53 protein-coding genes (2 of these 53 only partly in view) are annotated in these 56,074 nt (G+C 68.1%); 35 read left to right on the forward strand and 18 right to left on the reverse strand.

The genetic code is table 11. The annotated features are described in order from the left end of the window. Positions 1 to 506: the 3' portion of a transglycosylase SLT domain-containing protein gene (locus ACFPJ1_RS42665; protein ID WP_380112149.1), read on the forward strand. The gene continues 163 nt to the left of window position 1, outside the view; 506 of the gene's 669 nt are visible here — the last part of the coding sequence; its start codon lies off the left edge, out of view; the stop codon is at positions 504 to 506. A gap of 23 nt (positions 507 to 529) precedes the next feature. On the opposite strand, the gene ACFPJ1_RS42670 is transcribed toward ACFPJ1_RS42665, so the two are convergent. Continuing rightward, positions 530 to 1,312 (reverse strand): AfsR/SARP family transcriptional regulator, encoded by a 783-nt coding sequence (locus ACFPJ1_RS42670; RefSeq protein WP_380112151.1) that lies wholly within the window; start codon positions 1,310 to 1,312, stop codon positions 530 to 532. 344 nt (positions 1,313 to 1,656) lie between these two features. Between ACFPJ1_RS42670 and ACFPJ1_RS42675 the strand changes: the two genes are divergently transcribed. The 6 genes from ACFPJ1_RS42675 (at position 1,657) to ACFPJ1_RS42700 (ending at position 7,002) form a co-directional block, all read left to right on the forward strand. Continuing rightward, the gene (locus ACFPJ1_RS42675; RefSeq protein ID WP_380112152.1) at positions 1,657 to 1,848 is read left to right on the forward strand and encodes a hypothetical protein; all 192 of its coding nucleotides are present in this window, start codon (positions 1,657 to 1,659) and stop codon (positions 1,846 to 1,848) included. 78 nt (positions 1,849 to 1,926) lie between these two features. Beyond that, a complete protein-coding gene (locus tag ACFPJ1_RS42680; RefSeq protein WP_380112154.1) occupies positions 1,927 to 2,124 on the forward strand; it encodes a hypothetical protein in 198 nt (65 codons plus the stop codon). Between the two features lie 63 nt (positions 2,125 to 2,187). Next, the gene (locus tag ACFPJ1_RS42685; protein ID WP_380112155.1) at positions 2,188 to 4,572 is read left to right on the forward strand and encodes a MinD/ParA family ATP-binding protein; all 2,385 of its coding nucleotides are present in this window, start codon (positions 2,188 to 2,190) and stop codon (positions 4,570 to 4,572) included. A 49-nt stretch (positions 4,573 to 4,621) separates the two neighbouring features. After that, entirely contained in the window at positions 4,622 to 5,314 is a 693-nt protein-coding gene (locus ACFPJ1_RS42690; RefSeq protein ID WP_380112156.1) for a hypothetical protein, read from the forward strand. Between the two features lie 15 nt (positions 5,315 to 5,329). Then, positions 5,330 to 5,752, forward strand: coding sequence for a hypothetical protein (locus tag ACFPJ1_RS42695; RefSeq protein WP_380112157.1), 423 nt, complete (start codon positions 5,330 to 5,332; stop codon positions 5,750 to 5,752). Between the two features lie 317 nt (positions 5,753 to 6,069). After that, on the forward strand, positions 6,070 to 7,002 hold the full coding sequence (locus tag ACFPJ1_RS42700; RefSeq protein WP_380112159.1) for a GTP-binding protein LepA: 933 nt from the start codon (positions 6,070 to 6,072) through the stop codon (positions 7,000 to 7,002). Positions 7,003 to 7,055: 53 nt separating this feature from the next. Here the strand turns inward: ACFPJ1_RS42700 and ACFPJ1_RS42705 are convergent, their stop codons facing one another. The 4 genes from ACFPJ1_RS42705 to ACFPJ1_RS42720 form a co-directional block, all read right to left on the reverse strand. Next, entirely contained in the window at positions 7,056 to 9,056 is a 2,001-nt protein-coding gene (locus ACFPJ1_RS42705) for a M36 family metallopeptidase (protein ID WP_380112160.1), read from the reverse strand. Then, positions 9,053 to 9,886 (reverse strand): hypothetical protein, encoded by an 834-nt coding sequence (locus ACFPJ1_RS42710; RefSeq protein WP_380112161.1) that lies wholly within the window; start codon positions 9,884 to 9,886, stop codon positions 9,053 to 9,055. The genes ACFPJ1_RS42705 and ACFPJ1_RS42710 overlap by 4 nt, the downstream gene beginning before the upstream one ends. Positions 9,887 to 10,088: 202 nt before the next feature. Then, on the reverse strand, positions 10,089 to 11,021 hold the full coding sequence (locus ACFPJ1_RS42715; RefSeq protein WP_380112162.1) for a pseudouridine-5'-phosphate glycosidase: 933 nt from the start codon (positions 11,019 to 11,021) through the stop codon (positions 10,089 to 10,091). Next, positions 11,014 to 11,916 (reverse strand): carbohydrate kinase family protein, encoded by a 903-nt coding sequence (locus ACFPJ1_RS42720; protein WP_380112164.1) that lies wholly within the window; start codon positions 11,914 to 11,916, stop codon positions 11,014 to 11,016. Before ACFPJ1_RS42720 ends, ACFPJ1_RS42715 begins: the two co-directional genes overlap by 8 nt. A 177-nt stretch (positions 11,917 to 12,093) precedes the next feature. Here ACFPJ1_RS42720 and ACFPJ1_RS42725 point away from each other — a divergent pair, with 177 nt between their 5' ends. Next, entirely contained in the window at positions 12,094 to 12,762 is a 669-nt protein-coding gene (locus tag ACFPJ1_RS42725) for a hypothetical protein (protein ID WP_380112166.1), read from the forward strand. Here ACFPJ1_RS42725 and ACFPJ1_RS42730 read toward each other — a convergent pair. Further along, the gene (locus ACFPJ1_RS42730) at positions 12,759 to 13,595 is read right to left on the reverse strand and encodes an alpha/beta fold hydrolase (protein WP_380112167.1); all 837 of its coding nucleotides are present in this window, start codon (positions 13,593 to 13,595) and stop codon (positions 12,759 to 12,761) included. The two genes, ACFPJ1_RS42725 and ACFPJ1_RS42730, sit on opposite strands and share 4 nt — an antisense overlap. 205 nt (positions 13,596 to 13,800) lie before the next feature. On the opposite strand from ACFPJ1_RS42730, the gene ACFPJ1_RS42735 reads away from it, so the two are divergent. Further along, positions 13,801 to 15,897, forward strand: a complete 2,097-nt coding sequence (locus tag ACFPJ1_RS42735; protein ID WP_380112169.1) for a heavy metal translocating P-type ATPase — start codon at positions 13,801 to 13,803, stop codon at positions 15,895 to 15,897. 71 nt (positions 15,898 to 15,968) lie between these two features. Here the strand turns inward: ACFPJ1_RS42735 and glgX are convergent, their stop codons facing one another. Together glgX and ACFPJ1_RS42745 are read right to left on the reverse strand one after the other, a co-directional pair. Next, a complete protein-coding gene (gene glgX, locus ACFPJ1_RS42740) occupies positions 15,969 to 18,083 on the reverse strand; it encodes a glycogen debranching protein GlgX (protein WP_380112171.1) in 2,115 nt (704 codons plus the stop codon). Beyond that, positions 18,080 to 20,791 (reverse strand): MGH1-like glycoside hydrolase domain-containing protein, encoded by a 2,712-nt coding sequence (locus tag ACFPJ1_RS42745; RefSeq protein ID WP_380112172.1) that lies wholly within the window; start codon positions 20,789 to 20,791, stop codon positions 18,080 to 18,082. Before ACFPJ1_RS42745 ends, glgX begins: the two co-directional genes overlap by 4 nt. A gap of 160 nt (positions 20,792 to 20,951) precedes the next feature. On the opposite strand from ACFPJ1_RS42745, the gene ACFPJ1_RS42750 reads away from it, so the two are divergent. The 3 genes from ACFPJ1_RS42750 (at position 20,952) to ACFPJ1_RS42760 (ending at position 23,056) form a co-directional block, all read left to right on the forward strand. Further along, positions 20,952 to 21,689: an arsenate reductase/protein-tyrosine-phosphatase family protein gene (locus ACFPJ1_RS42750; RefSeq protein WP_380112173.1), complete on the forward strand. Its 738-nt coding sequence runs from the start codon at positions 20,952 to 20,954 to the stop codon at positions 21,687 to 21,689. Between the two features lie 11 nt (positions 21,690 to 21,700). Beyond that, a complete protein-coding gene (locus ACFPJ1_RS42755) occupies positions 21,701 to 22,078 on the forward strand; it encodes a VOC family protein (protein ID WP_380112174.1) in 378 nt (125 codons plus the stop codon). 93 nt (positions 22,079 to 22,171) lie between these two features. Beyond that, complete coding sequence (locus ACFPJ1_RS42760; RefSeq protein ID WP_380112175.1) at positions 22,172 to 23,056, forward strand: aldo/keto reductase; 885 nt, start codon at positions 22,172 to 22,174, stop codon at positions 23,054 to 23,056. 23 nt (positions 23,057 to 23,079) lie between these two features. Here ACFPJ1_RS42760 and ACFPJ1_RS42765 read toward each other — a convergent pair whose 3' ends face one another. Further along, entirely contained in the window at positions 23,080 to 23,949 is an 870-nt protein-coding gene (locus ACFPJ1_RS42765; RefSeq protein WP_380112176.1) for an LLM class flavin-dependent oxidoreductase, read from the reverse strand. A 65-nt stretch (positions 23,950 to 24,014) separates the two neighbouring features. Next, a complete protein-coding gene (locus ACFPJ1_RS42770; protein ID WP_380112177.1) occupies positions 24,015 to 24,434 on the reverse strand; it encodes a DUF302 domain-containing protein in 420 nt (139 codons plus the stop codon). A gap of 124 nt (positions 24,435 to 24,558) precedes the next feature. On the opposite strand from ACFPJ1_RS42770, the gene lhgO reads away from it, so the two are divergent. From lhgO to ACFPJ1_RS42805, 7 genes are all read left to right on the forward strand, one after another. Continuing rightward, positions 24,559 to 25,764 carry an L-2-hydroxyglutarate oxidase gene (lhgO, locus tag ACFPJ1_RS42775; RefSeq protein ID WP_380112178.1) on the forward strand — a complete coding sequence of 402 codons (1,206 nt, stop codon included), beginning with the start codon at positions 24,559 to 24,561 and terminating at the stop codon, positions 25,762 to 25,764. An 84-nt stretch (positions 25,765 to 25,848) separates the two neighbouring features. Next, positions 25,849 to 26,373 carry a ChbG/HpnK family deacetylase gene (locus tag ACFPJ1_RS42780; RefSeq protein WP_380112179.1) on the forward strand — a complete coding sequence of 175 codons (525 nt, stop codon included), beginning with the start codon at positions 25,849 to 25,851 and terminating at the stop codon, positions 26,371 to 26,373. Positions 26,374 to 26,379: 6 nt separating this feature from the next. Further along, the gene (locus tag ACFPJ1_RS42785) at positions 26,380 to 26,610 is read left to right on the forward strand and encodes a hypothetical protein (RefSeq protein WP_380112180.1); all 231 of its coding nucleotides are present in this window, start codon (positions 26,380 to 26,382) and stop codon (positions 26,608 to 26,610) included. Between the two features lie 17 nt (positions 26,611 to 26,627). Further along, on the forward strand, positions 26,628 to 27,455 hold the full coding sequence (locus ACFPJ1_RS42790; protein WP_380112181.1) for an aldo/keto reductase: 828 nt from the start codon (positions 26,628 to 26,630) through the stop codon (positions 27,453 to 27,455). Between the two features lie 43 nt (positions 27,456 to 27,498). Continuing rightward, positions 27,499 to 28,323: a M55 family metallopeptidase gene (locus ACFPJ1_RS42795; RefSeq protein ID WP_380112182.1), complete on the forward strand. Its 825-nt coding sequence runs from the start codon at positions 27,499 to 27,501 to the stop codon at positions 28,321 to 28,323. Positions 28,324 to 28,436: 113 nt separating this feature from the next. Then, positions 28,437 to 29,207, forward strand: a complete 771-nt coding sequence (locus ACFPJ1_RS42800) for an SDR family NAD(P)-dependent oxidoreductase (protein ID WP_380112183.1) — start codon at positions 28,437 to 28,439, stop codon at positions 29,205 to 29,207. 26 nt (positions 29,208 to 29,233) lie between these two features. Further along, complete coding sequence (locus ACFPJ1_RS42805) at positions 29,234 to 30,628, forward strand: wax ester/triacylglycerol synthase domain-containing protein (RefSeq protein ID WP_380112184.1); 1,395 nt, start codon at positions 29,234 to 29,236, stop codon at positions 30,626 to 30,628. On the opposite strand, the gene ACFPJ1_RS42810 is transcribed toward ACFPJ1_RS42805, so the two are convergent. Then, a complete protein-coding gene (locus tag ACFPJ1_RS42810; protein ID WP_380112185.1) occupies positions 30,584 to 31,768 on the reverse strand; it encodes a PucR family transcriptional regulator in 1,185 nt (394 codons plus the stop codon). The genes ACFPJ1_RS42805 and ACFPJ1_RS42810 overlap by 45 nt on opposite strands. A gap of 184 nt (positions 31,769 to 31,952) precedes the next feature. Here ACFPJ1_RS42810 and hpnC point away from each other — a divergent pair, with 184 nt between their 5' ends. The 9 genes from hpnC to ACFPJ1_RS42855 all read left to right on the forward strand — a co-directional run bounded on the left by hpnC (position 31,953) and on the right by ACFPJ1_RS42855 (position 42,716). Then, entirely contained in the window at positions 31,953 to 32,831 is an 879-nt protein-coding gene (gene hpnC / locus ACFPJ1_RS42815) for a squalene synthase HpnC (protein WP_380112186.1), read from the forward strand. Beyond that, positions 32,828 to 33,691: a presqualene diphosphate synthase HpnD gene (hpnD, locus tag ACFPJ1_RS42820; protein WP_380112187.1), complete on the forward strand. Its 864-nt coding sequence runs from the start codon at positions 32,828 to 32,830 to the stop codon at positions 33,689 to 33,691. The genes hpnC and hpnD overlap by 4 nt, the downstream gene beginning before the upstream one ends. Next, the gene (gene hpnE / locus ACFPJ1_RS42825; RefSeq protein ID WP_380112188.1) at positions 33,688 to 35,028 is read left to right on the forward strand and encodes a hydroxysqualene dehydroxylase HpnE; all 1,341 of its coding nucleotides are present in this window, start codon (positions 33,688 to 33,690) and stop codon (positions 35,026 to 35,028) included. The genes hpnD and hpnE overlap by 4 nt, the downstream gene beginning before the upstream one ends. Next, positions 35,025 to 36,038, forward strand: a complete 1,014-nt coding sequence (locus ACFPJ1_RS42830; protein ID WP_380112189.1) for a polyprenyl synthetase family protein — start codon at positions 35,025 to 35,027, stop codon at positions 36,036 to 36,038. The genes hpnE and ACFPJ1_RS42830 overlap by 4 nt, the downstream gene beginning before the upstream one ends. Beyond that, entirely contained in the window at positions 36,035 to 37,942 is a 1,908-nt protein-coding gene (gene shc / locus ACFPJ1_RS42835; protein WP_380112190.1) for a squalene--hopene cyclase, read from the forward strand. Before ACFPJ1_RS42830 ends, shc begins: the two co-directional genes overlap by 4 nt. Continuing rightward, entirely contained in the window at positions 37,939 to 39,411 is a 1,473-nt protein-coding gene (gene ispH / locus ACFPJ1_RS42840) for a 4-hydroxy-3-methylbut-2-enyl diphosphate reductase (protein WP_380112191.1), read from the forward strand. The genes shc and ispH overlap by 4 nt, the downstream gene beginning before the upstream one ends. 8 nt (positions 39,412 to 39,419) lie before the next feature. Next, positions 39,420 to 40,418 (forward strand): adenosyl-hopene transferase HpnH, encoded by a 999-nt coding sequence (gene hpnH, locus ACFPJ1_RS42845; RefSeq protein WP_380112236.1) that lies wholly within the window; start codon positions 39,420 to 39,422, stop codon positions 40,416 to 40,418. Further along, positions 40,415 to 42,220 (forward strand): 1-deoxy-D-xylulose-5-phosphate synthase, encoded by a 1,806-nt coding sequence (locus ACFPJ1_RS42850; RefSeq protein ID WP_380112192.1) that lies wholly within the window; start codon positions 40,415 to 40,417, stop codon positions 42,218 to 42,220. Before hpnH ends, ACFPJ1_RS42850 begins: the two co-directional genes overlap by 4 nt. Positions 42,221 to 42,290: 70 nt before the next feature. After that, positions 42,291 to 42,716, forward strand: coding sequence for an alpha/beta fold hydrolase (locus tag ACFPJ1_RS42855; protein ID WP_380112193.1), 426 nt, complete (start codon positions 42,291 to 42,293; stop codon positions 42,714 to 42,716). 15 nt (positions 42,717 to 42,731) lie between these two features. Here the strand turns inward: ACFPJ1_RS42855 and ACFPJ1_RS42860 are convergent, their stop codons facing one another. Beyond that, the gene (locus tag ACFPJ1_RS42860; protein WP_380112194.1) at positions 42,732 to 43,757 is read right to left on the reverse strand and encodes a threonine ammonia-lyase; all 1,026 of its coding nucleotides are present in this window, start codon (positions 43,755 to 43,757) and stop codon (positions 42,732 to 42,734) included. Between the two features lie 7 nt (positions 43,758 to 43,764). Further along, positions 43,765 to 45,054, reverse strand: a complete 1,290-nt coding sequence (locus tag ACFPJ1_RS42865) for an ISL3 family transposase (RefSeq protein ID WP_380112195.1) — start codon at positions 45,052 to 45,054, stop codon at positions 43,765 to 43,767. 249 nt (positions 45,055 to 45,303) lie between these two features. On the opposite strand from ACFPJ1_RS42865, the gene ACFPJ1_RS42870 reads away from it, so the two are divergent. The 3 genes from ACFPJ1_RS42870 (at position 45,304) to ACFPJ1_RS42880 (ending at position 49,036) form a co-directional block, all read left to right on the forward strand. Next, positions 45,304 to 46,251, forward strand: coding sequence for a hypothetical protein (locus tag ACFPJ1_RS42870; protein WP_380112196.1), 948 nt, complete (start codon positions 45,304 to 45,306; stop codon positions 46,249 to 46,251). Then, positions 46,248 to 48,014, forward strand: a complete 1,767-nt coding sequence (locus ACFPJ1_RS42875; protein WP_380112197.1) for a Dyp-type peroxidase — start codon at positions 46,248 to 46,250, stop codon at positions 48,012 to 48,014. The genes ACFPJ1_RS42870 and ACFPJ1_RS42875 overlap by 4 nt, the downstream gene beginning before the upstream one ends. Before the next feature lie 230 nt (positions 48,015 to 48,244). Continuing rightward, positions 48,245 to 49,036: a nucleotidyltransferase domain-containing protein gene (locus ACFPJ1_RS42880; protein WP_380112198.1), complete on the forward strand. Its 792-nt coding sequence runs from the start codon at positions 48,245 to 48,247 to the stop codon at positions 49,034 to 49,036. Between the two features lie 96 nt (positions 49,037 to 49,132). Here ACFPJ1_RS42880 and ACFPJ1_RS42885 read toward each other — a convergent pair whose 3' ends face one another. Both ACFPJ1_RS42885 and ACFPJ1_RS42890 read right to left on the reverse strand, forming a co-directional pair. Next, positions 49,133 to 49,360, reverse strand: coding sequence for a hypothetical protein (locus ACFPJ1_RS42885; RefSeq protein ID WP_380112199.1), 228 nt, complete (start codon positions 49,358 to 49,360; stop codon positions 49,133 to 49,135). A gap of 335 nt (positions 49,361 to 49,695) precedes the next feature. Next, complete coding sequence (locus ACFPJ1_RS42890) at positions 49,696 to 50,370, reverse strand: HAD family hydrolase (RefSeq protein ID WP_380112200.1); 675 nt, start codon at positions 50,368 to 50,370, stop codon at positions 49,696 to 49,698. 147 nt (positions 50,371 to 50,517) lie between these two features. Here ACFPJ1_RS42890 and ACFPJ1_RS42895 point away from each other — a divergent pair, with 147 nt between their 5' ends. Beyond that, positions 50,518 to 50,832: an antibiotic biosynthesis monooxygenase family protein gene (locus ACFPJ1_RS42895; protein ID WP_380112201.1), complete on the forward strand. Its 315-nt coding sequence runs from the start codon at positions 50,518 to 50,520 to the stop codon at positions 50,830 to 50,832. Positions 50,833 to 50,940: 108 nt separating this feature from the next. Here ACFPJ1_RS42895 and ACFPJ1_RS42900 read toward each other — a convergent pair whose 3' ends face one another. Beyond that, positions 50,941 to 51,927 (reverse strand): NAD-dependent epimerase/dehydratase family protein, encoded by a 987-nt coding sequence (locus ACFPJ1_RS42900; protein WP_380112202.1) that lies wholly within the window; start codon positions 51,925 to 51,927, stop codon positions 50,941 to 50,943. 124 nt (positions 51,928 to 52,051) lie between these two features. Between ACFPJ1_RS42900 and ACFPJ1_RS42905 the strand changes: the two genes are divergently transcribed. From ACFPJ1_RS42905 to ACFPJ1_RS42915, 3 genes are read left to right on the forward strand one after another with little or no spacing between them, the layout of a single operon-like run. Continuing rightward, on the forward strand, positions 52,052 to 52,807 hold the full coding sequence (locus ACFPJ1_RS42905) for an SDR family NAD(P)-dependent oxidoreductase (protein ID WP_380112203.1): 756 nt from the start codon (positions 52,052 to 52,054) through the stop codon (positions 52,805 to 52,807). Beyond that, a complete protein-coding gene (locus ACFPJ1_RS42910; RefSeq protein ID WP_380112204.1) occupies positions 52,797 to 54,305 on the forward strand; it encodes an aldehyde dehydrogenase family protein in 1,509 nt (502 codons plus the stop codon). Before ACFPJ1_RS42905 ends, ACFPJ1_RS42910 begins: the two co-directional genes overlap by 11 nt. Next, entirely contained in the window at positions 54,292 to 54,834 is a 543-nt protein-coding gene (locus ACFPJ1_RS42915; protein WP_380112205.1) for an Lrp/AsnC family transcriptional regulator, read from the forward strand. The genes ACFPJ1_RS42910 and ACFPJ1_RS42915 overlap by 14 nt, the downstream gene beginning before the upstream one ends. Positions 54,835 to 54,844: 10 nt before the next feature. Here ACFPJ1_RS42915 and ACFPJ1_RS42920 read toward each other — a convergent pair whose 3' ends face one another. Together ACFPJ1_RS42920 and ligA are read right to left on the reverse strand one after the other, a co-directional pair. Continuing rightward, the gene (locus ACFPJ1_RS42920) at positions 54,845 to 55,690 is read right to left on the reverse strand and encodes a DUF1028 domain-containing protein (protein ID WP_380112206.1); all 846 of its coding nucleotides are present in this window, start codon (positions 55,688 to 55,690) and stop codon (positions 54,845 to 54,847) included. A gap of 225 nt (positions 55,691 to 55,915) precedes the next feature. Continuing rightward, positions 55,916 to 56,074: the end of an NAD-dependent DNA ligase LigA gene (gene ligA, locus ACFPJ1_RS42925; protein WP_380112207.1), read on the reverse strand. Its footprint extends 1,839 nt past the window's final position; only the last 159 of its 1,998 coding nucleotides appear in the window; its start codon lies beyond the right edge, outside the window; the stop codon is at positions 55,916 to 55,918.

The following is a 56,074-nucleotide window of genomic DNA, read 5'->3' on the forward strand; positions in this document are numbered from 1 at the left end:
CCGCGGACTGGTCCACGAACTACGATCCGGCGTTCTTCGCCGCGCAGGTGCGCAGGTCTGCCGGTCGGGCAGAGATCAAACCTCAGTTGCTGATGGCGATCCTCTACAACGAGTCCTACAAGCCGCACGACCCCGAGCTGGAACGCTCCTGGCAGCGGATCAAGCCCGACGCGGCGTTCGGCATCGCCAACATGCATCGCGCCGCCTTCAACGAGGCCAAACGCGGCCGCAGTTTCGCCGGCCGGAGCTGGGAAGAGCTGCCCGACAACCCCGAGCTCGCCGTGGAAGCGGCCGCCTGGCATCTGCATGACCTGGCCGCGCGACTGCCCAGTCGTACGCGCGGGACGCTCAGCAAGGACGAGTTGCTTGCTCTGGGCTACAACACAGGTTCGGGCAACATGCGAGCCTTCGCCGCGGGCGCGAAGCCTGGCGCTCAGGCGCAGTCCTACCTCGACCGCCTGCACCAGAACTGGGACAAGGCCGCGAACGCCGTCCGGGTGCCATAGAGCCTGCGCCCGGGACGCACACGTCAGCGGGTTGGCGCGATTCGGGTTCCGCCGCCGACACTCGCCAGGTAAGGCTGTACTAGTTCGGTGAACAGCTCGCTGGGTGGCAGCCCGAGCTCGCGGTCCAGCATCGCGCGGAACTTCTCGTAGTGGTTGACGGCTTCGACGATGTCGCCGTTGTCCAGGTGGGTTCGGACGATGGTGCGATGCGCACTCTCGTGAAGTGGCTCGATGCTGGTCGCCGCGCGCGCGGCCTGGAGTGCTTCGTGATCGCGCCGTTGGAGCCGCCGGCAACTGGCGAGAGCGTCCAGAGCACTGAGCCGCAGGTACTGCAACCGCTCGCGCGCAGCGAGGACCCAGTCGTCGTACCAGCCGGGCAGCAGCTCCGAGGACTGCAGGACGGCGGCTGCGGCGTCCTCGCCGCCCTCGTCCCTGCCGTACGGGTCGTGGATCAGCAGTTCGGCGCTCGCCCGGAATCGGTGGACGTCCACGGCGACCTCGCTCGCCAGTGCGAGGGAGGTGTCGCCGATCTCCAGCAACGGTGGTACGCCGGCATGACGGTGACGCAGTCTCCAGAGAATCGCGCGGAGGCGAGCGGCCGCCACCTCGTCGCGGCAGTCCGGCCAGAGCGTCGCGGCCGCTTGAGTCCGTGCGCAGCGCCCCTGCAGGGCCAGGAGGGCGACGAGGTGCTGCGGCCCGGACGGCAGTTCGATCGGTTCGGGAGTGTCGCTGTGGCCGACGCCGACCGTCAGGAACCAGTCGCCGAGAAGGTGAAGCCGCAGGTCGCAACCGCTTGGTGTGCGCACTGCCCGGCCTCCCCCCAGTCGAGGTGACGGCGTGCGTCGGAACGAGCCTGCCCCCCGGCTATGCTGCCCCCGCAGATCTGCTCTCCACTATGTGTGACGGCGGATACCGAACGCCACCGTCTATTGCACGATTAGTCAGGAAGCGCCGGATGTCAACCTGTCAGAGCGATCCCTCGTGGCTCGATCGGTCGATGAAACGTTCGAGCCAGGCTCTGACCTCGCTGTAGACCACTGCCTCGACCAACGGCTTCCTGACAACGCTGAGACAACAGCATGACAACGCGGTGAGGACGTGCTCCGGACTCCACTTGCTGTGAGCACTTGACAGAGCGAGGGGGTGACTCATGAACAAGAAGCTGACGAAGGTCGCGCTCGAGCTGGAAGAAGTCCAGGTCCTCCCGGAGCGAGAGGCGCTGGGTTCGTTCAACATTGCGAACATCGTCGCATCCAACACGGCTGTGGCGGTGAACGCGGCGTCCCACTTCTCCGTGGCGAACGCGGTGGCGCTACAGGGCATCAACGTCCACCAGCACTGACAGATCCGACACAGGTCGATGCGTGGGCGGTGGCGCAGGGCGCGCCGTCCACGCACTCGAGGAGAGGATGTGATCTCGATGACGAATCTCGGCAGGATCTCTCGGACGGAGGTCGCGAATCAGTCGGTCGACCTCTTGCCCGCAAGAGAGGCGTTGGCGTTGGTGAACATCACCAACATCACCGCGATCAACCTGGCCATCGCGGTGAACGCGGCCACTATCGGCTCGACCGCGAGCGCAGCGGCACTGCAGCATGTGGCTGCGTTCCAGCTCTAGCAGCATCCGCGCACGGGGAAGGCGGGGGGCTCGCGCCTCCCGCTCTGGTCGAAGGCCACCACGATGACGGCGAACGAGTTGGTCGATCGCACGACTGCGGGCCCGGTTCAAGGCGGACCCAGGCCGAGCCGTGCGGTCGGCCTGCGGCTGCTCGGACCGTACGAGGGCTCCGGATTTCGTGAGGAGCGCTACCTGGTCGAGCGGGCCGACCGGCAGATGGTGCTGCTCACCAAGCTGCTCTACCTGATCGTCGACCACGCCGACGGGCGTACCTCCACCGACCTGCTGGCCGACCGGGTGAGCCGGGCGTACGGCCAGCGTCTCGATCCCAACGACCTGGTTCAGCTCATCCACGACAAGCTCGGGCCGTCCGGTCTGGTCGCGCTCTGGAACGGCGCACCTGTAGGGCAGCGACGCGCCGACCCCCTGCTGGCGTTGAGTGTTCGGGGCGTGCTGTTACCCACGGCCGCGGTACGAGTCGTCGCCCGGGTCTTCGCCCCGTTCTTCCACCGACCGGTCGTCCTCGGCGTGCTGACGGCAGTAGTCGCCTTCGACGTGTGGATGGTCAGCAATCTGGCGTCTTCGGAGGTGTTCGCCGCTCTCATCGAGCCGGCCGGCGTCCTTGCCGTCCTGGCTCTGTTGCTCGCCGCAACGATTTTCCACGAGTTCGGCCACGCCGCCGGATGCAGCTACGGAGGTGCCAAGCCGGGGCGGATCGGCGTGGGGATCTATCTGTGGATCCCCGCCTTCTACACGAACGTGACCAACGCGTACCGCCTGGATCGTGCGGGCCGGCTGCGGACCGACCTGGGCGGCGTGTACTTCAACGCGGTCTTCATCGTCGCGGCCGCCGCGACGTACCTGTGGACCGGGTGGGCTCCGCTGCTCGCGGTCGTTGCCCTCTCGCACTTGGAGATTGTCCAGCAACTGCTGCCGGTGGTCCGGTTCGACGGGTACTACATCCTCGGGGACCTCGCCGGTGTGCCGAATCTCTTCGGGCACGTCCGGCCGATCATGCGGAGTCTGCTTCCGGGCCATCGTGGCGACCGGAGCGTCGTGCAGCTCAAGCTCCGGAGCCGGGTGATCGTCACGGCCTGGGTGTTGGTCACCGTGCCCGCGTTGATCATCGGCTTCGGACTTGCCGCGTGGAACGCCCCCCGCTACCTGGCCGACTTCTGGGACCGGTCGAGCGAGCTGGCAGCCGGTGCGCGAGCGCTCTTCTCCGCAGGGCAGCCGGGCGCGGCGACGCTCGCCGTCCTGTCTCTGCTGGCGATCACCGTGCCCGTCATCGGCCTCAGCCTGGTACTCGGCAGATCGGTGCTGCACGTTAACCGGTTGCTGCGGGCCCGACACGCCGCAGGCGAGGCTGCACGGACCACTCCCGTCCCGCCATCGGCAGAGGACGAGCATCGGACGGCGCCGGGAGAGGAACCCGTGAGCTCTGTGGACAGCTCGAGTGATCATCAGACCAGGATCAATGGCGCCGAGTCGCAGCTCGTTGCGGCAGCCCCGCCCGGCGCGGCCGCTTTCACCGAGGAGACCATGCTCCGCCGGCGCGTGCCGCCGCCCCAGCACGGGTGGCGTCACGGTCTGTACTTCGCGACGAACGGTCGCGTCAACGTAGGCCCCAGCGTCGCCGAACAACGCGAGCAGGAGCGGATCTCCCGGGTCCGAACGCCGCTGCGGGGACCGCGCCGAGTGGTCACGCTGAGCCGGAAGGGTGGTGCCGGAAAGACCACCACAACACTGATGCTCGGCCACACCCTCGCCGTCCACCGCGGCGACCGGGTGGTTGCGCTGGACGCCAACCCCGACGCGGGCTCCCTCATCTACCGCGTCCGGCGAGAGTCACCGGCCACGGTGACCAGCCTGCTGGGCGAGCGCGAGCTCATCACCAAGTACGCCGACCTGCGGGCCTATACCTCGCAGGCGCCGAGTCGGCTCGAGGTGATCGCGTCCGACGACGATCCTCGCATCAGCCAGGCTCTGGGCGACCTCGACTATCGCGCCGCCATCGGTCTCCTCACGCACCACTACAACCTGATCCTCGTCGACACCGGAACCGGCATCCTGGACAGCGCCGTCCAGGGCATCCTCCGGGAGGCTGACCAGGTCGTCGTCGTCATGCCGCCCGCGCTGGATGGCGCTCGGGTCGCCGCGGGAACTTTGGACTGGCTCGATCAGCACGGCCACGAGGACCTGGTCACCTCCGCCGTCGCGGTCATCAACACGACCAGAGGAAGGCCGCGCTGGCTCCAGCTCGACGAGATCGAGAAGCACTTCTCCGCGCGCTGCGCCGGGACGGTCCGCATCCCGTGGGACCCCGCGTTGGAGACAGGCGCGGCCACCGATCTCGACGACCTGCGCCCCGCTACCCGCGACGCCTACCTTGAATTGGCCGAATTGGTTGCCGACGGCTTCTCCGTGGACCGCTGGAGCACCCAATGAACTGTCATTCGTTCGTGTCATGTCCCACCCGAAGAGGAGCCAGAACACGATGACAATCCGCCAGCGACTCCAAGCGACAGTGCTGATCGCATCCCTGGTCGTGGGTGCGGCTGGCGGCTCCAGCATGCTCAGGTACCGCAACGGGCAGGACTTCGACCTGGTCGCGTCCGCCAATCCCGCGACTCCACACAGTTCCGACGCGGATCGCACGGCCATGTACGAACGTGCACGTGGGAAGCGGACCCAGGCCGATGCTGTGGCGAGCGCCTCTGCAACCTGCGACTCGTGCAGGGGGACTGCGACCGCGGTGCAGGTCGTCTACTTCGGCAATGCGCGAAAGGGCACAGCCGACAACATGGCGACTGCGTCGTCGAGCTGTCGCAACTGCGGTGCCATCAGCGTGTCCGTGCAGGTGGTGGTCGTACGGCCAGGGACCAATCTGACGGCCCGGAACCGCGCACTGGCGGTCAATGCCTCCTGTGCGGGCTGCTCCACCGGGGCTGTCGCGGTCCAGTTCGTTGTCGTCACGAAGAAGCACCAGGCGTTCTCACGCAACGGCCGCGCGCAGCTCGAGGCGCTGGCGAACCAGCTGGAAGCGGAGCTGCGAGGGGCGGCCCGCACCAAGGCGGCCCGCACGACCGCGGCCAACGAGAAGATCGGGCTGCCGGGCATCGAAGCCCTTGTCAGGAACGAGCTCAAGCCGACGACCATGCAACCCCACTTCGCCATCGAGACCGGATGACGGGAGGCCACGCAGATGCCTGTCCACCGACTGACCACCATCGCGATAGCCGCTGTTGTTTCGCTCGCGCTTGTTGGCTGTGAACCCGTCGAGACCACCTCACGAGGTAGCAAGAGCAGCAGCAGTAAGAGCAGCAGCACCAAGAGCAAGACCAGTGACAACAGCGGAAAGAGCAGCACGAAATCGCGCGCCAGTGTCAAGATCACCGCGTCCGACAAGGTCTGCTGGGCGGGGAAGGTGGGCGGGCAGACCAAGAAGGGCTGCGGCCGCGCCACCATCCAGGTCCGGAACTCCGAAGGCACCTATCGGATCCAGCTTCGAAAGACCAAGGGGAGTGGCAACCTCAGCGTCGTACTGATCGTCAACGGCGACAGAGTCGACAGCGGCAGCATCACCTCCAGCTCAGGCGCAGTCTCCATCAGCTACGCCAGCGGATAGACCGGGCGACCAGGACCGACAGCGGCCGGCACTCGATGTGCCGTCTGCATGAACTGCAACAGATGTTTCATATTCCGAGGAGGGATGCGCAGCTTGACCACCGGCCTTGAGCTCAACTCGTGAGCGGTGGCAGCTTTGTCACCTGCTGGATGGTCGAGTGCGGTGCGATGGGCGGCATCGGGTGACGTATGGTCGGACTTACTCATGGTCAGACCGACCGAAGCTGATCTGATGCCTGTGGGGGTGGGGGAAATCGTCATGACCGGTTGGGGCAGATGTAGGCAGGTCCGGATTCGGGCGTTCGAGGAACGCCGGTCATGACCGGCGCCAGTACTCCGCGTGTGCGTCGTGCCGGCCGTGGGCGTCGAAGGCCGTTCTCGGTCGAGGCGCGCTTGGCCGAGCATGTCGACAGGCTGGCCGACGAACATCCGCCGATCCCGGTGGACAGCGCGGACTATTCGATGGCGCGACCGGAACTGCTCGCCGACAAGTTCGGTCCGGTACTGACCTACATGTCGAGGGTCGAGCTGGAAGTCGAACGGAACGTGCTCGAGCTGAACCTGCTGCTGCCGGACCCGCCGGCCGTGGACCGGCACTTCTACGCCGACGTGTGGCTGCCGCAGGAGACGCACCATGGGTTGCTGCTGGATCGGATGCAATCGCTGGCCGGTCTGCCGCCGGCGGATCCGGACCTCACCTCGGTGAAATTCAGCTACCGGCTACTCGGTTCGCTCGGGCGATGGAGCGCAGTCCAGGACGTGAGCCGGATGCTGTACTACCTCACCGGCGTCGCAACGGAGCAGTCGGCCATTCTCGCGTACAACAAGCTTCACCAGGGTTTGCTGGATCTCGGTGAGCGGGCCGTCGCCACGACCGTCGTCGCGCCGATCCGTCGCCAGGAGCCGGGCCACTTCGCCTACTACAAGATCGCTGCTCAGGGTCTGTGGGCCGAGCTGGCCCCGTGGCAGAAGTGGCTGGTCAGGACGCTGCGGCGCCATACCTTCGAACCGGTCGGCGCGTACACCAAGAAGCAATGGGCGCAGTTCGGTGCTGTGATGCACCATCTCGGCATCACGGCGGAAGGTGGGCGCGGGTTGACTCGCTACGCCCAGCAGATCGGGCGAGTCGAACTCGAACTGCTCTGGGCACAGAAGCAGGGTCTGCGCGTACCTGCCTACGTCGTGGACTCCCTCAAGTCCGCCGCCAAGCTCGCCGCCAAAGACCGCTCTGGCGGCATTCGTCGAAGCTGAGCCTAGACGTGGTTGGGGCCGGGAACGCAAGGTTCCCGGCCCCGACCAGTCGACTACTGGGTGCCGAAGACCTCCAGTTCCATCATGTCCATGAACTGGCAGCCGGCGAACGGACCGTTCGGGCAGTTGGTGGCGATGTCCGGGACCTGCGGGCTGAGCATCCAGAACTTGACGAACTTCACGCCGGCGGTGTTGCCGGTCGGCGTGACCTCGTTGTACCGGCCGCGGTTGGCCGCGCCGAAGGTGCCCTCGGCCGCGGTGGCCCAGGTCGTACCGTTGGCCGAGGTCTCGATCCGGAAGCCGCCGGTGGCCGCGCTGCCGGGATCGCCGCAGGTTTGCGACGGGTCGACCGAGAAGGTGCTGATGTTCACGGCCGCCGGCAGCGCCACCACGATGAACTTCGGGATCGGGGTGTTGGTCGGCGTGCCCTGGTTGTCGCCGGTGGTGCTACCCCAGCCGGTGCCCTGGGACAGGTCGATCGCGTACGGCGGCGTACAGGCCGGCGCGAAGTCCGGGCCGTTGAAGGCCGTGATCGAGCCTCCACCGGCAGCGGCGGCCCAGTCACGGCGTGGTGCGAAGTTGACCGTCGAACCGCCCGGTGCGACTGTCACAGCCTGGTTCAGGATCTCGTAGGGACCGCCGGCGACGACCAGCTTCGGATACGTCCCCGGCAGGACTCCGTCGATCGAGTACTTGCCCTGGGCATCGGTCACGTCGGAGTAGTCGCCGGAGTAGCCGGAGTCGTGCCCGGCGATGAACACCAGCGCGTTCGGTACCGGCGCGCCGGTGAGCTTGTCCGTCACCGTGCCCTGCAGGGTGGCCCCGGCGCCGGTGGGCGGCACGTGGAAGTCCTCCGCCGGGACCGTATCGGCGGCGTCGACGACGCCGGCGAACCAGCCCATGCCGCGGGTCGCGAAGATTCGCCAGAGAGCGTCGACGTCCTTGCCGCGGTTGACGACCTGGTCGGCCTGCAGGATCGCGTTGCGCATGTCCAGCAGCGACGGGTCGGGCGGGGAGAGCTCCATCGCCCGGGTCACCAGCGAGATCGTCCTGCTGTGACCGAAGCGCTCCCGGACATCCCACAGCACCTGCGCCCAGAACTCACCGATGTCGTGCACCTCGGGCCCACGCAGGCCCAGGTTCGGGAAGTCGGCGAAGGTGTAACCGCCCTGGGTGCCGTCGAGTGCGACGCAGTTCGAGGCTGGCGAACCGACCCGGCAGTCCATCGCCTCCTTGCGGAACAGCCCGCCGGCGACGGTGTACGTGCCCACCTTGACCTCGCCGTCGCGCCGGCCGCTGTTCGGCTGGAAGCCCTTGGCGACCAGGTAGTCCATCGCGTAGAAGTCGCTCCAGCCCTCACCCATGCCGCGGGCCTGCACGCTGCCGAGCGTGGAGTTGCCGGAGGCATCGACCACGAGCCGGTTGGACAGGCCGTGGGTGTACTCGTGGTACAGGATGCTCGCGTCGTTCGCCGAACTGGTCGGCACGAACGGGTCCTCGGGGTCGGCCGGGTTGTGGAACAGGTACATCTGCATGGTCGGCGGGGTGCCGTCCGGCGGCGTGTTCATGTTCGCGTTGTCGACGTGGCCGCGGTCGGGTAGGCCGTCCAGGGTGTTAGCGCCGTCGATCGCGTTCAGCAACACCGGGTCGCTGCCCTTGGCCTCGAAGTTCCCCGCCGCCGCGGTGAACCCGATCGGCGAGCTCCCCAGGTAATTGTGGAAGTTGCTGGCCAGGTAGAACGCCTGGGTCACGTCCTGGTTCAGGTTCGTCCGCCAGGAGTTCGCCGTCGCCGGGTCCCAGGTGCAGACGAAGGCGGCCGAGCACTGCGGGTTGCTCGCGAACGGCACCAGCCGGTACTCCGCCGTGGTCCTCGTGCCGGGCACCCTGACGGTCTCACCCGCGTTGGCCAGGTCGTCGTCGTTGATGTCGGCGAACGCGTTGACCGAAGTACCGTCCTGGAGCGTCTGGGCGCCCTTCTGCAGGTAGCCGGCCTTGAAGAAGTTGACCTTCCGCTGGGTGCCGCCCTTGGCCGCGCCGGGGTAGTAGTCCGTCACCAGGCCGTCGCCGTTGGCGTGGTCGACCAGCGGCCGACGCTGCCGGTCGACGCGTCGATCACATGGCTGTAGATCAGCGTGCCGCCGGCTTGGGTGTACGTCGCCCAGCCCGGTCGCAGCCCGGCTGGTGTGTAGAACCAGACCCGCTTGGCGTAGTCGCCGTTGCCCCACTTCTTACCGTTGGCCACCGTCTTCGCGCTGGTCGCGGCCGCCTTGCCGCCGACGTCCCTGGCGGCAGCCGTGCGGGCGCCGTCCGCGGACACCGAGGTGGACCTCGCACGGGCGGCGAGCCCGGCCAGACCCGGTACCGGCGAGCCCATGATGGCGATCAGCTCACCGCGCTTGGTGACGTGCCCGACGATGCCGTTGCCGAAGAGGGGGGCGCCGTTCACCCACTGCTCCCAGGACAGGTGGTGGGACCCGCCGACGTCGCGGTAGTCCTTGCGGAGCCGCAGCGTCCGCAGGTCGTTCTCGGTCAGCCGGAAGATCTCCGGGTGTGCCCGGATGTAGTCGAACACGATCCGGGCCGGCGGCTTGCTGCTCGGCCCGGTGAGGAACCCGTTCAGCTTGGCCACCTGCTTCGGAGTACCGGTCGCCGGGTCCACTGAGACGATGCCCTGCGGGCCCAGCGAGTCGCGGAACTTCTCCGCGGCGGCGCCCTCCTTGGCCATGGTCTTGGCGGCCTGTGCGTACGTCGCACGCGCGCTCGGCGTACGGGCGTCGTAGAAGCCCTTCGTTTCTCGCTGGCTCGGTTCGGCCTGGACCGCGGGTGCGTCCGGGTCGGCCTTGGGTAGCGAACCGGCGGCATTGGCGCCTGAGCCCATGGTCATGGCGAGAACGGTGGTCGTCACCGCACCGATGGCCAGGAGCCCCCTCCCTTTGCGTGTAGTTCTCATGGCAACGCTCCGTCGAGATCGTTGCGGGCGGGCAAAAAGGCCCCTCGGCCGGACAATATGCCTGCACCCACCCGGCGTGAAGGGATCGCGACGCGGCGGTGAACAGTGCGAGGGCATTCACTCGCGTCAGACCGCGTCAGACTGGGGTGGACGCCAGTGCGACGGCTACGCGGGCGGCGATGTCAGCGTTGTTCCGGGCCAGTGCGAGGTTCGCGGGGACGCTCTGTCCGTCCGTCTCCTTCTCGATCCGCTCGAGGATGTACGGCGTGACGGCGGGACCGGTGACTCCTGCGCGAGCAGTCGAGTCCAAAGCGGCGGTGAGTACTGCGTTGATCCGCGATTCGGGGATCTCGTCGTCGACTGGAATCGGAACAGTCAGCAAGACACCGGTGTCAGGCCGCGCTCGGAGGCGGAGAACGTCACAGACCACTCGAACGTCGTCGACCCGGTGAGGAATCGGCAAACCACTCGACCGCGTGTAGAAGGCCGGGAACCAGTCGTGGCGCCAGCCCAGGACGGGGACACCGACGGTCTCGAGGTACTCGAGTGTTCGCGGCAGGTCGAGGAACGCCTTGGCGCCGGCGCAGACGGTGATGACCGGGTGGTTGGCGATGGCGTCGAGATCAGCCGAGATGTCCCCGCTGAGTTCGGATCCGCGGTGGACGCCTCCGATGCCGCCGGTGGCGAATACCGAGATACCCGCTGCGTGGGACAGAGCGACCGTGGCCGAGACCGTGGTGACGCCGACATCCCATCCTTGGGCTTGCGCCACCGACAGATCGCGCTCTGCGACCTTCCGTGCGCCCTGCAGCACTCTCTTCTCTTCGTCGGACGAGAGACCGACGTGTGGCCGGCCGTCGAGGATCGCGGTCACGGCCGGTGTGGCGCCATGGTCGAGGACAGCTTGCTTGCACCCTTCGAGTGCATCGGCGTTCGCAGGTGCAGGCAGCCCGAGAGTCGAGAAGATGGTCGACTCCAGCGCGACGACCGCACGACCTTCGGCCAGAGCCTGCGCCACGTCGTCGGACAAGATGGGTCGGACAGCCTGCGCCTTGGCGTTGTCAGTCACGAACAGCTCCCTTTTCGTCTGTGGTCATGGTCAGGGTGGCGCCAGGTTCGATGAGGGCCCTGCTGGCGAGGTTGTGGCCGGCTTCGACTGCCTCGAGGTCCTCGGCGTGGTCGAGGACGGCGGACAGGAAGCCCGCCGCGAACGCATCGCCGGCCCCGGTCGTGTCACGCACGTCCTCGACCGGGGGCACCCGCACGGTTGCTGACCTGTTGGCGGCGAAATGAACCTCGGTAGGTTCGATGCCGTTCTTGACCACAACCGTCGTGCGAGGAGTGGCGAGCTGGCGGAGGGAACCAGTGTCAGCTTCGGTTCCGTTCGCGAAGACGTACCTAGGCTGCAGCGATCTGATCAGGGCACGGAAGGTCGCGGGTCCGAAAGAATCGATGAGAGCGATCGAAGAAGCATCGAGGGTGAGGATGGCGCCCTCGGCATGAGCGAGGTCCGCGGCTTGGCGGAGGACGGACCAGGTCGGCCCGGCGAGGGAGTACGCCGAGAGGTGGATCGCTTCCGCGCCGGAGATCCAGGAGTCCGGAACGTCACTCAGCTGGGCCGCGGCCGCTCGGTCGGGGAACATCGTTCGTTCTCCAGAAGCATCCACCAGGATGACGATGGTGCCGGTTCGTCCCTGTCTCTGGACCATGGTGTCAACTCCAGCGACGGCCAGGTCTCGGACAAGTGCCTCGCCGACGGGGTCGTCTCCGACCCGGCCGATGAACCGGGTCGAAGTGCCGAGGCTGCTCGCGAAGGCGGCAACATTGGAGGCTGCGCCGCCCCGTGCCCGGCGGATCCGCGCCGGGTTGTCTGTTCCGGCCCGCGGCGCACCAGCTGACCAGACGACGATGTCTTCGACGAGGTCGCCGATGCACACAAGAGCGCGGCGATTGTGGGCAGTCATGGGGTTTACACCTCCAGTCCGGGCTGGGGCGACGCTATGGGAAGACCGTGCCTCAGTGCGAGTCTCGCGCGTGCCCGGCAGTTCACCCCACAGGGATGAAGCCGCGTCACGTCGTCTTTGGAATCGTCGACGCACGGGTTGGGACGGGGTGGGTTCGATGGTCGATGCGAGCGACTGATGATGATCGAAGAGGTACGCCACCTCAATCGCGGCTACGTGGCCTCCTCGGTCCGTCTCGCAGATGGTGTCGTCACCGCCCTCGGATGGGCGGTCGCGCAGGCCCAGGGGCACTGGGACGGGGTGAATCTGAGCGCGGCGACGGTCCGCATCCTCCACGACAGTTCGATCCTCGAAGAGGCTCGGGCGCATGGCCTGCAGCTCACCGGCGCGCAGCTTCGGACAGCGCGGCACCTCGTCCCCGGGCCGGTTGTCATCTGTACGCCGGACCTGAAGTCCGTGGCGGAAGCGGAAGAGATCAGGCAGGCGACAGCCATCGTCGTGGTTGGTGCGCACCCCGGCCTGAAGGCCTGGGTCGGCGCGTTCCGGCCTGAGCGACTCGCAGGCGCAGCCATCCCGGTGCCTGACCGGGTCGTCGATGATCCCGAGGTCTGGGCGGCGATGGAGACATTCACCGACCTGATCAACAGCGGCACCGGCCTGACCCACCCCTGCGACCGGTCCCTGGTGACCGATGGACTCCTCGAGCTGCACCGAACAGGACACCCCTTCGACCCCGACGAGCTGATGGCAGCAGCCTTCAAGCTCAACTGGCGCGGCACCGCCGCCTGGGACCTACGAGTCCTGGCAACGGAACTCAATGCCGAGCAGCTCAACGCTGACAACTAGGGGCTGGTCAGGAAGGTATTGACGTCGTCGGCGAACTCGAGGTGGTGCTGGAAGAGGAAGCCGTGGGCGGAGTCGGGGTAGATCTTGAGCCGTGCGTGTGGAATGAGCCCGGCCAAGAGGTACGAGTAGTGCGGCAGGACCATCGGGTCGCTGTCGCCGTTGGTGACGAAGACGGGCACCTTGATCGTGCCTACACGTTCGAGCAGTGCGTGGTTCGGGATGCCCCAGTCGCAGACGGCGTCGTACTGCGCGACCCGGGTCGCCCAGGTGGTCTGGTCGTCGCGATCGGAGGTGCGTACCGCCATCCGGCCGAAGGCCTGCATCCCCGCCGTGCGGCTCGTCTCCGAGGGTGCGAAGAAGACGCCGAGAACCCTTTCGGGGTTGGGGTGCGGCCGGCCCACCGCACCGATCACCGCGGGATCCCAGCCATGCATGCCGGCCGCGCCCTGTGGTGCCGACGAGGCCAGCACGAGCCGTCGTACGACGTCCGGCCGGATCAGCGCGATCTCCTGGGCGACGAAGCTGCCGAGCGAGAACCCGAGCAGGTCGATCTGCTCGAAGCCCAGCGCGTCGAGAAAGGCCAGCGCGTCGTGCGCCATCGCGGCGACGGTGTGCGGTGTCGTGCCGGTCGACGCGCCGACGCCGCGGTTGTCGAACGCGACCACTCGCCGATCGGTGGCCAGCGCGTCCACGAGCGCGGGATCCCAGTTGTCGAGGTTGCCGCGGAAATGCTGCAGCAGGATCAGTGGTACGGCGCCGTCGCCGGTCTCACGGTAGGCGTACTCGACGCCGTTGTCCGCGCTGATCCGCTGGGTCGAGGTCTCCGTGTACATAGTGGTCACCCCTAGGGCCGCTGGGAGTCGGCGGCGAACGTCAGTGTGTACGGGTTCGGCAAGCGCGTGCACGATGCGCGCCACTACTCAGATCATGGTCGCGCCGGGTCCGTTCGCGGGAATACCTCTGGGGGGTATATGTTGTTCGGAGACTTGAAGCCGTGGCCGGGTGGCTGCGGCAGCGACCGGACGCTGAGAGGAGATCATGGTGAAGGCCAGCTCAGACGGCCAGGATCACCAGCACCACGGCAGGCCTGCGGCTCAGGTCGAATCACCGGTCCACACAGGACATGACAAGCACGCCGGACACGACAAGCACGCCGGACACGATCCGGAGATGTTCCGGCAGAAGTTCTGGCTGAGCCTGCTGCTGACGCTGCCGATCGTGGCGACCAGTCCCATGGTGATGGACTGGTTCGGCTACTCGGTGGACTTCCCCGGCATGAGCTGGGTCGGGCCGGTACTCGGCACTTTCGTGTACTTCTACGGTGGCTGGCCGTTCCTGGTCGGCGGTGTCCGCGAGACCCGCGACCGGGCACCCGGAATGATGCTGCTGATCTCGATGGCGATCACCGTCGCCTATGTCGCTTCCCTGGCCACCAGTATCGGCGTCTTCGACCTCGACTTCTGGTGGGAGCTCGCCGCCCTGGTCACCATCATGCTGCTGGGCCACTGGCAGGAGATGAAGGCCATCGGCCAAGCCCAAGGTGCGCTCGCCGCACTCGCCGCGCTGCTGCCGGACGACGCCGAGCGCGTCACCGACAGCGGGATAGTGAGCATCTCGGTCTCTGACCTTCAGGTCGGCGACGTTGTCCTCGTCCGGTCCGGCGCCCGCGTGCCGGCCGACGGGAAAATCGTGGTTGGAACCGCCGAGCTGGACGAGTCGATGATCACCGGCGAGTCCCGCCCGGTGTCGAAGACCACCGGTGATCGGGTCGTCGCGGGAACCGTCGCGACCGACTCCGCCATCCGGGTCCGGATCAACGCCGTCGGCGACGACACCGCCCTGGCCGGCATCCAGCGGCTGGTCGCCGAAGCGCAGCAGTCCAGTGGAAGGGCCCAGGTGCTGGCCGACCGGTTCGCCGCGATGCTGTTCTACATCGCCACCGCCGCGGCACTCGTCACCTTCATCGCGTGGTCGGTCTTCGGCACTCTCGACGAGGCGGTCGTGCGAACCGTCACTGTCCTGGTGATCGCCTGCCCACACGCGCTCGGTCTGGCCATCCCGCTGGTCATCGCCCTGTCCACCGCCGTCGCGGCCAAGGCCGGGATCCTGGTCAAGGACCGGCTGGCGCTGGAGCGGATGCGGACCGTCAGCGCGGTGCTGTTCGACAAGACAGGCACCCTGACCAGGGGCGAGCACGTCGTGACCGGTGTCGCCGGTGACGGCCTCGACGAGCATCAGGTCCTGCGGATCGCCGGCGCGGTGGAGGCCGACAGCGAACACCCGCTCGCCCGGGCGATCGTCACCGCCGCGGACCAGCGAGGTGGCCGCGCGGACGCGGCCGAGTTCAAGTCGCTCACCGGGCGGGGTGTCCAGGCTGTCGTCGACGGCACCAGCTACGCCGTCGGCGGGCCCGCGCTGCTGCGAGAGCTTGACGCCACCGTGCCGAGCCGGCTGGGCGCCCGGGCCGAGGAGTGGTCCGGCCGCGGCGCAGCGGTGCTCTACCTGCTTCGTGTCGAGGGAGCCAAGTCAGTAGCGATCGGGGCGATCGCGCTGGAGGACGAGGTTCGGCCGGAGGCCCGAGAAGCCGTGGAGCAGTTGCGCTCGGCCGGCATGAGCAAGATCGTCATGATCACCGGCGATGCCGAGCCAGTCGCGCGGGCGGTTGCGGCCGACCTCGGCTTCCGCGCGGGTGTGGATGAGGTGTTCGCCGAAGTACTCCCGGCCGACAAGGACAAGGCGGTCAGTGAGCTGCAGTCACGCGGGCTGACCGTGGCGATGGTCGGCGATGGCGTCAACGACGCCCCCGCCCTGGCCCGAGCCGACGTCGGGATAGCGATCGGCGCCGGCACCGACGTGGCGATCGAGTCGGCCGGAGTCGTGCTGGCGTCGTCGGATCCGCGGGGGGTCGTCGGCATCATCCGCCTGTCGCAGGCGTCCTACCGCAAGATGGTCCAGAACCTCGCCTGGGCGGCTGGCTACAACGTGGTCGCGATCCCGCTCGCAGCCGGCGTGCTCGCCTTCGCCGGGATCACTCTCAGCCCGGCGATCGGCGCGGTCCTGATGTCTGCATCGACCATCGTCGTGGCGCTCAACGCCCAACTCCTGCGCCGAGTCCACCTCACCCCAGACCACTGACCCGGTCAGTCCAGGCGGAAACGCGGGCCGAAATCGGTGCTCCCCGCCACCAGCGCTGCAAACGCGTCGCGTCACCGTCCGTGCAGAAGGACGATGGAGCGGGGGTTGACCAGGACGTGGTCTCCGGCGGCGATCTGGCCTGGCGGGGCGGTGCCACTGGGTTCGTAGGTGTCGATCTCCCGGGTCCACGTCTTGCCGGTCTCGGTCGCGGGTACGGCGAAGTCCAGCGGCTCCCACCAGGCGTTGACCAGGAGCAGGAAGTCGTCATCGACCAGGAGGGTTCCGTCCGCGGCCCGATCGGGATCGTCGTCCCCGTCGAGGTAGAGCGCCACGCTCCGTGCACCCGGGTCGGCCCAGTCCGCCTGAGTCATCTCCGCGCCACCCGGGGTATACCACCGCAACTCGTCCGCCTCCACGCCGGTGAGGAACCGGCGCCGCCGGAACACCGGGTGGGCCCGGCGCAGCGCGATGAGCTTCTTGGTGAAGGCGGTCAACTGCTCGTCCGGTGTGGACCAGTCGAACCAGCTGATCGCGTTGTCCTGGCAGTACGCGTTGTTGTTTCCCTGCTGGCTGCGGCCGAGTTCGTCGCCTCCGAGGAGCATCGGTACGCCGAACGAGAGCATCAGCATGGTGAGCATGGCCCGGCTCTGCCTAGCCCGTAGGTCCAGGATCTTTTGATCGGTACTGGGTCCCTCGACTCCGCAGTTCCAGGAGCGGTTGTCGTTGCTGCCGTCCCGGTTCGCCTCGCCGTTGGCCTCGTTGTGCTTGGCGTCGTACGAGACGAGATCGGCCAGCGTGAAGCCGTCGTGCACCGTGATCAGGTTGACCGAGGCGGTAGGACGCCGGCCGGCCGCGGAGAACAGGTCGGACGATCCGCTGAGGCGGGCGGCGAACTCGCCGATCAGGCCGTCGTGGCTGCGCCAGAAGTCGCGCATCACGTCGCGGTACCGGCCGTTCCACTCACTCCACAGCGGCGGGAACCGGCCGAGGTCGTAGCTGTCCACCTGTCCGACGTCCCACGGCTCGGCGATGAGCTTGGCACGGGAGACCACCGGGTCCTGCGAGACCAGGTCGAAGAACGCCGCCATCTTGTCGAAGCCGCCGTCCTCACGGGCCAGCGTCGGGGCGAGATCGAAGCGGAAGCCGTCGACCCGCAGCTCGGTCAGCCAGTAGCGCAGCGAGTCCATGATCAGCTGCAGGCTGACCGGACTGTCGGCGTTCAGCGAGTTGCCGGTGCCCGTCGTGTCCACGTAGATCCGTGGGTCGTCGGGGTCGAGCCGGTAGTACGCCGTGTTGTGCAGTCCGCGATGGCACAGCGTCGGGCCGAGGTGGTTGCCTTCGGCGGTGTGGTTGAAGACCACGTCGAGGATGACCTCGAGGCCGGCGCCGTGCAGGGTGTCGACCATCGCCTGGAACTCGGCGACCTGTTCGGCGGGCCGCCCGGCCCGGACCGCGGCGGAGTAGCCGGCGTGCGGCGCGAAGTACCCGATGGTGTTGTAGCCCCAGTAGTTGGTCAGGCCGCGCTGGACCAGGAAACCCTCGGGCACGCTCTGGTGCACCGGGAGCAGTTCCACGGCGGTCACCCCGAGGTCGAGGAGATGGGCGACCGCGGCGTCGTGGGCGAGCCCGGCGTACGTACCCCGGAGCTCCTCCGGTACGGCGGGGTGCGCAGCCGTGAAGCCTTTGACGTGGACCTCGTAGATGATCGTGTCGGCGTAGGAGTAGGCCGGCCGGGGACCTTCGCTCCAGGAGAAGGAGGTGTCGACCACCAGGCTGCGGGGGACGTGTCCGGCCGAGTCCAGCGCGCTCGGGGCCTCGACATCGTCGACCGCGTAGCCGAACAGCTCCGGCCCGAACCGTACCTCGCCGTCGACGGCCCTCGCGTAAGGATCGAGCAGTAGCTTCGACTGGTTGTACCGCAGACCTCGTTGCGCGTCGTACGGTCCGGTAGCCCGGAATCCGTAAGCCTGACCAGGTCGTACACCGGGCAGGAATCCGTGCCAGATGTCGCCGTCGCGCTCCTGCAGCGGGATCTGGGTCTCGGTGCCGTCGGAGTCGAACAGGCACAGGAGCACGCCGTCGGCCCCCGACGCGACGGCGAAGTTCGTGCCGTCAGGCCCCGGGGTGGCGCCGAGCGGGGCGGCGGCACCGGGCATGGGCGGCGCGAAGGTGACCTGCGTGGTCATGACACTCCGCCCATCGTGCGCAGGACATCCCCGACGGACTGCACCGAACCGTGTCTGCGCCGGATCAGATCGGCCACGATTCCGGTCCAGCCGGTCTGATGTGCCGCGCCCAGTCCGGCCGCGTTGTCGCCGTGGAAGTACTCGCTGAACATGAGGTTGTCCTTCCAGTTCGGGTCCTGCTGCAGCCGGTCGACGCCACCGAAGCACGGCCGCCGGCCGTCCGGGCCGACCAGGAAGATCGACACCAGCCGGGCGAACAGGTCGTCGGCGACGGCGTCGAGAGCGAGCTTGTGGCCCGATCCGGTCGGGTACTCGATCATCAGGTCCTCGCCGAAGAAGCGGTGGTAGCGCTGCATCGCGGTGGCCGCGAGGAAGTTCAGCGGGAACCACACGGGACCGCGCCAGTTCGAGTTGCCGCCGAACATGTCGGTGGTCGATTCCGCCGGTTCGTAGTCCACCGTGGCGCGGATCCCTTCCACCTCGAGCGTGTACGGGTGGTCGCGGTGGAAGGCGGAGATCGAGCGCAGCCCATAGGGAGACAGGAACTCACCGGGGTCGAACAGCTTGTCGAACAGCCGCAGTACCTGGCCGACCCCGACGACGCCCATCAGCAGCCGCTGCTGTCCTGCATCGCCCCGCAGCAGGCCGGCCTTGGCCAGGCTCTCGCGGTCGCGCAACCCCTGACGATCGAGGAACTCAGCGAACTGCTTGCCTGGGGCGATGGCTCCCGCCAGCATCTGTTCGTCGATCACGCCGACCGCGAGCATTGGGATGATGCCGACCATCGAGTGCACCTTCACCGGCACGACGCCGCCGCTCGGGGTGGAGATCCGGTCGTAGAACAAGCCGTCGGTGTCGTCCCACATCCCTTGCTGCGCCATCGCGGTGCGGATCTCGGCGAAGTGCTCCAGGAACTTGTGGACCAGGTCGCGCGCGGGCCGGTGTCCGGTCCGGTTCAGGATCGCGGCGATCGTCATCATCCCCAGCGCGTACGCCGCCATCCAGCCGGTTGCGTCGGACTGTTCGAGCACCCCGCCGACCGGAAGGTGCGAACGGTCGAGCGGGCCGATGTTGTCCAGCCCGAGGAACCCACCCTCGAACAGGTTCGACCCGTCGGCGTCCTCGCGGTTGACCCACCAGGTGAAGTTGACCAGCAGCTTGTCGAAGATCCGGCTGAGGAAGTCGAGATCGCGCCCGCCATCGATGGCCCAGACCTCGAGCGCCGCGTAGACCTGCACAGGCGGGTTGACGTCACCGAAATCCCATTCGTACGCCGGCAGCGCGCCGTTCGGGTGCTGGAACCACTCGCGACACACCAGCAGCAACTGATTCTTCGCAAACTCCGGGTCGACGTGCGCGAGCGCGATGCAGTGGAAGGCGAGGTCCCAGGAGGCGAACCAGGGGTACTCCCACTTGTCCGGCATCGACATCACGTCGAAGGCGTTGAAATTGCGCCATCGGTGATTGCGCCCGGTGTGCCGCGAGGCCGGCGGCACCGGCTGTCCCGGGTCGCCGTCCAGCCAGCGGGCGACGTCGTAGTAATAGAGCTGCTTGCTCCACAACATCCCCGCGAAGGCCTGCCGCATCACCATCGCCTCGTCGGCCGACGCAGCCGCCGGGGTGAGATCGGCGTAGAACTCGTCCGCCTCCATGCGGCGGGTCCTGAAGACCTCGTCGTACTCCGGTCCGAGCGCCGTCGCGGTGTCAGCGCCTGAACCAGCCGGACGCAGGCGCAACCGCAGTTCCGCAGTGGCACCCGGCGCGACGTCGACGCGGTACCAGGCCGCGCACTTGGTACCGCGCTGGGCGGGATCGATGGTGAGCGCACCCGTCACGACGTGGTCGTTGATCCCGTCCTTGGGGTACTGCGTCGACCCGGCAACGCCGTACAGGCGCTGGGTATTGCTCTCGTTGTCGCAGAAGAGGAGGCTCGGCGGGGTCCCGTCAGGACCCGGTCCGGTCAGTAGTTCCAGCTCGCCCAGGGATGGGTGCGAGACGCGCACGCTGGTGTCACCGGTCGCGGCGAGCTCGGGTCGTGGAGCACCCGGATTCCACGACCAGGTGTTGCGGAACCAGGCCGTCGGCAGGACGTGGAGAGTCTCCGGGTCCGGTCCGGCGTTCGTGATCTGGATCGACATCAGCAGGTCGGTGGGGCTCGCCTTGGCGTAGTGCACCTCGACGATCCAGTACCGGTCCTCGTCGAACGCGCTGGTGTCGAGGAGCTCGTACTCCGGATCATGCTTTCCGCGCCTGCCGTTCTCGGCGCGCAGGTCTTCGTACGGGAACGCACCCTGCGGGTAGTGGTAGCGCCAGCGGTTCCAGGCATGGCTGGGCACGGCGTCGAGGTACCACCAGTAGTCCTTCACGTCCTCGCCGTGGTTCGCCTCCGCGCCGGTCAACCCGAACGGCCGCTCCTTGAGGATCGGGTCGCGCCCGTTCCACAACGCCAGCCCGAGGCACAGGCGCTGCTCGATATCGCTGAACCCGGCCAGTCCGTCCTCGCCCCACCGGTACGCCGTGGCGCGCGCGCGGTCGTGCGAGAGGTAGCCCCACGCCTCGCCGTCGGCACTGTAGTCCTCCCGCACGGTGCCCCACTGACGCTCGCTGAGGTACGGACCCCAGAGATACCAGTCGTTCCGCTGTGACAGCGGCCGGTCGCTCGCCATCCGCTCGCGCTCGACTCCGGACGTCTGCGGCTGTGTCGTCACGCGGTCCTCCCAGCGATGGTGATCGTGCACGGCAGCTCGCGCGGAGCCCATGCCCATTGTTCGAGGATCGACCCAATCCCGCCTCCTCTGCGGCTGATGATTCAGAGCTGTCGCGGGAGAGGGTTATCCATCAAGCCGAATTGATGTATCGTCCGGAGGTATGGCGCCGACAGTTCCGGCGGATCCACCGTCGTTCGTCCGGCTGGTTGCTCACCCGCTGCGCTGGCGGCTGGTGACCGAGCTGGCCAGAAGCGACCTGCGCGTGCGGGAGTTGGTCGGCCTGGTGGGCGAGCCGCAGAACCTGGTGTCGTACCACCTACGGCTCCTGCGCCACGACGGGCTGGTCACCGCGACGCGCAGTACGTTCGACGGCCGGGACAGCTACTACCACCTGGATCTCGACCACTGCGCCCGCGGGCTGACTGGCACTGGTGCGGCGATACATCCGGCGCTAGAGCTGACACCGCGTGAGGCTTCTGGGCCGGGAAGGGTCTCGGTGTTGTTCGCCTGCACCGGCAACAGCGCGCGCTCGCCGATCGCGGAGGCGCTGCTCCGTCATCACACGGCCGGCCGGGTGAAGGTGACGAGTGGTGGCAGTTCGCCGAAACCGGCCTTCCATCCGAACGCCGTCCGGGTGCTCGAGGAGCAGTACGGCGTCGACATCGCCGGCCGGACTCCGCGGAGCCTGAACACGCTGACCGGACGCCATTTCGAGCACGTGATCACCTTGTGCGACAAGGTCCGCGAGGTGTGCCCGGAGTTCGGCGACCCATCACGTCGTACGCATTGGAGCATCCCCGACCCAGGAGACGCCGGCTACCCGGTCTTTCAGCGGATTGCGGCGGAGATCGACACGCGCATCCGCTACCTACTGCCTGTCCTTGCCCTCGAGAGCTGAGGAGGCTCGTCATGGCGACATCGGAGTTCGCCAGTGTGCGCTACGTAGTCGACGACGTCCAAGCGGCGGTCGACTTCTACACCGAACATCTCGGGTTCAGTCTGCGTGGCAACGCCGTACCGGCCTTCGCTGAGGTAACAGCCGGGCACCTGCGACTGTTGCTGTCCGGACCGGCCAGCTCCGGAGCTCGCGCGACTCCCGAGGACGTCGCCGGCGCAGGTCGTAACCGCATTCATCTGACCGTCGACGATCTGGATGCCGAGATCGAACGGCTGCGCGGCGACGGGCTGTCCTTTCGCAGCGAGGTGGTCTCCGGCCCAGGCGGCCGCCAAATCCTCCTCGCCGACCCAGCCGGAAACCTAATCGAACTCTTCCAGCCCGCGTCCTGACCTAGGTCGCCCGGAACGGCCGAACCAGGTACTGGTGATGCCTGGTTCGGCAGTCACTCCCAGCCCGCAGCCGCGGTGTCTAGCGTGGGCGGTATGAATGCTCCTCTGCTCAAGCTGAACAATGGCGTGGAGATGCCGGCCATCGGCTTCGGTGTCTTCCAGACGCCCCCGGACGACACCATCGCGGCCGTGGAGACGGCGCTGGCCACCGGGTACCGGCACGTCGACACCGCCGCGGCATACCTCAACGAGCGCGAGGTCGGCGACGCGATCCGTCGCTCCGGCCTCGACCGCTCCGAGATCTTCGTCGAGACGAAGGTCTGGATCACCGACTACGGCTACGACGAGACGCTGCACGCCTTCGACAAGAGCGCGGGCAAGCTCGGGGTCGACCAGATCGACCTGCTGATCCTGCACCAGGCGCTGCCCAGCGAATTCGAGCTCACCATCGGCGCCTACCAGGCGCTGGAGAAGCTGCTGGCCGACGACTTGGTCCGGGCGATCGGGGTCAGCAACTTCATGCCCGACCACCTTGCCCGGCTGCTGGAGGCAACGTCGGTGGTGCCGGCCGTCAACCAGATCGAGGTGCATCCCTACTTCCGCCAGTCCGAGGTGCTCTCGCTCGACGCCGAGCACGGGATCCTCTCCCAGGCGTGGTCGCCCATCGGTGGGATCACCTTCTACCGCGACGGCTCCCACGGCAGCACCCTGGAGGACGCCACGATCCAGGAGATCGCAGCGGAACAGGGCAAGACGCCGGCCCAGGTGATGCTGCGCTGGCACCTCCAGCAGGGGCGTCAGGCCATCCCGAAGTCGGTCACTCCCTCGCGGATCGCGGAGAATTTCGACATCTTCGACTTCGAGCTAACCACCGAGCAGCTGACCGCGATCGACGCTCTCGACACCGGCGTACGTGGTGGTCCGAAGCCGGAGCAGATCACCCGCGAGAACTTCGGCCTCCAGATCCCCGAGGCCTGAGGAGGAGTTTCTCGGAATGACTTTCAGCTCAGGCCGGTCGCGGCGGCGATCAGCTCGATCTGCTGGAGGTCGGGGTTGGCAGGAAACAGGATCAGCTCGTCGCAGCCCGCTGCGGTGAAGCCGGAAACGGCCTCGGCAACTCTCTGCGGCGTGGTGAGGGCGCCGGCCACGATCCGGTCGACGTACTCACCGACGAAGCTGTAGTAGTCGCCGAGATAGCGCCGTGCATGTTCCTCGGCCTCGTCGCCGAGACTCACGTACCCGATGGCGACCAGGCGCGGCTCACCTTCACGTCCCGCGTCGCGCCAGGATGCCCTGGCCGTCTCCGCTGCCGCGGCGAACGCGTCCGGTCCGCCGGCGCCGAGGATCCAGCCTGCGCCGTACGCCGTCATCCGGCGGAAGGCGGCGGCAGACCCACCACCGATGAGCAGCGGGGGACCACCGGGTCGCACCGGGGCCGGCCCGATCGGACCGGCGTACCCCCTCGGCTCACCGGCCCACACCGCGCGCATCTCGGCGAGTTGGGCGTCGAACGCCTTTCCGCGCGTGTCGTACGGCGACGCCGTTGCCTCGAAGTCGTCCGGGCGCGATCCCACCGCGATGCCGACCGTCAACCGGCCGTCGGAGATGCGATCGACGGTGGCCAGTTGTTTGGCCAGCAACGCACCGTTGCCCCGGTACGGGCCGATCATGATGGCCGTCGTCAGGCCGATCCGCTCGGTCACCGCCGCCGAGGCCGCGAGGGTCGGAATTGTCTCGAGATTTCCATACACCAGGCGGTCGAGCGTCCCCAGGGTCGAGAACCCGGCCCGCTCGGCGGCGCGGGCCCAGTCCAGGATCAGTCGGCCGGGGATACCGGGAATCGTGGACGGCAGACCGATACCGATGTCCATAGGAACTCTCCTTGATCCAGTTGGTAATTCCAACTATCGACGGTCGAGGCTGGTGGGCGCGTCTGTCACGGTGCGGTGAGGGCGTCGGCGAGTGGGTGGATCGCGGCTAGTGCGGCGGCGGTTTCGGGGTCGAGTCGGTGTCGTTCGGCGATGCTCTCGGGGGAGTAGTAGGCAATCCGCGTTGTCCCCGCGTCGTCCCAGATGAGCAGTTTCAGGGGTAGGTCCAGTGCGGCCAGCGGAGCGGCTGCCATGGCTGGCGTTCCGGCGGCCGGGTTGCCGAAGATCACCAGAACGGTGTCGCGCAGGTCGAGACCGGCCGTGCGCGCCGCGCCCGCCTGGTCGATGACGGCGAACACCGTGACCCCCTTGGCCTCGAGCAGCCGGCGGAATCGCGCAGTCACCTCCGCCACAGTTCCAGCAGCCACCTTGCTGACCACCCCGCTCGGCAACGGTCCGCTCCCAGAGCCGGCAGAATCAGGCATCATCGTGATCCTCCTTTGACGTCATACGTACGAACCCGGTCTCGGGAAGTGTATTTATGGGCACTCGTGTCGGCTCTTTTCACTGGCCGGGGGCCTGCGGTGGGCGTCACGGGTGCAGGAGGGTTCGATGGGATCTGTGGTGAGAACTGCGGTTGTGGTCGGCGGTGGGATCGTCGGTCTGTCCGTGGCGAGGTCTTTGCAGAGGCTCGATCCCGGTACGCCGGTCGTCGTACTGGAGAAGGAAGGGTCGGTCGCGGCCCACCAGACCGGGCACAACTCGGGAGTTGTGCATTCCGGGCTGTACTACAAGCCCGGATCCCTGAAGGCGCGATTGGCCGTGGCCGGCGGAGCGGCGCTGAAGGAGTACTGCGAGGAGAAGGGCATCCCGGTGGACGTCCCCGGGAAGCTCGTCGTCGCGACGACAGAGGCCGAGTTCCCGCAGCTCGACCGTCTGCTCGGCATCGGCCGTGAGAACGGTGTCCCGGTACGACGGCTGACCCTCGACGAGATCGCCCAGCGCGAACCGCACCTGCGGGTGAAAGGTGCCCTGGCGGTCGATTCCACCGGTCGGGTCGACTTCAAGCTGGTGGCCGCCGCCTTGGCCGATGACGTCCGCGCTGCCGGCGGCGAAATCCGCACCGGGGTGACGGTGACGTCGATCGAGAATGCGGGCTCCGTCGTCCGGGTCCGTACGACGGACGAGGTGATCGAGGCGGATCGCGTCGCCGTCTGCGCCGGCTTGCACAGCGACCGGCTCGCGCGGGCCTCCGGACTCGAGCCCGGTGTCCGCATCCTCCCGTTCCGCGGCGAGTTCAGCGAGATCGTCCCGGAGCACGACTATCTGGTGAAGGGTCTGGTCTATCCGGTACCCGACCCCGAGCTGCCGTTCCTCGGCGTCCACCTGACCCGCGGCATCGAAGGCACCGTCCACATCGGGCCGAACGCCGTACCGGCCCTGGCCCGGGAGGGCTATTCCTGGTCGAAGATCGTCGCTCGGGACGTGTGGGAGTCCGCGACCTACCGGGGCACGTGGCGTCTCGCCCGCCGCTACGCCAAGACGGGCGCCAAGGAGGTGATGCGCTCACTCACCGGCCGGGCGCTCGTGCGGGAGGCCCAGCGGATGCTGCCCGAGCTGCGAGTCTCGGACGTACGGCGCTCGGGGGCCGGGGTGCGCGCGCAAGCCGTGACCCGCGACGGCAAGCTCGTCGACGACTTCCTGTTCCTCCGCGACGGTCGTACGTTGCATGTCCTCAACGCCCCATCCCCGGCCGCCACCGCCTGCCTGGTGATCGGCGAACGCATTGCCGAGGAGCTGTCCGCCGACCGGGCCTGAGAGTTCTCGGGTCAATCGAAGATCCAGTGCGGTACACCGCGGTACGGTCATCTTCCGGTTCGTTCGCTGTTCGGAGGAGTGCACGTGGCTGGTGATATCCGTCTGATCGTTCAGGGTGACGACTTCGGCATGTGTCAGGCCGTCAACGTCGGCACAGTGCAGGCGTTCCGGGAGGGGATCCTGACGCAGGCCTCCACCATGGCCGCGTGTCCGTGGTTCACCGGGGCCGCGGCGCTGGCGCGCGAGTCCGGAATTCCGCTCGGCGTACACCAGACCCTGACCTGCGAATGGGACTTTCTGCGTTGGCGGCCGCTGACCGATGGCCCCTCGCTCGTGGGTGAGGATGGAACGTTCTTCCGGACGGTCGCCGAGGCCCGGGCTTCAGTCACACAGGCCGACGCCGTACGTGAACTGTCCGCTCAGGCGGCGAAGTTCGCCGCGGAAGGACTCGCTGTCGACTACCTGGACGTCCATATGGGCGAGTCCGCGCCGGAGGCGTACGCCGAGGTCTCGAACGCCGTCGGCAAGCCGTACATCTACGGCCCCGTGGAGTCGCGACGGTTCGCCTCGATCGAGACTCTGAGCGACCGGGAAGCGGCAGCCAAGTAGCCCTGGATGCTCGCCTACATCGCCGGCCTGACGCCCGGCGTACACCTGTTGGTCACGCACTGCGCCGTCGCGGGACCGGAACTCGCCGCGCTGACCGCGCCCGGCACCGAGACCTACCGCTGGGCCGAGGAATACCGGCTCGGCGACCAGGACATCGTGACCGACCCCGAGATCCGCAAGGTGATCGAGGAGCGGGATATCGAACTGGTGTCCATGCGCAACGCCTTCACCGACTGACGTGGTAGAAGGGGTGCATGACTGCGAACAACTCTCAGCTGACCAGAACGCTCTCGAATGGTGCGGAGATCCCGCTGCTGGGCCTGGGGGTCTGGCAGGTGGAGGACGGCCCGGAAACTGAGCAGGCAGTCGCCTGGGCGCTCGACAAGGGCTACCGGCTGATCGACACGGCGCAGGCGTACCGGAATGAATCCAGTGTGGGGCGGGCGATCCGGAGCAGCGGGATCCCCAGGGAGGACATCTTCCTCACGACCAAGTTCTACCCGGGGAGCCGGGATGCCCGGGTCGAGGCGGAGAAGAGCCTGGAGCGGCTCGGCACCGACTACCTCGACCTCTACCTGATCCACTGGCCGCAGGGCGGGCCTACGTGGGCGTGGCCTGGGATGGAAGCGGCCAGCGAAGCCGGCCTGACCAAAGGCATCGGGATCTCGAACTTCGGAGCCTCCGAGATCCAAGAGCTCTTGAAGGTGAGCCAGATCCCGCCGGCGGTCAACCAGATCCAGTTCAGCCCGTTCGAGTATCGCCGGGCCCTGGTCGATGCGTGTGAGGACGCGGGCGTGGTCGCACAGGCGTACAGCCCGCTGGGGACCGGGCGTCACCTCGCGGATCCAGTCGTCGAGCGGATCGCGTCTGCCACCGGACGTACGCCGGCTCAGGTCCTGATCAGGTGGGCGATCCAGAAGGGACTCTCGGTCATCCCCAAGTCAATCCACCGCGAACGCATCGACGAGAACTTCAACGTCCTCGACTTCGAACTCGACGAAGCGTCCGTCTCCGCCCTGGACGCCCTCGACACCACCGGCCAGACCCCCGACGCGCTGTCCCGGAGCGGCAAGTGGTGGTGATCCCCGGGTCCGCCCAGCCCGAGATCCGTCCGAGGAGTCAGCTGTGAAGGTGTTCTTGTCGACTGACATGGAGGGAACCGCCGGGGTCGTCGACTGGAGTCAGGTCCGCGGTCCGAGTCAGGAGTACGAGTACTACCGAGGGCAGTTGCAGGCGGAGGTCAACGCCGCGATCGACGGCGCACTTGCCGCCGGCGCGACCGAGTTCCTCGTCAACGACTCACACTCGACGATGCAGAATCTTCGCCCGGACGAGCTCCACGGCCGGGCGAGCTACCTGTCCGGCCGGCACAAGCCGCTGTACATGATGGAGGGCCTCGATGACTCCTTCGACGCGGCCTTCTTCGTCTCGTACCACGGGTCGGCCGGTGCCACGTCGTCGGTGCTCCATCACACGTACAACCCCCGGGCCATCGCCGAGGTCCGCCTCAATGGCGCGATCGCCGGCGAGGCCGGAGTCAACGCGCTGGTGGCGCTCGCCCACGGGGTTCCGGTGGTACTCATCTCGGGCGACCGGGTGACGATCGACGAGGCGCAGCCGTTCTGCCCGGATATCGAGGCGGTCGTCGTCAAGGAGTCGGTCTCGCACAATGCCGCCCTGTCCGTGCATCCAGACAAGGCACGCGAGCTGATCCGGAAGGGTGCGCAACGCGCGCTGGCCCGGCTGACCGACTTCCAGCTGCCGAGCATCACCCAGCCCGCCGAGCTGACCGTCCGGTTCCACAACCGAGCGCTGGCAGAACTGGCCTGCGCACTTCGTGGCGTCGAGCAACAAGACGAGAAGCTCGTTGCCATGCGCAACGACGACCCACTCCAACTGTTCCGCACCTTCATCGCCGCCGTGCTACTGAGCAGAGGCGTGCCCGAGTGATCCAGATCGACGAAGCCCTCACTCGCCTGGGTGAGTGAGGCAGTCCTGACCGTGACCGGAAGGCGGGCGAGTACCGTGATGGGGCGCAGTGGGGGAGGTGTGGAGGACTGGTCGTGGAGCTGGGCGGCGCGGTGGTGTTGGTGACCGGTGGGTCGGCCGGGATCGGGCGAGCTGTTTGTCTGGAGCTCGCGACGGCGGGGGCCGAGGTCGTGGTGCATGGGCGCGACACCCTGCGTACACAGGACGTCGCGGATCAGGTGAACGGCGTTGCGGTGCAGGCCGACCTGCGTGAGTACGACGCTGTGCAGACTCTGGCCGGGCAGGCGCTGGCGGCGCACGGCCGGGTGGATGTGCTGGTCGCGAACGCCGGTCAGGGGTGGTCCGGGCCGTTCGTGGAGATGAGCGATCACCAGATCGCGGAGTTGGTTGCCGTGGATCTCGTCGAGACGATGCGGCTGTGCCGGTTGCTCCTGCCCGGCATGATCGAACGACGGACCGGATATCTGCTCCTCGTGACCTCGGTTGCGGGGCGGACCGGCGTTGCGGGGGAGGCGGTTTACGCGGCGGCGAAGGCGGGCCTGGACGCGTTCGCGGAGAGTCTGCGGCTGGAGTTGGCAGGTACGGGCGTCCACGTCGGCGTCGTCGTTCCCGCGGCGGTCGACACGGGCTTCTTCTCCGCGCGAGGTCGTGCCTACGACCGGCGCGTCCCCCGGCCGGTGGAGCCCGAGACGGTCGCGCGTGCTGTCGTCCGGGCGATCGAGCAGGATCGGGCCGAGACGTGGATCCCGCGCTGGATCCGGCTCGCCGCCGTTGTCCGGGCGGTGTTCCCGGGCGCTTACCGACGGCTCGCCACCCGGTTCGGAGAGTCGGTCCGGTCCCGGTGACCGACCGCGTGTGTTATGAAAATCCCGTGGCCCACGAAGGATCAACGCAACGGATCAGGGGCTGGCGCCGGCTGGTGCCCGGTCTGGCGCTGTTCGGCGTCTACCTGCTCGCCGACCGGCTGGCGAAGGCCTGGGAGGATCGGGCCGCTCGCCCGGGCGTGGTCGTGCCGTCGAGTGACGCCTTCTTTCTGCAGGTCGAGGCTGCCGCGGCGCCTCAGCATGTCGGTGGGCTGGTCTTGTTCGAGCCGAGTGATGGCGAGGCGCTGTCGGTCGACCGCGTCACAGACCTGGTGAAGGGCGAGCTCGACGGACTGCCCCGGTTCCGCCAGCGGCTCGCGCCGCCGTCGCGCTGGCGCCGGCAGCGGTGGATCGACGTCGCCGACATCGACTGGCCGCGACACATCAGCGAATACCGCTCGGCGGACGGCCTGGCCGGCGTACGTCGGATCGTCGGCGAGCTGGCCGCGACGCCGATGCCCCGGGATCGTCCGCTGTGGCGAATCGTGATGGTCCGCGACGTGCAGCCCGGGGTGTCCGCGATGATCCTGCTCCTGCACCACTCCGTCGCCGACGGTATCGGCACCGTGATCCAGGCGCTGAACCTGTTCCGCCCGCGAATCGAGCTGCCCGGCGTCCGCGGTCCCGCGCCAGGTCGCGCGCAGTTGCTTGGAGCAACGATCGCGGGGCTGGCCCAGCTGGCCACCGACGGCGGAGCGGGTGGACATCTGGAGAACGCGTCGGCGCGGCGGGAGTTCGCCACCGCCGAGCTCGACCTGGCGGCCGTACGGCGTGCTGCGTCCAGCCGCGGTGTCCGGGTGACCGATGTCGTCCTCGGTCTGGTCGCCGACGCGGTCGCTGTCACCCATGCCGACGTCGCCACCCGGCTTCGCGGCCGGATGCGGGTCGCGGTGCCGCTGATGGTGCGCGACTCCTCCGCGGCCGCGGAGACCAACGCGACCGCGGCCGTGATGGTCGACGTACCGCTGGACGGCCGCCCGTTCGATGAGCTGGTCACCGAGATCAGCCGGCGGACCGCGCGCATTCGGACACCGAGCCGGGCCGTGGCCTCGCGATTCGTGATGGCGACCGGCCTGCGCGCGTTGCCGGAGCCGTCGGCACGGTGGTTCGCGCGGACCGTCTACGGGCGTCGCTTCTTCCACGCCATCGCGTCGAACATGCCCGGCCCGACGCAGTCACTGTCGATGGACGGCGTCACGATCGCGTCCGTCTATCCGATCCTGCCGCTGGCGCCCGGGTCGCCGCTCGCGATGGGCGCCCTGAGCTGGGCCGGCGCGCTCGGGATCGGTCTCGCCTCCGATCCGGCGGTCTTCGACGCCGGCGTCCTCGCGGCAAGGATGGAGCAGGTCCTGAACGTCTCACCGGACCGGCCAGACGAGCGCGAGGAACAGTCGCGCGCGTGACCGCGGCGAGTCCAGCTGATCGCCGAACCGTTCGCGCAGCTGGGCGACCCGGTAGCGCACGGTCTGCGGGTGGATGTGCAGCTCCTCGGCGATCGCCGTCCGGTCGCCCATGTGCCGCAACCAGGCGGTGAGTGTCTCGATCAGCCGTGCCCGGGCTCCGGCCGGCAGGTCGTCGAGCGGCGCGAGCAACTGATCGCGCAGGAAGCCCACCAGCAGCTCGTCGCGATGGACGATGATCGTGTCGAGATGCTCATCGACGAACACCGGGTCGTCGGTGAGAATGCCCTGCTGCTTGAGCCGTACGGCGATCTGGGCGATCGCGACGCTCCGCGGCAGGTGCTCCAGCGGCACGGTGTGGCCGACCACCGCGTTGGTCCCGCGGAGTGCGCGGCGGAGTTGGTCCCGGCGACTTGACGGGCCGGGATCGGGGACGATGGCGCCGGACAGCTGTTCGTGCCGCACGGGCAGGGATCCCGCGTCTACGTGGGACAGCACCCGCCGGGCGACCTCTGTGGTCGCATCGACCAGTACGACGGCCCCGGTCGCGGGTAGCGGCCAGTTGGCCCGGGCTGCGGCCTCGCGGATCGCGTTCATGCCCGAGCGATCCGACAGCAGTAGCTCGGCCAGCTCCTCGCGGCTCCGTTCCCGGGCCGAGGCGTCCTCGCGTTGTTCCAGGACATAGCCGCGCGCGGACGCCGAGGAGAGCTGGTTGATGAAGTCGAAGACGGCCTCGGCGAGCGCGGCCAGGACGTCCGGCCGGACCTCGAGTGCCAGCGCGGTAGCCGACACGTGCCGCCAGGCGGTGCGCGCGCCGAGCTGGTAGGCGGTCAACAGGCGGGTGAGATCCTCGCCGGCCTGCCACTGGCGACGGCCGATCTGCTCGAAGACGAGCTGGATCGTCTGGGCGCCCTCGAGGTGGTCGTCGCGGGACACCGAGCGGCCGTGTTCGGCCATGTCGAGGAGCCGGTGGATGAACAGCTCGGCGGCTTCCCGCATACCGTGCGGATTGTGGTCGAGGAAGGCGGCGTACTCGGGCATCCCGTCGGCGAGCAGGTCCCGGACCTCGGCCAGCAGCTCCGGCAGTCGGCTGTCGAGGGCGACCTCGAGTCGCTCCCGGCCCTGCGCCGCCTCAGTGCCCATCGCCTGCCTCGTCGTGCTCCAGATCGCCCTGCCACGCTCTTGCCGCGCCCTGAGACGTCCTGTCGACCGTCGTGCTCCGAACGTCCGCCGCGCTCTGGATTGTACGGTCGTGACAATTTTCGGGTCCAGGAATCACCCCGGTGATGGCAGAACTGGCGGCGGGAACGGACCGAGGATTGCTGATATGGCCAGTTCGCCTCACCGGCCGCCGAGACCTACACCCTCGTCCGTCGACGAGGGCGCCTGGCGCATCCGCGAGAACGCCGAGAACTTCCCGGTCGCGCTGCGGTTCCTGCCACGTCGGCATCGCCGCCACCTGCACGCGATCTACGCCTACGCCCGGATGGTCGACGAGATCGGGGATGCGTTCACTGGAGACCGGACCGCCCGGCTGCACGAGCTGGCGACGGACCTCGGCACGATCTGGTCGGGCGACCAGCCATCCGACGCCGTACTCCAGCGGCTGGCCCGGACGATCCACGACCGGGCGATGTCGGCCGAGCCGTTCGAGCGCCTGATCGAGGCGAATCTGCAGGACCAGGTGGTGTCGCGGTACGAGACCTTCGACGATCTCCTCGCGTACTGCGCCCTGTCCGCGGAACCGGTCGGCCGGATGGTGCTGGAGATTTTCGGGCAGGCGACGCCGGAGACCATCGCGCGATCCGACCAGGTGTGCACCGCGCTGCAACTACTCGAGCACTGGCAGGACGTCGGTGAGGACAGACTGGCCGGTCGCGTGTACCTACCGCAGGAGGACCTCCGGCGGTACGGCGTCGGCGAGAACGACCTGGATCAGGAGAACGCAGGTCCGAAGCTCCGTGAGTTGATGCGGTTCGAGATCGAGCGGGCCGCCGGTCTGCTCGGTGAAGGGACGGCGATCGTGCGGAAACTGCAGGGATGGGGAAGGGTCAGCGTGGCCGGCTTCGTCGCCGGGGGAGAGGCCACCGTGTCGGCGCTGAGGCAGACCGATGGCGACGTGCTCGGCCGGTCCGCGCAGCCGTCGCGGAGCACCACAGCAATTCGGGTCCTAGGCCTGTTGGCCGGCCGGCGGTCGGTGCGATGAGCACGATCGAGCAGGCGTACGCGACTTGCGAGCTGATCACCCGGACGGAGGCCGGCAACTTCTATTACGGCATCCGCCTGCTGCCGCCACCCAAACGATCCGCCCTGTGCGCGGTCTACGCCCTCGCGCGACGGATCGACGACATCGGCGACGGCGACGACACGATCGCGAACAAGGAGACCGCGCTCGCCGAAGTGCGCAAGGACCTCGGCAGGCTGGACGAGAGCAGCGATCCGGTGCTCACCGCGGTGAACGACACCGCACGCCGGTTCCCGGTGCCGCTCACCGCGTTCGAGGAGCTCATCGACGGTGTCCAGCTGGACCTGGGCGAGGTCCGGATCGCCGACTTCGACGAGCTCGTCGTGTACTGCCGCCACGTCGCCGGATCGGTCGGCCGCCTGTGCCTGTCGATCTTCGGCAGTAGCACCACCGACCCGAGGACTTCCCTCTACGCCGACCAGCTCGGGATCGCCCTGCAGCAGACCAACATCCTGCGCGACATCCGCGAAGACCTCGGCAACGGCCGCGTCTACCTCCCGCAGGATGAGCTCGATCGGTACGGCACGGAACTGCGCGTCGACGAACTCGGCACGCTGGAGGACCCCGCCGGCCGACTCGCTGCCTACATCCGGTACGCCGCCGGTCGCGCGGGCGACTGGTATTCGCTCGGTCTGCGGCTCGTCCCACACCTCGACCGGCGCAGCGCGGCGTGCTGCCGGGCGATGGCCGGCATCTACCACCATCTGCTGGGCCGCATCGCTGCCGATCCGGTGCTCGTCTACGACCAGCGGTTGTCGCTCAGCGTCGCCCAGAAGGCGCGCGTCGCCGTGACCGCCCTGGCCGGAGGAGGACGGCGATGACCGCGCGGCGCGTCGGAGTGGTCGGAGGCGGCCTGGCGGGCCTGACCGCGGCACTGCGATGCGCCGACGAAGGCTTCGCGGTCACCTTGTTCGAAGCGCGCCCGCGGCTCGGTGGTCTCACTCACTCGTTCCAGCGCGACGGGCTGTGGATCGACAACGGCCAACACGTGTTCCTGCGGTGCTGCACGTCCTATCAGGGCTTCCTGGAGCGGCTGGGTGTCGCTGACCGGGTGATCGTGCAGGACCGGCTCGACGTACCGGTTCGCAGTGAACTAGATCGGCGGGGCGGTCGACTTCGCCGTACTGGACTGCCTGCACCACTTCATCTGGGATCGACCTTGGCGCGCTACCGGTGGTTGAGCCCGGCGGCTCGAGCGCGTGTGGTGCGCGCGGCGTTGGCGCTCGGTCGGGTGGACCGCACCGATCCGGAGGTCGACCGCCGGTCCTTCGGCGACTGGCTCACCGCGCACGGCCAGGATCAGCGGGCCATCGAGACGGTCTGGGACCTCATCGGCATCGCCACGCTGAATGCTCCGGCCGAGCGAGCGTCCTTGGCGCTGGCCGCGACGGTCTTCCAGGTGGGCCTGCTGGAGTCCGCCGCAGCAGCCGACATCGGCTGGTCGCTCGTGCCACTGCAGGAATTGCACGGCGACGCGGCGTCGCGTGCGCTCGCCGCGGCGGGGGTGACCGTGCGAACCCGGTCCAAGGTCCGTGACGTCGTACCGGCCGGTGACGGCTGGACCGTGGACGGTACCGCCTTCGACGACGTCGTACTGGCAGTTCCGCCGTCGGCCGCGGAGGCTTTCGCGCCGGCAGGAGCGGTCGAGCTGGAGTCGGGGTGGGCGGAGGAGCTGGGCAGTACGCCGATCGTCAACCTTCACGTCATCTACGACCGGGTCGTGCTCGACGAGCCGTTCTTCGCGGCTGTCGACAGCCCGCTGCAGTGGGTGTTCGACCGCACCCAGCAGGCGGGACTCAGCCGGGGGCAGTACATCGCGGTGTCGCTGTCGGCGGCGGACGATCTGATCGACACACCGGTGCCGGAGTTACGTGACCGCTTGCTGCCGCACTTGGAGCGGTTGCTGCGGATCACCGGCGAGGCGCGGTTGGTGGAGTTCTTCGTCACCCGGGAGCGGCAGGCCACGTTCCGGCAGCGGCCGGGCACGGCAGACCTGCGTGCATCAGCGCGTACGGCGCTGCCCGGTCTTTACTTGGCCGGTGCGTGGACCGACACCGGCTGGCCCGCAACCATGGAGGGCGCCGTCCGCAGCGGAGAGGCCGCGGTGGCCGCGCTGCTCCAACGACGCCCCGCTCAACGTCGGGAGGCAGTGGTATGACGATCACCGCGGAAACCCTCGACCGCAGTCGCGGCCTGGTCGCACCGGCCCTGCGCCTGGCTGTCGAGCGCCTCGATCCGTTCACCCGGTTGGTCGTCTCGTACCACCTCGGCTGGTCCGACGAGCACGGTACGCCGACCGTGGCGAACCCGGGCAAGACCTTGCGGCCCGCGCTCGCCCTGCTCGCCGCCGAAGCCGTGACCGGCAGACCCGAACCGGGGTTGCCGGGCGCGGTCGCGGTCGAGCTCGTCCACAACTTCTCCTTGCTGCACGACGATCTGATGGATCGCGACACCGAACGGCGCCATCGCCGGACCGTGTGGGCAGTCTGGGGCGACGCGACGGCCGTACTGGCCGGGGATGCGCTCCTTTCCCTTGCCCACGAAGTGTTGACCGAGGGTGAGTCGCCGGACGGGCAAGCGGCCGGCCGGGCGTTGGCAGTCGCAACTCGGGAGCTGATTCGTGGGCAGGTGCTCGATCTCGCCTTCGAACAACGCAACGACGTGGGGCTGGACGAGTGCCTCGACATGGCGGCCGGCAAGACCGGAGCTCTCCTCGGGGTCAGCGCAGCGATCGGCGCGATCCTGGTCGGTGCCTCGCAGCCGGTCGTGTCGTGCCTTTCCAGGTTCGGTGCCGAGCTGGGGATGGCCTTCCAACTCGTCGACGACCTGCTCGGGATCTGGGGATCGCCCGAAGTCACGGGCAAGCCGGTGTTCTCCGATCTGGTCGCGCGCAAGAAGACCTTGCCGGTCACCTGGTCGCTCGATCACGGCGGCGAGGCCGGGCGGGAGCTGGCCGCCTGGCTGCGCCGCGACGACGCTCCGACGGACGACGACCTCCGGTACGCCGCTCAGCTGATCGAGCGTTCCGGTGGTCGCGACTGGGCCGTCCAGGAAGCGCGGAACCGTATCGGTCTGGCCGAGCAGGCTCTCGACCAGGCAGGGCTCGACGGCGGCGCCCGCAGCCGTCTCGGTGAGATCGCCCGGTTCGTGATCGAGAGGCAGTCGTGACGGCCGGCGAGCGCATCGATCGCGTGGTCGGTACGACGGACGGCGTACGGGCAGCCCTTGATGCGGCCGTGGAACATCTTCGTGGGCGGCAGCACGCGGACGGGTGGTGGAAGGGCCAGCTCGCCACCAACGTGACGATGGATGCCGAGGACCTGATGCTCCGGACGTTCCTCGGTATCGCGACGCCGGGCACGAACGAGGAGACGGCCCGCTGGATCCGTTCCCAGCAACGGGTCGACGGTTCGTGGGCGACCTTCTACGGCGGGCCGGGCGACCTGTCGACCACTGTCGAGGCGTGGGTCGCCCTGCGCTTTGCCGGCGATCAACCCGATGCACCACACCTGCGGAGGGCTGCCGAGTTCGTGCGTTCCGAGGGCGGGGTCGAGCGCGCTCGCGTGTTCACCCACATCTGGCTGGCGTTGTTCGGATTGTGGAGTTGGGACGACTGTCCCGCGCTGCCGCCGGAGCTCATCTACCTGCCGGCATGGGCGCCGCTCAACATCTACAACTGGGGTTGCTGGGCTCGGCAGACAATCGTGCCGCTCACCATCGTCAGCGCCCTCGAGCCCGTGCATCCGGTGGATTTCGGCATCGCCGAGCTGAAGACCGGGGCACCGCCGGCGCCACGACAACCGGCGTACAGCATCCCTGGGATCTTCCAGCGCCTCGACACCGTGCTGCACAGCTACAGGCGCCGGCCGCTCAAACGGCTGCGGCAGAAGGCGATGCGCCGCGCCGGCGAGTGGATCCTGGCGCGTCAGGAAGCCGATGGCGGCTGGGGCGGCATCCAGCCGCCGTGGGTGTACTCGCTCATCGCGCTGCACCAGCTGGGGTATCCGCTCGATCATCCTGCGATGCGCGCCGGAATCGATGGGCTCGACGGTTTCACGGTCCAAGCCTCTTCGCCCGACGGACCCATGCGGTGGCTGGAGGCGTGCCAGTCGCCCGTGTGGGACACCGGGCTCGCTCTCGCTGCGTTGCTGGATGCGGGTGTTCCGGCGGACGATCCGGCCGTCGTCAAGGCGACCGACTGGTTGCTGGCTGAACAGATCCTGGCCGGTGGTGATTGGCAGGTACGCCGGCCTGAGCTGCCGGCGGGCGGGTGGGCCTTCGAGTTTGCCAACGACAACTATCCCGACACCGACGACACGGCCGAGATAGTGCTCGCCCTGCGTCGGGTGGATCATCCGGATCCCGCCCGAGTCCGGGCAGTGATCGATCGCGCGGTGCTGTGGACGACCGGGATGCAGTCGCGCGACGGAGGGTGGGGTGCGTTCGACGCCGACAACACCCATACGCTGGCGAACGCGTTGCCCTTCTGCGACTTCGGTGCCGTCATCGATCCGCCGTCGGCCGACGTCACCGCTCATGTGGTCGAGATGCTCGCTGCCGAGGGGCGTACGGACGAGGAGCCGTGCCGCCGCGGCGTACGGTGGCTGCTCGAGGCGCAAGAGGCTGACGGGTCGTGGTTCGGTCGCTGGGGCGCCAATCACGTCTACGGCACCGGCGCTGTCGTCCCGGCCCTGGTTGCCGCGGGGATACCCGCTGACGCGCCCGCGGTACAGGCGGCCTTGCGCTGGCTGGAGGCGCACCAGAACGATGATGGTGGCTGGGGTGAGGACCTGCGCTCGTACGACGACCCGGCGTGGATCGGCCGGGGTGACTCGACCGCTTCGCAGACCGCCTGGGCACTACTCGCTCTGCTCGCCGCCGGGGAGGATTCTGCCGCGGTCGACCGAGGCGTCGAGTATCTCGTCCGCACCCAGCGCGCGGATGGCGGCTGGGACGAGGAGCTGTACACCGGCACGGGCTTTCCGGGCGACTTCTACATCAACTACGAGGTCTACCGGCTGGTCTTCCCGCTGTGGGCGCTCGGCCGCTACGTGGCGCGGAGTACCCGATGACCGGAATCGTCAGTACGCCGCTGTGGTCCGAGTGGCTCGCCCTGCGCGACCGGCTCGCGGCCGACGTCGTACGCACCGGACGCTCGTCGGGCGGCAGCCTGGAGCAGACCGGTGAGCAGCCGGTACTGATCGCTGGCGTGGCCGGCGCCCTCGGCAACGAACTCCGGCCCGGCGACCTGGTCGTCGCGGACGAGATCCGGGGCGAGGCCGAGCCGATCCCCAGTCATGCGTCCCCCTTCCTCGTGGGTGCGTTGCGGCGGGCCGGCCTGCGGGTGCACCACGGGCCGATCGTGACGACCAGGCGGATCGTCGATGCGCAGGACGCCCGCCGTACGCTCGGAGCGACCGGCGCTCTCGTGGCCGACACCGAGTCAGCCCTGGTGGCCGCGGCCGCACCTCTGGGCCAGGCGGCCGCGATCCGTGCCGTCGTCGACACGCCGGACCATCGGCTGCTTCGTCCGGGGACGCTGGTTCGCGGCCCGAAAGCCTTGTGGGCCTTACGTCGGGCCGCGCCGGTCATCGACGCCTGGGCCGCCGCGACCGGCGATCGCGAGATCGTCCTGGCAGGTCCGAGGTCGTTCTGTTCGGGCGTCGAACGCGCGATCGAGATCGTGGAACGCGCGCTGGCCAGGCACGGACCGCCGGTCTACGTACGCCGGCAGATCGTCCACAACAGCCACGTCGTTCGTGAGCTGGAGCGACGCGGCGCGGTGTTCGTCGAAGAGGTCTCGGAGATCCCCGAGGGCAGCGTCACCGTGCTCGCGGCCCATGGCGTCGCGCCGCAGGTCCGGACCGACGCGGCCATCCGCAACCTCCGGGTCATCGACGCCACTTGCCCCCTGGTCGCCAAGGTGCACAGCGAGGTACGGCGCTTTGTTGCTCGCGGCAACACCGTGTTCCTGATCGGCCATCGCGACCATGAGGAGGTCGTCGGCACTCGCGGTGAGGCACCCGACCAGGTGGTCGTGGTGGCCGATCCGGACGAGGCCGGGCGGGTGAGCGCCGCCGATCCGCGGCGGGTCTCTTACGTCATGCAGACCACCCTCGCCGTCGACGAGGCCGAGGAGACAGCCGCCGTACTCCGCGAGCGGTTCCCCGCGCTGACTGGTCCTCGCAGTGACGACATCTGCTACGCCACCACGAACCGGCAACAGGCGGTTCGTGCCGTCGCCCGGAACGCCGAACTCGTGCTCGTGCTGGGATCGGCGAACTCTTCCAACTCCCATCGGCTGGCGGAGGTTGCCGCGGCCGAGGGAGTCCAGGCGTACCTCGTCGACGACGCGAGTGCCGTCGACCTGCGCCGGCTGCACGGCGTACGCCGTATCGGCGTCACCGCCGGAGCATCGGCACCACCCCAGCTCGTCGACGATCTGGTCCGCTGCCTGTCCGGCCTCGGCCGGGTCGCGGTCACCGAGACCAGCGTCGCCGACGAGGACATCCGATTCACCCTGCCCAGGGAGGTGAGCTGACCGTGGCCATGCCACTGCGTCAGTCGATCCGCCTCGGCGGTTATCTGCTCAAGCAGAAGCTGCTGCGACGGGAGAAGTTCGCACTGCTGGTCGAGCTCGAGCCGTTGTTCGCGTGCAATCTCGCCTGTGCCGGCTGCGGCAAGATCCAGCATCCCGCCTCGGTGCTCAAGCAGCGGATGCCGGTCGAGCAGGCGGTGGCCGCGATCGAGGAGAGCGGCGCCCCGATGGTGTCGATCGCCGGCGGCGAGCCCTTGATGCACAAGCAGATCGACGAGATCGTCCGGCAACTGCTGGCTCGCGGGAAGATCGTCTTCCTGTGTACCAACGCGTTGCTGCTGCCCAAGCACCTGCACAAGTTCACGCCGCACCGCAATTTCGCCTGGATGGTCCACATCGACGGACTGCGCGAACGCCACGACGCATCGGTCTGCAAGGACGGCGTGTTCGACGAGGCGGTCGCCGCGATCAAGCAGGCCCAGGCGGCCGGGTTCCGGGTGATGACCAACACCACCTTCTTCGACACGGACACGCCGCAGGACGTCATCGACGTACTGGACTATCTCAACGACGAGCTCGGCGTCGACAACATGCAGATCTCTCCCGGCTTCGCGTACGAGAAGGCGCCGGACCAGGAGCACTGGCTCGGTCCCGAGGAGACCCGGCAGCTGTTCGCGAAGGCGTTCGCCGGTGGCCGCCGGAAGAAGTGGCGGTTGAACCACTCGCCGCTGTTCCTGGACTTCCTCGAGGGCAAGGTCGACTTCTCCTGCACGGCGTGGGCGATCCCGTCGTACTCGCTCAAGGGCTGGCAACGGCCGTGCTACCTGATGGAGGACGGGTACGTCGCGACGTACAAGGAACTGCTGGAGGAAACGGACTGGAACTCGTACGGCCGGGGCAAGGATCCGCGGTGTGCGAACTGCATGGCGCACTGCGGCTACGAGCCGACGGCCGTGGTGGCGACGATGGGGTCGCTGCGGGAGACGATCCGCGCCGCGGTCGGATCATGAGCACGTCGGACGTCGACGAGCGCCCCGCCGTGAACACCAGGCTGCTGGAGACGCTGACCTCACCGGCCGATCTCCGGCGGTTGCCGGCGGTTGAGCTGCGTGGACTTGCCGACGAGATCCGGGAACAGCTCGTGCGTCAGGTCACGCGGACGGGCGGCCACCTCGGGCCGAACCTCGGCGTCGTCGAGCTGACGATCGCGCTCCACCGGGTCTTCACGTCGCCGCAGGATGTCATCGTCTGGGACACCGGGCACCAGACGTACGTGCACAAGATGCTGACCGGTCGGCTCGGTCGCTTCGACACCCTGCGGCAGGCGGGCGGACTGTCGGGATACCCGAGCCGGTCCGAGAGCGAGCACGACGTCATCGAGAACTCGCACGCATCGACGGCGCTCTCGTACGCCGACGGCCTGGCGAAGGGTTTTCAGCTGACCGGCTCTCTCGAGCGACGGGTCGTCGCGATCGTGGGGGATGGTGCGATGACCGGTGGGATGTGCTGGGAGGCGCTCAACAACATCGCGGCCGCGCCGGACCGGCCGGTCGTCATCGTGCTCAACGACAACGGGCGATCGTACGAATCGACCGTCGGATCTCTGGCCGTGCAGTTGCGGCAGTTGCGGACAGGGACGGCGCGGGGCAACGTCTTCGAGCAGCTCGGGCTCGCGTACCTCGGCCCAGTCGACGGTCACGACACCTTGGCTCTGGAGGCGGCGTTGCGGACTGCCGCCCTGCTCCAGCACCCGGTAGTGGTGCACTGCCTCACCCGCAAAGGCGCCGGCCACGCTCCCGCCGAGCTCGACGAAGCCGACCACCACCACACCGTCAACCCGGGCCGCCCCGACGTCGCCACGAGCCAGGATCGCGGACCCGCCTGGACGGATGTGTTCGGGCAGGAACTGGTGGCGATCGCGGACGAGCGGTCGGATGTGGTCGCCGTGACAGCGGCGATGGTACGGCCGACCGGACTGTTTCCCTTGGCCTGCCGGTATCCCGAGCGCGTGTTCGATGTCGGGATCGCCGAGCAGCATGCGGTGACTTCGGCTGTCGGGCTGGCGACGGCGGGACTCCATCCCGTGGTCGCGATCTACTCGACCTTCCTCAACCGCGCCTTCGACCAGGTATTGATGGATGCGGCGCTGCACCGCGCGCCGATCACCTTCGTCCTCGACCGCGCCGGCATCACCGGTCCGGACGGTCCGTCCCACCACGGAATGTGGGATCTGGCACTGTGCGGACTGGTGCCCGGCATGCGGGTCGCGGCGCCGAGGGACGCTCAGCAGCTGCGGCTCCTACTGCGCACCTGCGTCGATCACCAGGCTGGACCCACCATGCTTCGGTTCCCGCGCGGACGTAGCGGAGCTGCGCTGCGTGCCACCGGCAACATCGGTGCGGCCGAGCTGCTGACCGACAGCCGACCGGAGGTGCTTGCCGCTGAGCGCGCCGAGGTGCTGCTGGTGCCTGTCGGTCCACTGGCGGCGGCATCGGTGGACGCGGCGCATCGGCTTCGGGAGCTGGGAATCCGCACGACCGTCGTCGATCCCCGGTGGATCATCCCAGTCGATCCCGAGCTCATCCGGTTCGCCGGCGAACACCGACTGGTGGTGACGATCGAGGACAACACACTGCCCGGTGGTTTCGGAGACACGCTCGCCCGCGCACTCCGGCGTACGGCCTCACGCCCTGAGCTCATCACCCTCGGCTTGCCCGCTGAGTTCATCACAGCGGGAGAGCGCGCAGACCTCCTCCACACCCACGGCCTTGACGCCGAAGGCATCACCCACACCGTCGCAAACGCCGTCTGAGGCCCGCCCCGCGAACTCCAGGAGTCGTAACCACGCGTTCGAGGCGTTCTTCCCGGAGCCATTCAACGCGTTGCCCAAGCTGGTCAGTCTGCCCAAGGCGATCTGGTTCGGCAGCCGACTTCTCCGGCTGCCGATCGTGCAGCGTCAGCCGAACACATTCGGCTGGCTGGCCAAGCGTGGAATCCCTGCCGAGATCATGGACTCCTACCTGCGGCCGATCTATCACAGCCGGGCCATCCGGCGGGACGCGAAGCGGTTCATCGCGGGTGTGCACAACAGATACACCCTGGCCGCGGCGAAGGAGCTGACCGAATTCTGCAAGCCGGTGCTCCTGGTACGCGCGGCGGACGATCGCATCTTCCCAGCCGGACTCTTCGAACGACTCTCGGCAACACTGCTCGACGCCCGACTGGTCACTGTTACCGACTCGTACTCCTTCGTGCCGGAGGATCAGCCCGCCGAACTGGCACAGCTGATCGTGGACTTCGCCGGATGAAGTGACAGGCGCGCCTTAGCGGATCCAGCGATGGAAATCCGTGAGTGTCACGTTGCTCCCGCACAGGATGGTCGCGACGGTTCTGCCGTCGAACCGGCCGCGACCCTCGAGGATCGAAGCGACTCCCAGCGCCGCGGCTGGTTCGACCACCAGGCCTGCGTGCACGTAGATGAGGCGCATTGCTTCGACGATGCTTGCTTCGGTCACCAGGAGCGCGTCGTCCGCGACCGAGGCTAGGTCGTCTAGGACTTCCGGGATCACATACCGACCCGCGACGCCGTCGGCGATGGTAGTGGGAGCGCCGACCTCGATCGGCCGGCCGGCGCGCAATGCCAGCGTCATCGCCGGCGCGTTCTCGGGTTGGACACAGATGATCTCGGTTGTCTTCCGCAGACTCTTCAGGGCAAAACCCACACCGGACGCCATCGCGCCGGCACCTACCGAGATCACTACCGAATCGAGGTCAACGGGCAAGTCCGAGAGCTCAACTCCGATCGTCGCCGCTCCCTCACAAGTACCGACGTCTTTGCTGTCCTCGACCAGATACGCGCCAGTCTCGGTCGCGTACTGCGTGGCCGTTTCGAGGGCCTCCTCGATTTCCCCGTCCACCAGGATCACGTCAGCGCCGAGCGCCTTCATCCGCTCGACCTTCAGCGGGTTGGCTGCTGACGATGCGACGACCGTGACTCCGATCCCACGCCACCGGCCGCCGAGAGCGAGCGCCTGACCAAGGTTCCCCGCGCTCGCGCAGACGACGGCATCCGCAGAGCCCAGTTCTTGCAGCCGGGTGAGAACGGTCTCGGTTCCGCGGCCCTTGAAGGAGCGGACGGGGTTCAGGGTCTCCACCTTCAGGAACAGGCGGCAACCGAGCGCGTCGCCCAAGGGCTCGCATTCGTACTGCGGCGTGTCCAGGAACACCGGATTGATCTGGGTACGGGCCAGGAGAATTCTCGCGAGATCCAACCGCACCGCAACCTCCAGCGTCGTCCGGCCAGTCCATTCGAGGGGGCACACGCACCTTAACCGGCTCTTCTGTCGCATCCGTGGGTCAGTTTCGGCCTGGGAGGGGTGGTCGGTAGCCGCCGAGGGTGAGCATGGCGAGGGCGATCAGGGCGTTGGGGTCTTTGAAGCCGAAGGCGATCCGGGTGATCAGGCGGATCTTGGTGTTGACCGATTCGATCAGCCCGTTGGAGAGTCCGTGGTCGAGGGCGGCGTGGATCGCGGGTAGGTGGCGTTTGATCTTGCGGCCGAGTGCGACGAACGCCGGGATGCGGCATCGTTGTGCCCATCCCAGCCAGCAGTGGAGGGCTGTTTTGCCCTGCTCGCCCTTGATCTTGAACACGTGTCGCAGGCCCTCTTTGAGCAGATAGGCGCGGTGCAGCCGGGGGCTGGTCTTGGCGATCCAGGCGAGCTTGTCGACTTGGTTCGCGGTGAGGTCTTCGGGGTTCTTCCACAATGCCCAGCGGGACCGCTGGATCGTCTTCGCGTCGCCGCGCGACATCTGGTAGCGCAGCCCGACCCGGCTGCCGCCCGGGACGGTCCCGCCGGGCTGGCGGCGGATCTGGTTCCAGACCTCGCGGCGGACGTCGTCGAGGCACTGGGTGGCCCAGGCGACGACGTGGAACGGATCTGCACACAACACCGCCTGTGGTGCGTGCTTGGCGACGACATGGCCGATCCATTCCGCGCCGTCGCCGGACACGTGGGTGAGGGCCTGGCTGCGTTCGGCACCGAGCGCGTCGAAGAACCCGGTCAGGGTGGCCCGGTCGCGGCCGGGCGCGGCCCACACCAAAGTGCCGGTGTCGTGATCCACGACCACGGTCAGGTACTTGTGGCCCTTCTTGTAGCTGATCTCGTCGATCCCGATCCGGCGCAGCCCCGCGAACCGATCGGTGACAGCGTCGACATCGGCGCAGACCCGCTTCACGATCCCACCCACGGTGCGCCACCCGATCCGCATCAGCTGGGTCACGGTCGTCTTCGAACACGCCACCGCGAGCCAGGCGACCGTGTCGTCGAAGTAACGGGTGTGACCGGCGCCGTGCCGGGCCCAGGGCACCGCGGCCACCACCACCCCGTGATCACGACACCGCACCCGCGGCGACTCCGCCTCCACGACCGCACGCACCGTGCCAAGATCCAGCGCCCGCCACCGGCGCACCCCTTCACCACCGTCATAGCCCGGACACCGCCGCCGGCAAACCCCGCACCGGTTCCGCTCACCCTTGCGAGGCCGCACCGAGCAGACGATGACCTCCTCATCAGGATCCAACACGACCTCGTCCACGAGGGCCTTTTCGACCCCGAGCAGACCAGCCCATACGCTGGCACCACGCACGCCGTTCTCCGATCCCTGGCGACTGTTTCTCGACAACTCAGAAACTAGGGCCGGGAACGGCGTGCGCCCGTTCAGGCACACCCAAACACCACAAACCACCCACGGATGCGACAGAAGAGCCCCTTAACCACACGCATGACCTGAACCTCTGAAGGGCGACGGTCCACCCGTCGTCATCCAGCTCGGTATCGCTGAAGGTCGCGGCACGCCCCTACCGACAGTGAGCGCCTTGCCATAGGGTCTTGGGCCATGGGGTTGGTGGGGAAATTCGACACGCCGGGGTCGCTCCGCGACGTCCCGGCCGGCTCGCCGATGTACGACCGCTGGCACGCCACGATAGGCGCCCTGATCGCGCGGTCGACATCGCTCAGCGGATCTGGCGTCTACGTCGATCCCAGCGAGCACGACCTCGACGTCACCGCCACACGGGCCTACACGTGGACCGGCTTCTCGCGACCCCTGCTGATGAAGCACCGCGACGACCGCGACGCCGCGTTTGCCGAGGGCGAGAAGCGGTCGACCCAGATCGAGTACCTCGAGTGGCACGTGGACCGCGATCCCAGCGGTGTCATCGTGCGGGTCACGTTCACGACCGAGACGCCGGAGTACTGGAAGGCACTCGCGGCGGTCGACCGCGACCGGGTCGTGGCGTTGTACCGGGAGCTGGTCGATCCCGCGGTCCGAGCTAAGGACCTGTTCAAGGCCAACGGCCGGTACGACCCGCTGAACCGCTGGAACACAACCGACGGCATCGTGCACTACATCATGCCGATCAACTCCATGCGGGATCTGCTCGGCGTCTCGCAGGAGGTCGAGCGCACCGGCACCGCGCTCGACGGGTACGGCGCGCTGCCGTACAGCCGCGATACGGGCGCCGACGCCCGGATCAACCTCGATCTCTGGTCGATCAACCGGAAGGGGTACGCCGTCGCCACCGCCGATCCGCCCGGTCCGCTCATCATCGACTGGGACGATTCGGGGTGGACCGATCCCGCCGGCCGTCCCGTGGGTGACCACTGGACCGTCGTCCGAGGCAAGCGGGGCGCGGCGCTGCGGGTGGTCTACGAGGTACCGCCGGCAGCCGGGTACCGGGTCGGAGACATCCGCATCGGCGGCCGCCGCATCGCCTTCGGCGGCCAGCTCGCCGAGCATGTGATCATGTCGGCCCACGGCGTCATCGATCGGGGCGCCGCGTGAACTCCGACGCGGCCATCGCACTGGCCGCGCTCGCGGAGACCCAGACGGCGCTGCTGTCGGGCATCGAGCTCCCGGCAAGCAGCGGCGGTGATCATGCGCGTCTTCGCGGGGCCGCGGCGGTTGGGGCCGAGAGTGGCGAGGCGATCGGTGAGCCAGCCGCCAGCGATCGGATTCCGAAGGCGTTGGCCGACGAGCCCGTGTACGACGCCGAGGCCGCCGCCGACATCCAGGGCAACATCGTCCCCGGCTTCAACAAAGACCACCAGCAGTTCCTGTTCCTGCGCTTCGGGGGCATCGACGACGCCCGCGAGTGGGTCGGCTGGCTGGCGCCTCGCATCACCGCCATGGACGAGGTGCTGGACTTCCGCCGTGAGTTTCGCGCGCTGCGCCTGCGCCTCGGCGTGCGCGAACCCGGACTCACCGCCACCTGGACTGCGGTCGCGTTCTCGTTCCCGGCCATCGTGGCGCTCGCCGGCGACGCCGATGCGCACGCCTTCGGCGAACAGAGCTTCCGACAAGGCCTGGCTGAGCGGTCCACCTACCTGGGCGACCCGACCGACCCTGATCACCGGGGGCATCGTGCCAACTGGGTCGTGGGCGGCCCGGACAATGAGGCCGACGCCTTGGTGATCGTCGCCGCCGATGATCCGACCGACCTGGACACCGTGGTCGGCGAGATTCTCGACCACGCCAGTACCCACGGCATCACGCTGCTTTTCGGGCAGCGCGGCGACACTCTCCCTGGGAACCTCCAAGGCCACGAGCACTTCGGGTTCAAGGACGGCGTCTCCCAGCCGGGCGTGCGCGGCCGGCGGGCGACCTCGCCGGACGACCACCTCACGCCGCGCTTCCTCGACGCCGCCGACCCCCACGCTGAGCTCTTCGCCAAGCCCGGCCAGCCGCTTGTGTGGCCCGGGCAGTTTCTGCTCGGCGAGCCCCGCCAGCACCATCAGGACCCGACGATCCCGGCCCCACCCACCACTGCGTTCCCCGACTGGGCCCGGCGCGGCTCGTACCTGGTGTGCCGACGTCTCCACCAGGACGTCGTCGGCTTCTGGGAGATGGCAACGGCCGCGGCCGCAGCGATGGGGACTACCCCGGTCAGGCTCGCGTCGATGCTCGTCGGTCGCTGGCCGAGCGGGGCTCCGCTCATGCGCTCGCCCGATGCGGACGACGCTGCCCTCGCCGGCGACGAGTTTGCCAACAACCACTTCCTCTTCGACGACGAGACCCGCCCGTCCGCGCTGGTCGATCTCCCCGGTTACCCAGGCGACACGCATCGGCCCGCGACCGAGGACCTGCTCGGCCAGGTGTGCCCGTTCGCCGCCCACATCCGCAAGGTCAACTCCCGGGACAGTGGCACCGACTTCGGTGCACCCGCGGATACGTTCCTTCGGCTGATGCTGCGCCGCGGCATCCCTTACGGTGAACCGATCGCAGGCATCGCCGACCCGTCCCCCGAGCTGGAGTCGGCCGAGCGCGGCCTGCTGTTCGCCGCGTACATGGCGTCGATCGAGGATCAGTTCGAGTTCGTCACCCGTCGCTGGGCCAACTCGCCTGTACAGCCCAACGTCGGCGGCGTCGACCCGATCATCGGCCAGCGCGACCAGCGGGGGGACCGCCGGCGCACGGTCGACCTCCCAGCCGCCGATGGCTCGACCACCACGATCGAGCTTCAGGAGGATCTCGTCACGCCCACCGGTGGCGGCTACTTCTTCGCCCCGCCGATCTCGGCGCTCCGCGGCACCCTCGCCGGCGGCTGACCGCACGCCAGAGTCCGCGAACACCCGCCTCCGCCGCGCGGCCAAGGCCCGCAGCCTCCCGAGACACTCCGGGTCTGCTTGCCCGAGCCGATCAACCCGGTGACGAACGGCAAGGTTGAGGTCGGCGGTGGCGAAGTCCTCCGTGGCCCACTCATAAGGGCGTCAACCGGCGATACACTCGCCGGTCAGGCGAACCCGGTCAACTGAGACAGCATGAGGGGACCCAGCGGATGCGGCATCACGATGAGACGCTCGCGGCGTTCATAAGGACTCCCGGTGAGGATTGGCTAGCGGTTGTGCTGGACGGGTCGGTGGCGCGCGGCCGGGAGCGACCGGACTCCGACGTCGATGTGACCGTCGTCGTGACAGAGGAGGCGTTCGAGCAAGCCCGCGCAGGGGATCGGGTGAGCTACGTCGACCGCGAGGTCGCGACGTACGAGCGCGGCTACGTCGACGTCAAGGTTGTCACTCTGGCACTGCTGGCGGCAGGCGCAGTGCGCGGCGACGAGCCGATGCGGGCCGCCTTCACTGAGGCCCGGGTCGCCTGGTCGCGCGACGATGCGATCCGCTCAGAGCTCGAGCACCTGCTGAAGGGCGTCGTTGAACTCGATGAGGAGGAGTGGGAACGGCGGATGGCGTCCGCGATCGCGGTCGTGCGGCTGCAGGCCGGCTATTTCGCAAAGCAGGCGTTCGCCTCGGGGGAGGAGTACCTAGTTCGTCACGCGACACTCCACACCGTCTCGGCGGCGGGCCGTGCGCTGCTGGCCTTCAATCGCACCTTGTTCCAAGGCCACAAGTACCTGTTCCCTACCCTCGCCGGGCTGGAGAACACACCGGACGGGTTTCTCGATCAGGCACGCGCTGTCTTGGCGGATCCAGCGCCGGAGAGAATCGACGTGCTTGTCAAGACGGTGGAGGACTTCCACGACTGGCCGCTGACTCGTGAAGCGACTCTCTCGCGCTACGTCTCCGACAACGAGCTGGCCTGGCTCGACCGCTCACTCCCAACCGAATACCGCTGAACGCCCCCAGGTCGAGCGCCCCCGTGCGTACGTGGGGCCGGCGGCGACAGTTGCTGATGGCAACGTAGGTGTCAGCGTCGTCTATTGCGCGCGGGGTCAGGTGGCGGGATCGAGGTAGCTACTCAGGCGGGGGAGTGTGTGGGTCTTCTTGAGGGTGGTGGTCAGGTTGGCGAGTTGCTCGCAGCCGGCGGTGAGGGCGTCTTGCAGGGTGGGCCAGCGGTCGACGCACCAGTAGGGGTCGTCGGGCTGGCGGTCGTGGTCGTCGTCGATGTCGGCGCACCAGCCGCCGGCGTACACGTGGTGGATGTGCAATCTGAGCTTCATGGTCGTTCGTTTCTCGGGGAAGTGTGAGTGGAGTCAGTAGGGCAGTCGTCGGCCCGAAGGGGTCCGGAGGTCGATGACTTTGGTGTTCCTTGGTCTGCGGGTTCGCAGCGGCCGCCGGCGAAGTTGGATTTGTCGCATTGGACTCACCTCCTGTGGTGTTGCCTGACAACGACGCCGGCGAGTGGCTGATGCCGCAGCCATCTGGTCGTAGCAGGGGCTATTTTCGGCTTTCGCAGGTAGTTCGGGCTTGTGCACGAGTCGGATGGGTGCGTCGTTCCGCGGATCGCTTCGGTGGGCGAGGGCTGACCGGTCAGATTGCCTGCGAAACCTGGACGCTAGCCTCGCTCAGCCAGCGACGTCACCAGTCGAGCGGTGATGTCGTCAAGTGAGTGCACGACAACGGATGCGAGGCTGAGGGCGTCCTTGTCGGGCGGAAAGGCCTTGTTGGGAACTGCGATGACGCGCAAACCCGCCCGGGCAGCCGACCGCAGTCCGTTGCTCGAGTCCTCGATTGCAACCGCCTGCTGTGCGTCGACAGTCAACTGCCGCACCACCTCCTCGTAGACCGCGGGTGACGGCTTGCCGGCCTGGACCTCCTCGGTGGACACGCTGACACGGAACTTGCTTGCCAGGTTCGCAGACTCGAGGACCGCGTCGATCAGCTGTCGCGGTGACGACGACGCCAGTCCCAGCGGCCAGTGGCTCGCGAGTCGTCGCACGACCTCGGTGGCGCCAGGCAGCAGCGGCAGCCGTAGCCGGTATCGGCTCGCCATGCGGTCGATGACTTCGGCCGCCACGTCCTGCGGCCGGCCAGGTACTCCGATCACCGCCGTCAGGTAGTCCGACCACTCTGGCGTGCTCATACCCTGCAATGCACGGGTCGCGCCAGCGGGCCAGGGGCGGCCGGCTTCCGCGGCGACTCCGCGACGGACCTCGTCCCACTGCTGCTCGGAGTCCACCAAGACACCGTCAAGGTCGAAGACCACTGCCTGTATCTCGCGGTCCGCCATTGCACTCCCTGGGTCGGTTGAAGCCGATCGCTCGCTTGTTCAAGCCTGCTGGCCACTGAAGGAATTGCCAACCGCGCGGACCATCGCCGGCGATGCCCTAAGCGTGCGGTTCGTGGGGACCGCTGGTCCTCGGCGTACGGTGGCTGCATGATTGCGCGCATGTGGCGGGGATGGGTGCCTACCGAGAAGGCAGCCGAGTACGTCGAGATCGTGGAGCGCACGGGCATGGCGGGCTATCGGCGTACTCCGGGAAACGAGGGTGCTCAGTTGCTCACCCGCGATCTCGGCGACGGCCGGACCGAGATCATCACGCTGAGCTGGTGGACCGACGTCGATCGGATCCGCGCTTTCGCGGGCGACAACATAGACCACGCCAAGTATTACCCGGAAGACGACGAGTACCTGCTCGAGCGGGAGGCCACGGTCGCGCACTTCGACGTTGCGTCCCCGTCATCACCATGAGCACCTTTGGTCGATAGGACCGAGATCGATCCCGGTCTTCTCGAGTGACACGGATCTTCCCCACCGTCAGCGATGCAGCCGAGGCGCCAATCGGCTACAGGCAAGGGTTCAACGCGTGTAGCGGGCGACGAGGATGTTCATGGCCTCGTCGATGCTGGGGTCGACGCGGCGTCGGGCGGGGTCCTCGTCGTACCAGGTGACGATTTCGCGGGCGCCTGTTTCGAAGGGGATGGTGGCGACGAAGTCCGGGACCACCTGGCGGAGTTTGCTGTTGTCGAAGACCGCCGAATGGGACTTGTCGCCCAGGAGGCCGTCCCCCCAGCCCTGATGCACGGCGGCGATGGCGTCCGAAGGGACGTGGACGATCCGTGCTGACGTCCCGGCTGCCGTGGCCAGCGCGTGCGCGATCTGGTCCCAGGTCAGGACGTCGTCGGAGGTGATCTGGAAGGCGTCGCCGAGCGTGCGGGGGTGGCCGAGCAGCGGAACCAGTCCGCGGGCGAAGTCGCGGTGGTGCGTCAGAGTCCACAGCGAGGTTCCGTCACCGTGCACCACGACAGGTTGGCCGCGGCGCATCCGTTCGACGATCGTCCAGCCGCCGTCGAACGGGACGAGGGTGCGGTCGTAGGTGTGCGAGGGCCGCACGATCGTGACCGGATAACCCTCGTCGCGGTACAGCGCGGTCAGGAGGTCCTCGCAGGCGATCTTGTTGCGTGAGTACTGCCAGTACGGGTTTCGCAGCGGCGTCGACTCGGTGATCGGCAGCCGGGCCGGCGGCGTCTGGTACGCCGACGCGGAGCTGATGAAGACGTACTGGCCGACGTGTCCGCGCAGCGCGTCGGTGCGAGCGCGCACCTGATCGGGCGTGAACGCGACCCAGTCGACCACGACATCGAAGTCCTGGCCGGCAACAGCGGCCAAGGACGCCGTGTCGTCGACGTCGGCGGTGATCTGCTTCGCCTGCGGCGGGAGGGCGCGAATCGAGGTCTGACCGCGGTTGGCGGCCGTGAGGTCGAGCCCTGCCTCGACTGCTCGCCAGGAGCAGGCCGAGCTGATGATTCCGGTTCCACCGAGAAAGAGAACACGCAGTGCACTCATTCGATCGACTCCTCGGGCAGCTAACTGTAAGGTCAGTGACGTTCAGACCTTGGAGAATGATAACAGCCTCGCGATCTGTGGCTTACGGATGGAAGATTCGAGATCTTGAAGGGGAGGGTGTGTTGTGACCAGCCTCGAGGGGCGCGTTGTCCTGATCACCGGCGCCGGTGGTGGTATCGGCTCGGCGACTGCTCGCACGGTGGTGGCCCAGGGCGGGCATGCGCTGATACACGACATCACGGGATCCGCGCTCGATGCTCTCGGCCAGGAACTCGGTGACAGCGCCACGGCACTGGTCGCCGACCTGACCGACCTGGCGGCGGTCAAGAAGCTGTGGGACGACGCTTGGGCCGTCAAGGGGCAGGTGGACGTCGTGGTCAACAACGCCGGCGCCTATCCGCCTGCTCCACTGGACGCCCCGCTCGAGGAGTGGCTCAAGGTCTGGGATTTCTCGCTCGACCTGCATCTCAAAGCGCCCGCGGTCTTGTGCCGCGAGGCAGTGGCGGCGTACTCCGGGCTGGAGCGGGGCGGCATCATCATCAACCTGGCGTCGCGCGCTGCGTTTCGCGGCGAGGATCCGGAGTACTGGCACTACGCGGCAGCCAAGGCAGGCGTGGTTGCGATGACGCGCACGATCGCACGCCAGTACGGCCGTCACGGTGTGACTGCCTTCGCTGTCGCTCCTGGGTATGTGGACACCGACCTGAACGAGCACTTCCGTGACACTGTCGGCGTCGAAGTCGCGGCGGAGCAGACCGGCCTGGGGGAGGTCGCACAACCGCAGGACGTTGCCAACATCATCGCGTTCCTGGCGACTGGTCTGGCCAAGCACGCGACGGGCACCACCATCGACGTGAACGGAGCGTCGTATGTCCGTTGACACCGGCCTCGCGCGGATGAGCGCGGATCTGTTCGTCAACGGATCGTGGACCACGGGCAGGGCCGGGCGGCTCGACAACGTTGACCCAGGCAACGGTCGGACCGTCGGTGCCGTGTCGCTGGCCAGCGCCGACCAGGTCGCTGAGGCGATCACGGCTGCCGAGGTCGCGTTCGCAGCCTGGTCGGCCAGGCCGGCCGTTGCTCGAGGCGACATCCTCCGGCGTGCGGCACGCCTGCTCGCGGATCGTGCCGAGGAGGCCGCGGCGACGATCCTGCTGGAGACCGGTAAGACGGAGGCCGATGCGCGCGGCGAGATCGGTCGTGCCGTGGAGACGCTCCGCTGGAACGGTGAGCAGGCCGGCCGAGTTCAGGCCACGGTGTTCCCGGGTGTCGTGGCCGGTTCGCGGCGTACGTCGATCCCGACCGCGCTCGGCCCGGTCGCGGTGATCACGGCCTGGAACTTCCCGGCGGTCCTGGCCACGCGCAAGCTCGGCGCTGCTCTCGCGGCCGGCTGCACGGTGGTGTTCAAAGCGTCGGAGTTCGCTCCGGCCACGGCGCGATTTGTCGTCGAAGTGCTGGTTGACGCGGGCCTTCCGGCCGGCGTGCTGAATCTGGTGTTCGGTGATCCGCGGGCGGTGTCGGAACAGTTGACCTCGTCCTCGTCGGTCAAGGCTTTGTCGTTCACCGGGTCGACGGCCGTCGGGAAGGCGTTGGCCGCGCAGGCGGCACCGAATCTGATCCGCACCGTGCTGGAGTTGGGCGGGCATGCTCCCGTGCTGGTGATGGATGACGCCGACGTGGATCACGTGATCGCCACTACGGCGGCCGCCAAGTTCGGTTCCGCGGGTCAGTCGTGTGTCGCGCCCTCGAGGTACTTCGTTCACGAGTCCCTCTACCAGGAGTTCGTCGACAAGCTCACGGCCAAGGCGGAGTCCTACATCCTCGGGCATGGCACCGAGGAGGGAGTGACGCTCGGCGCGGTCGCACATCAGGGACGCGTGGACGCCTTGGTGCGCCTCGCCAGCGATGCCGCCGATCATGGTGCCACCATCACCACCGGGGGCAAACAAGCGGGCCGTGACGGGTTCTACTTCGAGCCGACGGTCGTCGCTGGACTCCCGCTGGACTCCAAGGCGATGATCCTCTCGGAGGAGCCGTTCGGTCCCATCGCAACGGTCTCCCCGTTCAGCACGCTGGACGAGGCGATCACTGCGGCCAACGCGGCGCCCTATGCGTTCGCGGCGTACCTGTTCACGAACAGCATGAACGTGCGCGACGAGGTCGTCCGGCGGCTGAACGCCTCGAACATCGGCATCAATCAGTTGGCTCCGTCGCTGCCCGACGTACCCCTGGGCGGCCTGGGCAACTCCGGCTACGGCTACGAAGGCGGGATCGAAGGCATCCTCGCCTTCACCCAACTCCGCCTCGTCTCGGAAACCGCCGGCCGGCATCCGACGGCAAGCGCCATCAGCAGGGGAGAGTCCGATGTTCGCCGATAGTCATTCCTCCTTGGCTCGTGTCCGCGACGTGGCCGCGACGACGCGCGAACCCTACGTGCTCGATGCGACCGACCTGGCCCTGCTGAAGATCCTGGTGGCCGACTGCCGTACGTCGCAGCGCCAGCTCGCCACCATGCTCGGAGTGTCCGCCCCCACCGTCGGTGAGCGGATGGCACGGCTGGAGCGCAGCGGCGTCATCACCGGGTACAGGGCCCAGGTCGACTGGTCGGTCGTCGGCTACGGCCAGGTCGTGTTCCTCTCCATCGAAGCAGGCCCGGGGTATGACGTCGCCACAATCATGGCCGCACTCTGGGAGCTGGCGGAGGTCGAAGACGTCACTCTGGTCACCGGCGAGCTCGATCTCCTGATCCGGATGCGGGTCCGGGACTACGGCGAGCTGAGGACGATCCTGATGGACCAGGTTTGGCGGATCCCGGGCATTCAGAGGACCGCAACCCTGCTGTCAGTGGCAGACATGCCGGCGAAGAACTTCGGTGCCGCCCTGCTCGACAAGATCCGGCTCTCCTGACGTCAGCTCACTAATCCGCCGTGCTGTGCCGGCGGAGCTGTTCGAGGATGACCGGGTCCAGCTTTCCTGGAACCAGGCGTTCCTCGAAGTTCTCCGTGCCTGCCCAGGTCTCGAGGGCCTCGGCGAGCCGGGAACCGTTACTCGTCTGATAGCCGAGCCGGTCCAGCAGCGATGCCACCTCATCGGCCAGGGCGCCTTCCAGTGGGAGCAGGGATTTCTGGTCGGGCTTGCCGAAGTACAGCTCGTGCAGAGCGAGCAGCCGACCGAGCTCCTCGACCGGATTGCGGTGGTCGTCGACGCGGAGGTCGACGGCGAGATCCAGGACCCCGCCGTACGCCGCGCCGGCGCGCCAGACCCTCAGGGCCGCGCTCTGGCGACCGCGACGATCGCCACCGGCCCGGTCTCCGGCGGTCAAAGCCTCCAGCAACCTGCGCCCGAACGGCTCGTCCGACCGCTCTCGCCACGCGGTGGCCATGGCCTCGACAACCTGCGGTCCAGCGAGGACGTTGCCTTGTACCGCGAACCCGACGCCCGCCGTGCCGCCCGCCCAGTCCAAACAGTCCGAGCCAGTGAACGTGGCTCCGCGGCCCTGCGCGTCGACCACGCCGCACTGCCGGCTGTCCCGTCCGTCGTCGGCGCCGGTGAGCCGCTCAACCACCTCGCCGGCCGGGATCCCGTTCGCGAGCAGGTCGATTCCGTCAGGGCCGTAGGAGAGGTTGGCCGCGGCCTGGGTCGCCACAGCCCCCGCACCGGCGCGCCCCCACGGAACCACGGCACCGACCGCCAGGAACTTCGACGCGACCGCAATTCCCCAGGACTGCGAGTCCACGTCGTACGCCACGATCGAAAACGTCATCGCCCGCTCCCTTCACCCGCCCGCAGATCTCGTCGCTCCGCACCCACAACCGCCGAGCAGTCTAGGCCGGGCGAGGCCGAGGTCGGCGCCGAGCATGATGCCCGGCGGGAACGCCGGGATGCCGCAGCCACAACACATTCGTTTCCTCGACTGCCATCAACCCTTGCGGGTCCGGAACGCGGGCGCCAGCGTGGCGTCAGGAACAACTGGACAGCGGCCGTGGGCTCAGTGGTTGAGGAGGTCGGCGGCTAGGAGTTGTTGCCAGATCTCGGACTGGTCGACGACGGTGACGCCGAGTTTGTCGGCCTTGGTGAGTTTGGCGGCGCCGACGTCGGCTCCGGTAATGAGCAGGTCGGTGCTTGCCGAGACCGACGAGGCGATGGT

It is taken from the genome of Kribbella qitaiheensis (assembly GCF_042657745.1).
Taxonomy (GTDB): domain Bacteria; phylum Actinomycetota; class Actinomycetes; order Propionibacteriales; family Kribbellaceae; genus Kribbella; species Kribbella qitaiheensis.

Excerpts from the sequence above, each read along its gene's own strand:
- ACFPJ1_RS42900 (WP_380112202.1), bottom strand. The coding sequence starts at position 51,927 with ATGAGTGCACTGCGTGTTCTCTTTCTCGGTGGAACCGGAATCATCAGC.
- lhgO (WP_380112178.1), top strand. The coding sequence starts at position 24,559 with ATGGGATCTGTGGTGAGAACTGCGGTTGTGGTCGGCGGTGGGATCGTC.
- ACFPJ1_RS42885 (WP_380112199.1), bottom strand. The coding sequence starts at position 49,360 with ATGAAGCTCAGATTGCACATCCACCACGTGTACGCCGGCGGCTGGTGC.
- ACFPJ1_RS42910 (WP_380112204.1), top strand. The coding sequence starts at position 52,797 with ATGTCCGTTGACACCGGCCTCGCGCGGATGAGCGCGGATCTGTTCGTC.
- ACFPJ1_RS42700 (WP_380112159.1), top strand. The coding sequence starts at position 6,070 with ATGACCGGCGCCAGTACTCCGCGTGTGCGTCGTGCCGGCCGTGGGCGT.
- ACFPJ1_RS42675 (WP_380112152.1), top strand. The coding sequence starts at position 1,657 with ATGAACAAGAAGCTGACGAAGGTCGCGCTCGAGCTGGAAGAAGTCCAG.
- ACFPJ1_RS42830 (WP_380112189.1), top strand. The coding sequence starts at position 35,025 with ATGACGATCACCGCGGAAACCCTCGACCGCAGTCGCGGCCTGGTCGCA.
- ACFPJ1_RS42720 (WP_380112164.1), bottom strand. The coding sequence starts at position 11,916 with ATGACTGCCCACAATCGCCGCGCTCTTGTGTGCATCGGCGACCTCGTC.
- hpnH (WP_380112236.1), top strand. The coding sequence starts at position 39,420 with ATGCCACTGCGTCAGTCGATCCGCCTCGGCGGTTATCTGCTCAAGCAG.
- ACFPJ1_RS42870 (WP_380112196.1), top strand. The coding sequence starts at position 45,304 with ATGGGGTTGGTGGGGAAATTCGACACGCCGGGGTCGCTCCGCGACGTC.
- ACFPJ1_RS42710 (WP_380112161.1), bottom strand. The coding sequence starts at position 9,886 with ATGACCATGGGCTCAGGCGCCAATGCCGCCGGTTCGCTACCCAAGGCC.
- ACFPJ1_RS42730 (WP_380112167.1), bottom strand. The coding sequence starts at position 13,595 with ATGTACACGGAGACCTCGACCCAGCGGATCAGCGCGGACAACGGCGTC.
- ACFPJ1_RS42685 (WP_380112155.1), top strand. The coding sequence starts at position 2,188 with ATGACGGCGAACGAGTTGGTCGATCGCACGACTGCGGGCCCGGTTCAA.
- hpnC (WP_380112186.1), top strand. The coding sequence starts at position 31,953 with ATGGCCAGTTCGCCTCACCGGCCGCCGAGACCTACACCCTCGTCCGTC.
- ACFPJ1_RS42765 (WP_380112176.1), bottom strand. The coding sequence starts at position 23,949 with ATGGACATCGGTATCGGTCTGCCGTCCACGATTCCCGGTATCCCCGGC.
- ACFPJ1_RS42810 (WP_380112185.1), bottom strand. The coding sequence starts at position 31,768 with ATGGGCACTGAGGCGGCGCAGGGCCGGGAGCGACTCGAGGTCGCCCTC.
- ACFPJ1_RS42680 (WP_380112154.1), top strand. The coding sequence starts at position 1,927 with ATGACGAATCTCGGCAGGATCTCTCGGACGGAGGTCGCGAATCAGTCG.
- ACFPJ1_RS42850 (WP_380112192.1), top strand. The coding sequence starts at position 40,415 with ATGAGCACGTCGGACGTCGACGAGCGCCCCGCCGTGAACACCAGGCTG.
- ACFPJ1_RS42895 (WP_380112201.1), top strand. The coding sequence starts at position 50,518 with ATGATTGCGCGCATGTGGCGGGGATGGGTGCCTACCGAGAAGGCAGCC.
- hpnE (WP_380112188.1), top strand. The coding sequence starts at position 33,688 with ATGACCGCGCGGCGCGTCGGAGTGGTCGGAGGCGGCCTGGCGGGCCTG.
- ACFPJ1_RS42785 (WP_380112180.1), top strand. The coding sequence starts at position 26,380 with ATGCTCGCCTACATCGCCGGCCTGACGCCCGGCGTACACCTGTTGGTC.
- ACFPJ1_RS42760 (WP_380112175.1), top strand. The coding sequence starts at position 22,172 with ATGAATGCTCCTCTGCTCAAGCTGAACAATGGCGTGGAGATGCCGGCC.
- ACFPJ1_RS42890 (WP_380112200.1), bottom strand. The coding sequence starts at position 50,370 with ATGGCGGACCGCGAGATACAGGCAGTGGTCTTCGACCTTGACGGTGTC.
- ACFPJ1_RS42790 (WP_380112181.1), top strand. The coding sequence starts at position 26,628 with ATGACTGCGAACAACTCTCAGCTGACCAGAACGCTCTCGAATGGTGCG.
- hpnD (WP_380112187.1), top strand. The coding sequence starts at position 32,828 with ATGAGCACGATCGAGCAGGCGTACGCGACTTGCGAGCTGATCACCCGG.
- ACFPJ1_RS42690 (WP_380112156.1), top strand. The coding sequence starts at position 4,622 with ATGACAATCCGCCAGCGACTCCAAGCGACAGTGCTGATCGCATCCCTG.
- ACFPJ1_RS42755 (WP_380112174.1), top strand. The coding sequence starts at position 21,701 with ATGGCGACATCGGAGTTCGCCAGTGTGCGCTACGTAGTCGACGACGTC.
- ispH (WP_380112191.1), top strand. The coding sequence starts at position 37,939 with ATGACCGGAATCGTCAGTACGCCGCTGTGGTCCGAGTGGCTCGCCCTG.
- ACFPJ1_RS42915 (WP_380112205.1), top strand. The coding sequence starts at position 54,292 with ATGTTCGCCGATAGTCATTCCTCCTTGGCTCGTGTCCGCGACGTGGCC.
- ACFPJ1_RS42880 (WP_380112198.1), top strand. The coding sequence starts at position 48,245 with ATGCGGCATCACGATGAGACGCTCGCGGCGTTCATAAGGACTCCCGGT.
- ACFPJ1_RS42750 (WP_380112173.1), top strand. The coding sequence starts at position 20,952 with ATGGCGCCGACAGTTCCGGCGGATCCACCGTCGTTCGTCCGGCTGGTT.
- ACFPJ1_RS42920 (WP_380112206.1), bottom strand. The coding sequence starts at position 55,690 with ATGACGTTTTCGATCGTGGCGTACGACGTGGACTCGCAGTCCTGGGGA.
- glgX (WP_380112171.1), bottom strand. The coding sequence starts at position 18,083 with ATGACCACGCAGGTCACCTTCGCGCCGCCCATGCCCGGTGCCGCCGCC.
- ACFPJ1_RS42725 (WP_380112166.1), top strand. The coding sequence starts at position 12,094 with ATGATGATCGAAGAGGTACGCCACCTCAATCGCGGCTACGTGGCCTCC.
- ACFPJ1_RS42695 (WP_380112157.1), top strand. The coding sequence starts at position 5,330 with ATGCCTGTCCACCGACTGACCACCATCGCGATAGCCGCTGTTGTTTCG.
- ACFPJ1_RS42735 (WP_380112169.1), top strand. The coding sequence starts at position 13,801 with ATGGTGAAGGCCAGCTCAGACGGCCAGGATCACCAGCACCACGGCAGG.
- ACFPJ1_RS42770 (WP_380112177.1), bottom strand. The coding sequence starts at position 24,434 with ATGATGCCTGATTCTGCCGGCTCTGGGAGCGGACCGTTGCCGAGCGGG.
- ACFPJ1_RS42860 (WP_380112194.1), bottom strand. The coding sequence starts at position 43,757 with ATGCGACAGAAGAGCCGGTTAAGGTGCGTGTGCCCCCTCGAATGGACT.